The organism is Mycobacterium sp. ITM-2016-00316 (assembly GCF_002968335.2).
Classification (GTDB): Bacteria; Actinomycetota; Actinomycetes; order Mycobacteriales; family Mycobacteriaceae; genus Mycobacterium.
In genome coordinates this window covers 1,137,261-1,194,011 of the sequence record NZ_CP134398.1, presented here as the reverse complement: position 1 = coordinate 1,194,011, position 56,751 = coordinate 1,137,261, and the positions used below count along the sequence as shown (strand labels likewise).

The 56,751-nt window shown below is 68.1% G+C and carries 54 protein-coding genes (1 of these 54 cut by a window edge); 18 read left to right on the top strand and 36 right to left on the bottom strand.

The window, feature by feature from the left end; genetic code table 11:
• The 6 genes from C6A86_RS05745 to C6A86_RS05720 form a co-directional block, all read left to right on the top strand.
• A protein-coding gene (locus C6A86_RS05745; protein ID WP_311101054.1) for a zinc ribbon domain-containing protein crosses the window boundary here: on the top strand, positions 1 to 1,640 show its 3' portion. It extends 280 nt beyond the left edge of the window; only the last 1,640 of its 1,920 coding nucleotides appear in the window; the start codon falls outside the window, past its left edge; it ends in the stop codon at positions 1,638 to 1,640.
• Between the two features lie 106 nt (positions 1,641 to 1,746).
• Complete coding sequence (locus C6A86_RS05740; RefSeq protein ID WP_105361464.1) at positions 1,747 to 2,724, top strand: alpha/beta hydrolase; 978 nt, start codon at positions 1,747 to 1,749, stop codon at positions 2,722 to 2,724.
• The gene (locus C6A86_RS05735; RefSeq protein WP_105361465.1) at positions 2,721 to 3,569 is read left to right on the top strand and encodes an SDR family NAD(P)-dependent oxidoreductase; all 849 of its coding nucleotides are present in this window, start codon (positions 2,721 to 2,723) and stop codon (positions 3,567 to 3,569) included. Before C6A86_RS05740 ends, C6A86_RS05735 begins: the two co-directional genes overlap by 4 nt.
• 11 nt (positions 3,570 to 3,580) lie before the next feature.
• The gene (locus C6A86_RS05730; protein ID WP_105361466.1) at positions 3,581 to 4,501 is read left to right on the top strand and encodes a reductase; all 921 of its coding nucleotides are present in this window, start codon (positions 3,581 to 3,583) and stop codon (positions 4,499 to 4,501) included.
• A gap of 1 nt (position 4,502) precedes the next feature.
• A complete protein-coding gene (locus C6A86_RS05725; RefSeq protein WP_311101053.1) occupies positions 4,503 to 5,996 on the top strand; it encodes an NAD(P)/FAD-dependent oxidoreductase in 1,494 nt (497 codons plus the stop codon).
• A gap of 27 nt (positions 5,997 to 6,023) precedes the next feature.
• Positions 6,024 to 6,932 (top strand): MerR family transcriptional regulator, encoded by a 909-nt coding sequence (locus tag C6A86_RS05720; protein WP_105361859.1) that lies wholly within the window; start codon positions 6,024 to 6,026, stop codon positions 6,930 to 6,932.
• 214 nt (positions 6,933 to 7,146) lie between these two features.
• On the opposite strand, the gene guaA is transcribed toward C6A86_RS05720, so the two are convergent.
• The 7 genes from guaA to guaB form a co-directional block, all read right to left on the bottom strand.
• A complete protein-coding gene (guaA, locus tag C6A86_RS05715) occupies positions 7,147 to 8,706 on the bottom strand; it encodes a glutamine-hydrolyzing GMP synthase (RefSeq protein WP_105361860.1) in 1,560 nt (519 codons plus the stop codon).
• Positions 8,707 to 8,722: 16 nt separating this feature from the next.
• Positions 8,723 to 9,358, bottom strand: a complete 636-nt coding sequence (gene upp, locus C6A86_RS05710) for a uracil phosphoribosyltransferase (protein ID WP_105361861.1) — start codon at positions 9,356 to 9,358, stop codon at positions 8,723 to 8,725.
• 14 nt (positions 9,359 to 9,372) lie between these two features.
• Positions 9,373 to 10,575, bottom strand: a complete 1,203-nt coding sequence (locus C6A86_RS05705) for a URC4/urg3 family protein (RefSeq protein ID WP_105361862.1) — start codon at positions 10,573 to 10,575, stop codon at positions 9,373 to 9,375.
• Positions 10,572 to 11,828, bottom strand: a complete 1,257-nt coding sequence (locus C6A86_RS05700) for a GTP cyclohydrolase II (protein ID WP_233212871.1) — start codon at positions 11,826 to 11,828, stop codon at positions 10,572 to 10,574. The genes C6A86_RS05705 and C6A86_RS05700 overlap by 4 nt, the downstream gene beginning before the upstream one ends.
• Positions 11,829 to 12,091: 263 nt before the next feature.
• A complete protein-coding gene (locus C6A86_RS05695) occupies positions 12,092 to 13,834 on the bottom strand; it encodes a GMC family oxidoreductase (protein WP_311101052.1) in 1,743 nt (580 codons plus the stop codon).
• A 69-nt stretch (positions 13,835 to 13,903) separates the two neighbouring features.
• Positions 13,904 to 15,031 carry a GuaB3 family IMP dehydrogenase-related protein gene (locus tag C6A86_RS05690; protein ID WP_199196133.1) on the bottom strand — a complete coding sequence of 376 codons (1,128 nt, stop codon included), beginning with the start codon at positions 15,029 to 15,031 and terminating at the stop codon, positions 13,904 to 13,906.
• A 32-nt stretch (positions 15,032 to 15,063) separates the two neighbouring features.
• Positions 15,064 to 16,605, bottom strand: a complete 1,542-nt coding sequence (gene guaB / locus C6A86_RS05685) for an IMP dehydrogenase (protein WP_105362697.1) — start codon at positions 16,603 to 16,605, stop codon at positions 15,064 to 15,066.
• Positions 16,606 to 16,773: 168 nt separating this feature from the next.
• Between guaB and C6A86_RS05680 the strand changes: the two genes are divergently transcribed.
• Complete coding sequence (locus C6A86_RS05680) at positions 16,774 to 17,178, top strand: DUF5319 domain-containing protein (RefSeq protein ID WP_105362696.1); 405 nt, start codon at positions 16,774 to 16,776, stop codon at positions 17,176 to 17,178.
• 7 nt (positions 17,179 to 17,185) lie between these two features.
• Here the strand turns inward: C6A86_RS05680 and C6A86_RS05675 are convergent, their stop codons facing one another.
• From C6A86_RS05675 to C6A86_RS05665, 3 genes are all read right to left on the bottom strand, one after another.
• Positions 17,186 to 18,403, bottom strand: a complete 1,218-nt coding sequence (locus C6A86_RS05675; protein WP_105362695.1) for an anti-sigma-D factor RsdA — start codon at positions 18,401 to 18,403, stop codon at positions 17,186 to 17,188.
• Positions 18,396 to 18,971, bottom strand: coding sequence for a sigma-70 family RNA polymerase sigma factor (locus C6A86_RS05670; protein WP_105362694.1), 576 nt, complete (start codon positions 18,969 to 18,971; stop codon positions 18,396 to 18,398). Before C6A86_RS05670 ends, C6A86_RS05675 begins: the two co-directional genes overlap by 8 nt.
• Before the next feature lie 89 nt (positions 18,972 to 19,060).
• Positions 19,061 to 19,861 (bottom strand): hypothetical protein, encoded by an 801-nt coding sequence (locus C6A86_RS05665; RefSeq protein ID WP_105362693.1) that lies wholly within the window; start codon positions 19,859 to 19,861, stop codon positions 19,061 to 19,063.
• A 397-nt stretch (positions 19,862 to 20,258) separates the two neighbouring features.
• Between C6A86_RS05665 and C6A86_RS05660 the strand changes: the two genes are divergently transcribed.
• The 4 genes from C6A86_RS05660 to C6A86_RS05645 all read left to right on the top strand — a co-directional run bounded on the left by C6A86_RS05660 (position 20,259) and on the right by C6A86_RS05645 (position 22,267).
• A complete protein-coding gene (locus tag C6A86_RS05660) occupies positions 20,259 to 20,549 on the top strand; it encodes a WhiB family transcriptional regulator (RefSeq protein ID WP_105362692.1) in 291 nt (96 codons plus the stop codon).
• 106 nt (positions 20,550 to 20,655) lie between these two features.
• A complete protein-coding gene (locus C6A86_RS05655; RefSeq protein ID WP_105362691.1) occupies positions 20,656 to 21,150 on the top strand; it encodes a hypothetical protein in 495 nt (164 codons plus the stop codon).
• 210 nt (positions 21,151 to 21,360) lie between these two features.
• Positions 21,361 to 21,933 (top strand): TetR/AcrR family transcriptional regulator, encoded by a 573-nt coding sequence (locus C6A86_RS05650; RefSeq protein ID WP_105362690.1) that lies wholly within the window; start codon positions 21,361 to 21,363, stop codon positions 21,931 to 21,933.
• A 46-nt stretch (positions 21,934 to 21,979) separates the two neighbouring features.
• Positions 21,980 to 22,267: a YciI family protein gene (locus tag C6A86_RS05645; protein WP_105362689.1), complete on the top strand. Its 288-nt coding sequence runs from the start codon at positions 21,980 to 21,982 to the stop codon at positions 22,265 to 22,267.
• A 63-nt stretch (positions 22,268 to 22,330) separates the two neighbouring features.
• Here the strand turns inward: C6A86_RS05645 and C6A86_RS05640 are convergent, their stop codons facing one another.
• The 12 genes from C6A86_RS05640 to C6A86_RS05585 form a co-directional block, all read right to left on the bottom strand.
• Positions 22,331 to 22,729 carry a VOC family protein gene (locus C6A86_RS05640; RefSeq protein WP_105362688.1) on the bottom strand — a complete coding sequence of 133 codons (399 nt, stop codon included), beginning with the start codon at positions 22,727 to 22,729 and terminating at the stop codon, positions 22,331 to 22,333.
• Between the two features lie 106 nt (positions 22,730 to 22,835).
• On the bottom strand, positions 22,836 to 24,455 hold the full coding sequence (gene groL / locus C6A86_RS05635) for a chaperonin GroEL (protein ID WP_105362687.1): 1,620 nt from the start codon (positions 24,453 to 24,455) through the stop codon (positions 22,836 to 22,838).
• Positions 24,456 to 24,560: 105 nt separating this feature from the next.
• Positions 24,561 to 24,863 (bottom strand): co-chaperone GroES, encoded by a 303-nt coding sequence (groES, locus tag C6A86_RS05630; RefSeq protein ID WP_036421278.1) that lies wholly within the window; start codon positions 24,861 to 24,863, stop codon positions 24,561 to 24,563.
• A gap of 277 nt (positions 24,864 to 25,140) precedes the next feature.
• Complete coding sequence (gene tsaD / locus C6A86_RS05625) at positions 25,141 to 26,163, bottom strand: tRNA (adenosine(37)-N6)-threonylcarbamoyltransferase complex transferase subunit TsaD (RefSeq protein ID WP_105362686.1); 1,023 nt, start codon at positions 26,161 to 26,163, stop codon at positions 25,141 to 25,143.
• Entirely contained in the window at positions 26,160 to 26,624 is a 465-nt protein-coding gene (gene rimI / locus C6A86_RS05620; RefSeq protein WP_105362685.1) for a ribosomal protein S18-alanine N-acetyltransferase, read from the bottom strand. Before rimI ends, tsaD begins: the two co-directional genes overlap by 4 nt.
• Positions 26,621 to 27,250 (bottom strand): tRNA (adenosine(37)-N6)-threonylcarbamoyltransferase complex dimerization subunit type 1 TsaB, encoded by a 630-nt coding sequence (gene tsaB, locus C6A86_RS05615; protein ID WP_233212950.1) that lies wholly within the window; start codon positions 27,248 to 27,250, stop codon positions 26,621 to 26,623. The genes rimI and tsaB overlap by 4 nt, the downstream gene beginning before the upstream one ends.
• The gene (gene tsaE, locus C6A86_RS05610; RefSeq protein WP_105362683.1) at positions 27,247 to 27,711 is read right to left on the bottom strand and encodes a tRNA (adenosine(37)-N6)-threonylcarbamoyltransferase complex ATPase subunit type 1 TsaE; all 465 of its coding nucleotides are present in this window, start codon (positions 27,709 to 27,711) and stop codon (positions 27,247 to 27,249) included. Before tsaE ends, tsaB begins: the two co-directional genes overlap by 4 nt.
• A complete protein-coding gene (locus C6A86_RS05605) occupies positions 27,704 to 28,822 on the bottom strand; it encodes an alpha/beta fold hydrolase (RefSeq protein ID WP_233212949.1) in 1,119 nt (372 codons plus the stop codon). Before C6A86_RS05605 ends, tsaE begins: the two co-directional genes overlap by 8 nt.
• A 5-nt stretch (positions 28,823 to 28,827) precedes the next feature.
• Positions 28,828 to 29,979: an alanine racemase gene (gene alr / locus C6A86_RS05600; protein ID WP_311101051.1), complete on the bottom strand. Its 1,152-nt coding sequence runs from the start codon at positions 29,977 to 29,979 to the stop codon at positions 28,828 to 28,830.
• Between the two features lie 53 nt (positions 29,980 to 30,032).
• Positions 30,033 to 31,418 carry a glutamate decarboxylase gene (locus C6A86_RS05595; protein WP_105361985.1) on the bottom strand — a complete coding sequence of 462 codons (1,386 nt, stop codon included), beginning with the start codon at positions 31,416 to 31,418 and terminating at the stop codon, positions 30,033 to 30,035.
• A gap of 4 nt (positions 31,419 to 31,422) precedes the next feature.
• On the bottom strand, positions 31,423 to 32,835 hold the full coding sequence (locus tag C6A86_RS05590; RefSeq protein ID WP_105361988.1) for an NAD(P)H-hydrate dehydratase: 1,413 nt from the start codon (positions 32,833 to 32,835) through the stop codon (positions 31,423 to 31,425).
• Positions 32,836 to 33,030: 195 nt separating this feature from the next.
• The gene (locus C6A86_RS05585; RefSeq protein ID WP_199196070.1) at positions 33,031 to 33,990 is read right to left on the bottom strand and encodes an alpha/beta fold hydrolase; all 960 of its coding nucleotides are present in this window, start codon (positions 33,988 to 33,990) and stop codon (positions 33,031 to 33,033) included.
• On the opposite strand from C6A86_RS05585, the gene C6A86_RS05580 reads away from it, so the two are divergent.
• The gene (locus C6A86_RS05580; protein ID WP_105361986.1) at positions 33,989 to 34,354 is read left to right on the top strand and encodes a hypothetical protein; all 366 of its coding nucleotides are present in this window, start codon (positions 33,989 to 33,991) and stop codon (positions 34,352 to 34,354) included. The two genes, C6A86_RS05585 and C6A86_RS05580, sit on opposite strands and share 2 nt — an antisense overlap.
• 33 nt (positions 34,355 to 34,387) lie before the next feature.
• On the opposite strand, the gene C6A86_RS05575 is transcribed toward C6A86_RS05580, so the two are convergent.
• Positions 34,388 to 35,446, bottom strand: coding sequence for a zinc-dependent dehydrogenase (locus C6A86_RS05575; protein ID WP_105361987.1), 1,059 nt, complete (start codon positions 35,444 to 35,446; stop codon positions 34,388 to 34,390).
• A gap of 198 nt (positions 35,447 to 35,644) precedes the next feature.
• Between C6A86_RS05575 and C6A86_RS05570 the strand changes: the two genes are divergently transcribed.
• A complete protein-coding gene (locus C6A86_RS05570) occupies positions 35,645 to 37,615 on the top strand; it encodes a PTS mannitol transporter subunit IICBA (RefSeq protein ID WP_105361990.1) in 1,971 nt (656 codons plus the stop codon).
• 19 nt (positions 37,616 to 37,634) lie between these two features.
• Entirely contained in the window at positions 37,635 to 38,393 is a 759-nt protein-coding gene (locus C6A86_RS05565) for a DeoR/GlpR family DNA-binding transcription regulator (RefSeq protein ID WP_105361991.1), read from the top strand.
• Positions 38,394 to 38,400: 7 nt separating this feature from the next.
• Here C6A86_RS05565 and C6A86_RS05560 read toward each other — a convergent pair whose 3' ends face one another.
• The 3 genes from C6A86_RS05560 to cynS form a co-directional block, all read right to left on the bottom strand.
• Positions 38,401 to 39,795 (bottom strand): DUF222 domain-containing protein, encoded by a 1,395-nt coding sequence (locus tag C6A86_RS05560; RefSeq protein WP_311101050.1) that lies wholly within the window; start codon positions 39,793 to 39,795, stop codon positions 38,401 to 38,403.
• 126 nt (positions 39,796 to 39,921) lie between these two features.
• Positions 39,922 to 40,779, bottom strand: coding sequence for a formate/nitrite transporter family protein (locus C6A86_RS05555; RefSeq protein ID WP_105361832.1), 858 nt, complete (start codon positions 40,777 to 40,779; stop codon positions 39,922 to 39,924).
• Positions 40,780 to 40,802: 23 nt separating this feature from the next.
• The gene (gene cynS, locus C6A86_RS05550) at positions 40,803 to 41,249 is read right to left on the bottom strand and encodes a cyanase (protein ID WP_105361831.1); all 447 of its coding nucleotides are present in this window, start codon (positions 41,247 to 41,249) and stop codon (positions 40,803 to 40,805) included.
• 216 nt (positions 41,250 to 41,465) lie between these two features.
• On the opposite strand from cynS, the gene C6A86_RS05545 reads away from it, so the two are divergent.
• The gene (locus tag C6A86_RS05545) at positions 41,466 to 42,212 is read left to right on the top strand and encodes a helix-turn-helix domain-containing protein (protein WP_105361830.1); all 747 of its coding nucleotides are present in this window, start codon (positions 41,466 to 41,468) and stop codon (positions 42,210 to 42,212) included.
• Positions 42,213 to 42,216: 4 nt separating this feature from the next.
• Here C6A86_RS05545 and glmS read toward each other — a convergent pair whose 3' ends face one another.
• Positions 42,217 to 44,085: a glutamine--fructose-6-phosphate transaminase (isomerizing) gene (gene glmS, locus C6A86_RS05540; protein WP_105361829.1), complete on the bottom strand. Its 1,869-nt coding sequence runs from the start codon at positions 44,083 to 44,085 to the stop codon at positions 42,217 to 42,219.
• Between the two features lie 132 nt (positions 44,086 to 44,217).
• Between glmS and C6A86_RS05535 the strand changes: the two genes are divergently transcribed.
• From C6A86_RS05535 to C6A86_RS05525, 3 genes are all read left to right on the top strand, one after another.
• Complete coding sequence (locus C6A86_RS05535; RefSeq protein ID WP_105361828.1) at positions 44,218 to 45,060, top strand: dienelactone hydrolase family protein; 843 nt, start codon at positions 44,218 to 44,220, stop codon at positions 45,058 to 45,060.
• Between the two features lie 47 nt (positions 45,061 to 45,107).
• A complete protein-coding gene (locus tag C6A86_RS05530; RefSeq protein WP_105361827.1) occupies positions 45,108 to 46,148 on the top strand; it encodes an LLM class F420-dependent oxidoreductase in 1,041 nt (346 codons plus the stop codon).
• Between the two features lie 168 nt (positions 46,149 to 46,316).
• Positions 46,317 to 47,678: a DEAD/DEAH box helicase gene (locus C6A86_RS05525; protein ID WP_105361826.1), complete on the top strand. Its 1,362-nt coding sequence runs from the start codon at positions 46,317 to 46,319 to the stop codon at positions 47,676 to 47,678.
• Between the two features lie 92 nt (positions 47,679 to 47,770).
• Here the strand turns inward: C6A86_RS05525 and C6A86_RS05520 are convergent, their stop codons facing one another.
• The 9 genes from C6A86_RS05520 to eat form a co-directional block, all read right to left on the bottom strand.
• Positions 47,771 to 49,102: a hypothetical protein gene (locus C6A86_RS05520; protein WP_311101049.1), complete on the bottom strand. Its 1,332-nt coding sequence runs from the start codon at positions 49,100 to 49,102 to the stop codon at positions 47,771 to 47,773.
• Between the two features lie 5 nt (positions 49,103 to 49,107).
• Positions 49,108 to 49,413, bottom strand: a complete 306-nt coding sequence (locus C6A86_RS05515) for a type VII secretion target (protein ID WP_105362424.1) — start codon at positions 49,411 to 49,413, stop codon at positions 49,108 to 49,110.
• 48 nt (positions 49,414 to 49,461) lie between these two features.
• A complete protein-coding gene (glmM, locus tag C6A86_RS05510; protein WP_105362423.1) occupies positions 49,462 to 50,799 on the bottom strand; it encodes a phosphoglucosamine mutase in 1,338 nt (445 codons plus the stop codon).
• Between the two features lie 158 nt (positions 50,800 to 50,957).
• The gene (locus tag C6A86_RS05505; RefSeq protein ID WP_105362422.1) at positions 50,958 to 51,431 is read right to left on the bottom strand and encodes a hypothetical protein; all 474 of its coding nucleotides are present in this window, start codon (positions 51,429 to 51,431) and stop codon (positions 50,958 to 50,960) included.
• Between the two features lie 383 nt (positions 51,432 to 51,814).
• The gene (gene rpsI / locus C6A86_RS05500; RefSeq protein WP_105362421.1) at positions 51,815 to 52,348 is read right to left on the bottom strand and encodes a 30S ribosomal protein S9; all 534 of its coding nucleotides are present in this window, start codon (positions 52,346 to 52,348) and stop codon (positions 51,815 to 51,817) included.
• Positions 52,345 to 52,788, bottom strand: a complete 444-nt coding sequence (gene rplM, locus C6A86_RS05495; protein ID WP_057167120.1) for a 50S ribosomal protein L13 — start codon at positions 52,786 to 52,788, stop codon at positions 52,345 to 52,347. Before rplM ends, rpsI begins: the two co-directional genes overlap by 4 nt.
• A gap of 194 nt (positions 52,789 to 52,982) precedes the next feature.
• Positions 52,983 to 53,756, bottom strand: coding sequence for an ethanolamine ammonia-lyase subunit EutC (eutC, locus tag C6A86_RS05490; protein ID WP_105362420.1), 774 nt, complete (start codon positions 53,754 to 53,756; stop codon positions 52,983 to 52,985).
• A gap of 8 nt (positions 53,757 to 53,764) precedes the next feature.
• Positions 53,765 to 55,174 (bottom strand): ethanolamine ammonia-lyase subunit EutB, encoded by a 1,410-nt coding sequence (locus C6A86_RS05485; RefSeq protein WP_105362419.1) that lies wholly within the window; start codon positions 55,172 to 55,174, stop codon positions 53,765 to 53,767.
• Positions 55,171 to 56,583, bottom strand: a complete 1,413-nt coding sequence (gene eat / locus C6A86_RS05480) for an ethanolamine permease (protein ID WP_105362418.1) — start codon at positions 56,581 to 56,583, stop codon at positions 55,171 to 55,173. The genes C6A86_RS05485 and eat overlap by 4 nt, the downstream gene beginning before the upstream one ends.
• Between the last annotated feature and the right edge of the window lie 168 nt (positions 56,584 to 56,751).

The window sequence follows — 56,751 nt, the reverse complement described above, 5'->3', positions numbered from 1 at the left end:
TGCCCGCCGCTCTGATCGCCGTCGCGTCACTGGGCATCCCCCTGCTGTTCGCCCTGTACCTCCGCGAATCCGGTGTGTCCCGGGATATCCCACGCAGCACGCTGATATTGACCGCAACTCTCGGCATCGTGCTCGGCGTCGGCTGGGTGCTGTTGACCGGAGTCGCGCTGGCGCGCGCCTACGGCGTCCCATTGGGCGCAGGTATCGCGGGCGGCCGGATTCTGCGTGACGGGATCGGGGTTCCGGTGGGCAGCATGCTGCTCATGCTGGTGCCCGCACTGGTGGCCCGGGTCGGGTGGCGCGGCAACCGGGAATCCCTGGACGGCTACGCCATCGGCGCACTGGGGGCATTGACGTTCACCGCGGCGGCCACCCTCACCCGGCTGGCGCCACAGTTCACCACCGGGATGATCAATCGGGTCCGCCCCCTGGACGGACTGCTCGTCGAGGCCGGCATCCGCGGCATCGCCATGCCGCTCACCGCCGCCGCCGTCGGCGGTCTGATCGGCACCGCGCTCTGGTTCACCCGGCCACCCACCAAGGTCACCAAGAACCGTGGCTTCGTCCGCGGCACCCTCGTCGCCATCGCGTTCGTGGTGATCTCCGTCTACGCCGGGCTGGGCCTGCTCGACGTGGCCCGCTTCCCGCAGTGGGTGCAACTGGCCGGACACCTGACCCTCACGGCGCTCGCGCTGTTCGCGCTGCGGGTCGGTCTGCACCTGGCCCTGCTGCACGAGGCACAGGACGAGATCCGCACCGACGAACCGATCCTGTGTGTCGAGTGCGATCACGTGGTGCCCGATGCGCCGTTCTGCGCGAACTGCGGGGCGGCCATGCACGCATCTTCGCGCCGATCGCGCCGAGCCCGGCGCGACGACCGACCCATCCGTCTCGCCGAGGAACCCGCGGCCGGGGAACTCGTGGTCGGTTTGAAGCCCGGCTATTCGCTGCACTCGGGCACCTTCGAAACCCTGCAGCCGCCGAAGACGTCATTCCGCAACGTGGCGCTGGTGCTGGGGATCGCTGTCGTCGTGGTGGCCGGCGGTCTGGTCGGGCTGTCCGGACTGATCACCAAACCCGCCGCGAAATACATCTGCCCGCCGGATTGCGGAAGCCCGCCGATGAATCGCGCGGTCGAGATCAACCCCAGATTCACCTCCGCGGACGGGTCGTTCTCGGTGTCCTACCCGGTGGAGGGTGCGGCCTATGAGGTCACCAAGCAGGACAACGGCATCACCGCGGTGCTGCAGGCCGGCGACGGCGGCACCATGCAGCTGTTCAGCCGGCCCGCGGCCGGGCGCACCCCGAAGCAGATCGCGGTCGACCTGGTGAATGAGACGTTCCCCGATACCAAGACGGCCTACGAGATCCCCAACACCATGGTCGGTTACCAGCACGGATACGGGATGGCCGCCGATATGTGGCCGCAGGGCGCGATGAGCAGTTCCAGCCGGATGCGGATCATCGTGATGGTGGCCGTGAAGAACGATCTGGCCCTGATCGCCGGCGCGGTCGGACCGTACCGTGCCTTCGGGCCGGATTTCGGTTCCGGCAAGCCGTCAGCGGCCAACCTGCAGCTGGCGCTGGACATGGGTAAGTACGTCAACAGTTTCAGCTGGCGCGGCGACCCACGCCGGTAGGCCTGCACTCGTCAGGGACCTGGGTCACACAACACCGAATGTTGACATTGACAAATGTCACCAATTGAAGGTGTACTCGTCGGACGCTCGATTGACGGAGGTCCGAATGCCCGAGCAGTCCCTTCCCACCCGCGGATCGTTGCGGTCCCGCGGTGCCGCCACGGTCAGCAGCGTGACATTGCGGCAGATCAGCGCGGTGCTTCCGCCGGAACGAGCATGGGGCCTGTGGGCCTCCCGGCAGATCATCGCGCGGGTCATGGACACCTTCGGTCCCTCGCTGACGGGCACAGAGGTCGAGCAGGTGGACGTCCGCCTGCCCGACGGCCGCCGGGTCGTCGGCGAATGGGTGCGCAGCAGCAGGGGGACCGATCGGACCGCGGCCATCTACTACGTGCACGGCAGCGGATACGCGCTCTGTTCGCCGCGCACCCACCGCAGACTGACCGCCTGGCTGTCCCGGCTGACCGGACTCCCGGTGTTCTGCATCGATTACCGGCTGGCACCGAAGTACCGCTTCCCCACCGCCGCCGACGATGTCCGGGCGGGCTGGGACTATCTGCGCACCGAAGCCGGCTTCGACCCCGAACGTACGGTCATCGCCGGCGACTCCGCGGGCGGCCACCTGGCGGTCGACCTGCTGCTGCAGCCCGGCGTCCCGCATCCCGCCGCGATGGCCCTGTTCTCCCCGCTCGTGGACCTCACCTTCGGGCTGGCCCGTGCCCGTGAAGCGCTGCGCGACGATCCGGCGATCCGCGCCTCGGATGCGGCCCGCCTCATCGGGTTGTATTGCGCTGGAACCGATCCGCGCCACCACCGGCTCACCCTCGATATCGCGGGCGGCCGACGCATGCCGCCCACCCTGATCCAGGCCGGTGGCGCGGAAATGCTGCAGGCCGACGCCCGCACCCTGGACGCGGACATCCGCACCGCCGGTGGCACCAGCGAGTTGCAGGTCTGGCCGGATCAGGTGCACGTCTTCCAGGCACTGCCCCGGCTCACCCCCGAGGCCGCACCGGCCATGCGCATCGTCACCGCCTTCATCACGGAGTCGCTGCAGCGGGGCAGCGCCCGGGTTGCCGGATGAACCTCTTCGGCATCCTTGGTGGCGCCAAACGCAGCCGCAATGCCGACGCCGTGGTGACCGGGGCCGGCAGCGGGATCGGCGCCGCCTTCGCAGTCGAACTCGCCGCCCGCGGCGGCCGGGTGGTGTGCAGCGATATCAACGAGAACGCCGCCCGCGCCACCGTCGCGGAGATCACCGCGGCAGGCGGTGAGGCGACAGCACTACGTTGCGATGTCTCCAAGATCGAGGATGTGCAGGCCCTGGCCGAAGCCGCCGCGGCCTGGTTCGGTGGCCCGCCCACGCTGGTGATCAACAACGCCGGGGTCGGCGCGGGCGGCACCCCGATCGGCGAAGCCAGCCTGGACGATTGGAGCTGGGTGCTCGGTGTGAACCTGTGGGGGCCCATCCACGGCTGCCACGTGTTCACCCCGCTGCTGCGTGCCGCCCAGACCGATCAGCCGCGCGGCATCATCAATGTCGCCTCGGCGGCGGCGTTCGGCGCCGCGCCGGGAATGGCCGCTTACAACGTGAGCAAGGCTGGGACGCTGTCTCTTTCGGAGACGCTGGCCGCAGAGCTCGCCGGCACCGGGATCAATGTCACCGCGCTGTGCCCCACCTTCGTCAAGACCAATATCCTCGACACCGACCGCATCACTGCCGGATCCAGCCAGCTGGCCGACACCCTGATGCGCTGGACCGGGTTCTCCCCGCAGAAGGTCGCCCGGATGTGCCTGGACACCAATGACCGCGGCGGCCTGTACTGCATGCCGCAACCTGACGCCCGGATCGGCTGGGGCATCAAACGTTTCACACCGACGGTGTACACCCGCGCCGTCGGTCTCACCACTCGCATCACCGCACCGTAGGAGGCTCGACAATGGCTGTCGACATGGACGTCATGCTCGCGAAGATCAAGGATCGGCAATGGGCGCTGGCCGATATCGACTGGGACGCACCGGGTGCCGAAACCATCAGCGACGAGTTCCGGCCCAAGCTCAAGGCCTTCATGGCCGATCTGTGCTGGATCGAGAATGTCGGCGCACGCGGGTTCGCGGCACTGGCCAAGAAGGCCCCCACCCCGACGCTGGCCGAGATCTACCGCTACTTCCACGCCGAGGAACAGCGGCACGCCAATGCCGAACTGGCGCTGATGAAGCGGTGGGGCATGCTCGAAGACGGTGAGATGCCCGAACCCAACGTCAACATCCGGCTGGCCATCGACTGGCTGGACACCTACGCCGACGACATGTCGCTGTCGGTGCTGGGCACCGTCATCCCGATGCTCGAGGTCGCCCTGGACGGCGCGCTGCTGAAGTTCCTGCTCGACGAGGTGGACGACCCGGTCTGTCATCAGGTCTTCGAGAAGATCAACAGCGACGAATCACGGCATATCGCCGTCGATTTCGAGGTGCTCAACATGATCGGGAACGCCAAGGCACGCAAGCTGGCCATCGATTTCGTGGGCAGCGTCGCCTCCCCCGGACTGATCATCGGCATGATCATCTACGTTCCGCTGCTCAACCGGATGCGCAACAACATCGTCGACATGGGCCTGGAGCCCGAACGGCTCTACAAGGCGATGGCGCGGTTCAAGGACATCGGTGGTCGCTCCGAACACACCTGGCGCGTGCCGACCTACCAGATCCTGAAGCTGCACTCACGCTGGGTGGTCAACTCCCGCAACCCCTATCACTGGGTCGCCAACCCGATGGTGGCCGCCTCGGACTACCTGCCCAAGGCGGTACTGAAGCCGATCCCGTCCTGGTTCAAGGAACTCACCTACAAGCCGGCGGCCTGACATGGCGGCGCACCTTCACGACACCGTCATCGTCGGCGCCGGGTTCAGCGGTATCGGCACCGCGATCAAGCTCGCCGAGTCCGGTGTCGAGGATTTCGTCATCGTCGAACGTGGTGACCGGGTCGGCGGCACCTGGCGCGACAACACCTATCCGGGCGCCGCCTGCGATATCCCGTCGCTGCTCTACTCGTATTCGTTCGCCAAGAACCCGGACTGGTCCCGGGCCTACTCGCCGGCCGGTGAGATCTGTGCGCACATCGAGGCGATGGTCGACGACTTCGATCTGCGCCGCCGGATCCAGTTCGGCGTCGAGGTCAACGGACTGTCCTTCGACGAGGAGGCCGGAGTCTGGACGGTGGCCACGAACAGACGCCAGAAGCTACAGGCGCGCACCGTGGTGCTGGCCTCCGGGCCGTTGACCGACCACAAGTTCCCCGACATCCGCGGGCTGGACACCTACCAGGGACACAAGATCCACAGTGCCCGTTGGGATCACGACTACGACTTCACCGGCAAGCGGGTCGCGGTGATAGGCACCGGCGCCAGCGCCGTGCAGATCGTGCCCGAGCTGGTCAAGCAGGCCGATTTCGTGAAGGTGTTCCAGCGCACCCCGGGCTGGGTGGTGCCGAGGATGGACATCGCCACCCCGGAGGCCGCCAAGACGCTGTTCGCCAAGGTACCCGCCGCCCAGGAGGTGGCGCGGCAGGTGCTGTACTGGGGCCACGAGGTCACTGCCACCGCCCTGGTCTGGGACACCCCGCTGACCGGTCTGGTCTCGCGGCTCGGTAAGGCGCATCTGCGCAGGCAGGTGAAGGATCCGTGGCTGCGCCGACAGCTCACCCCGGACTTCACCCCCGGCTGCAAGCGGATGCTGGTCTCCAGCGACTACTACCCGGCGCTGCAGAAGGACAACTGCAAGCTCATCGACTGGCCCATCGCGACCATCAGCCCGGTCGGTATCCGCACCAGCGACGGTATCGAGCACCACCTGGATGCCATCGTGTTCGCCACCGGGTACGACGTCCACCTGTCCGGACCGCCATTCCCGGTCACCGGTCTGGACGGCCGGGTGCTCGCCGATGAATGGTCCGGAGGTGCACAGGCCTACAAGAGCATCCAGGCCCACGGCTACCCGAACCTGTTCCTGATGACCGGCCCGAACTCCGGGCCCGGCCACAATTCGCTGCTGGTCTATTCCGAGGGCCAGATCGACTACGCGGTGCACGCGATCGGCACGATTCTGCGCGATGACCTGCGCTATCTGGACGTCCGTGCGGACGTCCAGCAACGTCACAACGCGGTTCTCCAGCGCCGGCTGCGCAAGACCGCCTGGATGAGTGGGTGCAGCAGCTGGTACCTCACCGCGGACGGATTCAACGCGTCCATGTACCCCGGGTTCGCCACCCAGTATCTTCGACAGATGCGGGAGTTCCGATTCGGTGACTACACGGCGGTGGCGCACGACGCACGTGTGACGGCGTTGTCGTCGGCCTGATGGCGGCCATCTGATGGCTGAGCTCTGATGGGAACGCCCAAGCAGCCCCGGCAGTCCGCCGGCGCGATCTCGACGATCCTCACCGGACTGCGCCGGGCCCCCCGCCAGATCCGGCGCAGTTCGCGTGACGTCATCGAGAACGCGGTCACCCAGCTCTTCGATGCGGCGGTGCAACCGCACGGTGTCGCCGCCTCGGGCGAGTACCGGATCGACGAGCTGGCGCAGCTGGCCGGAACCACCACCCGCAACATCCGGGTCTACCGGGACCGTGGTCTGTTGCACCCCCCGCTGCGGGTGGGCCGTATCGCGTTGTTCAACGACACCCACCTGACCCGGCTGCGACTGATCACCTCACTGCTGGATCGCGGATACAACATCGCCCACGTGCACGAGATGCTCTCGGCCTGGGAACAGGGCAAGGGTGTCGGTGAGCTGCTCGGTCTGGAATCCGCGATCGCCGGGAGCTGGTCGACCGAGAAGCCCGAACGGATGAGCGTCGCCGAGGCCAAGCGACTGGTCGACGACGACCCGGGGTTCGACCGCATGCTCGGTCTAGGCGTGATCAAGCTCGAAGATGGCGAAGCGATCGTGGTGCGCCCCAAGCTGATCGAGGCGTTCAACGAGATCCGGCAGTACGGGGTCGCCACCGACAAGCTCATCGGCCTGCACGAGCAGATCGCGCCGCTGGTCGATCAGATCAGCGGCCTGCTGGTGCAGGCGGGAATCGAGGAGGCGCTGCACCGCATCAATCCCGGTGCCGCGCTGCCGCCCGATACCGAGATCGCCGAACTGCTCACGATGCTGGTGCGCTTCCGCACCCAGGCCGTCTCGGCGGTCTCCTCGACGCTGGCGTTCTCGATCGAGTCGACCATCGAGTCGGCGGTCGGTCAGATTCTCGGCGAACTCATCGACAAGGAGACCGAGCCGGACACCTGATTTCAGCGCGTGACCAGCAGCTCATGGTCGCCGGTGCTCCAGGCGTGCCTTCGGTCGACGATCGGATCTTCGTAACTTCAGCCGGGACGCGCCCGGCGGGCCCGCGGCTGTACTGCCGTACGTCCTACGGCCCGATCACGTACCTGGCTTCAGTCTCATGACGGTCCGCCTTACGAGACTGAAGCCAGGTAGAAACGGGTCCAGCGCAGGCGGGTCACTCCCACTCGATGGTGCCGGGCGGCTTGCTCGTCACATCCAGCACCACCCGGTTCACCTCGGACACCTCGTTGGTGATCCGGGTCGAGATCCGTTCCAGGACTTCATAAGGAACCCGGGTCCAGTCCGCGGTCATGGCGTCCTCACTGGACACCGGTCGCAGCACGATCGGGTGGCCGTAGGTGCGCCCATCGCCCTGCACTCCCACCGAGCGCACATCGGCCAGCAACACCACCGGGCACTGCCAGATCTGCTGATCCAGCCCCGCCGACGTGAGTTCCTCGCGGGCGATCGAGTCGGCGCGCCGTAGCGTGTCCAGCCGGGACGCGGTCACCTCGCCGACGATGCGGATACCCAGCCCGGGGCCCGGGAACGGTTGGCGGCCAACGATTTCCTCAGGCAGGCCGAGTTCGCGTCCGACCGCGCGTACCTCGTCCTTGAACAGCAGCCGCAGCGGTTCGACGAGCTTGAACTTCAGGTCGTCGGGCAGGCCGCCCACATTGTGGTGGCTCTTGATGTTCGCGGTACCTGCACCGCCCCCGGACTCCACGACATCCGGGTACAGGGTGCCCTGCACCAGGAAGTCGACCTCGGGCCCGCCGCCCTCGACCACATCCCGGACGGCACCCTCGAACGCACGGATGAATTCCCGCCCGATGATCTTGCGCTTGCCCTCCGGGTTGGTGACGCCGGATAGCGCCTCCAGGAAGCGGTCGGCGACATCGACGGTGATCAGCTTGGCGCCGGTGGCCGCGACGAAGTCCCGCTGCACCTGGGCACGTTCGCCGGCGCGCAACAGCCCGTGATCGACGAACACACAGGTCAGCCGATCGCCGATGGCCCGCTGTACCAGCGCCGCGGCGACCGCGGAGTCCACTCCGCCGGACAGCCCGCAGATCGCCTGTCCGTCGCCGATCTGGTCGCGGACCTGCGCGATGAGCTGTTCGGCGATGTTCGCCGGAGTCCAGGCCGGTCCGATCCCGGCGAACTCGTGCAGGAAGCGGCTCAGCACCTGCTGGCCGTGCGGGGAATGCAGGACCTCGGGGTGGTACTGCACCCCGGCGAGGCGACGAGCCCGGTTCTCGAAGGCCGCCACCGGCGCCCCCGCGCTGACCGCTACCACGTCGAAGCCGTCGGGGGCCTCGGTGACCGCGTCACCGTGGCTCATCCACACCGGCTGATTGTCGGGCAGGTCTGAATGCAGCTGGCCGCCAGTGACATTCAATTCGGTACGGCCGTACTCGCTGGTGCCGGTGTGGGCGACGGTCCCGCCGAGTGCCTGCGCCATGGCCTGGAAGCCGTAGCAGATACCGAACACCGGAAGGTCCAGGTCGAACAGTGCCGGATCCAGCTTCGGCGCACCCTCGGCGTACACGCTGGCCGGGCCGCCGGAGAGCACGATGGCCTGCGGATCCCGGGCCTTGATCTCCTCGACCGTCGCGGTGTGCGGGATGACCTCGGAGAACACCCGCGCCTCGCGGACGCGGCGCGCGATCAGCTGGGCGTACTGCGCGCCGAAATCGATGACGAGAACGGGGCGGGTCGGGGCTGCTTCCACCCGGACAGTGTAGTGGTCAGGTGCCGAACAGCCGGTCCCCGGCGTCGCCGAGACCGGGGACGATATAGCCGTGTTCGTCGAGTTGGCGGTCGATGGCGGCGGTGTAGACCGGGATGTCGGGGTGGGCCTCGTGCAGGGTCGCCAGCCCTTCCGGACAGCTCAGCAGGCAGACGAACTTGATGGACCGCGGATGGTGCTCCTTGAGCCGGTCGATGGCGGCGATCGCGGTGTGGCCGGTGGCCAGCATCGGATCCACCACCACGACATCCCGTTCGTGCAGATCGTTGGGCACCTTGAAGTAGTACTCGACCGCGATATGCGTCTTGGGGTCGCGATACAGCCCGATATGCCCGACGCGGGCGCTGGGCACCAGGCTCAGCATGCCGTCGAGAATGCCGCCACCGGCGCGCAGGATGGACACGAAGACCAGCTTCTTACCGTCGATGACCTTGGCGGTCATGGTTTCCAGCGGCGTCTCGATCTGCTCTTCGTGCAGCGGGATATCGCGCAGCACCTCGTAGGCCATCAAGGCCGACACCTCGCTGACCAGACGCCGGAAACTGTTGGTGGATACGTCCTTGCGCCGCAGCGTGTTCAGCTTGTGGGTGACCAGCGGGTGCTCGATCACATGCACCGCAGACGGTGGGGCCATCGAGTTTCCTTTCCTCAGAAGACGGTGCCGTCGCTGATGACGGTGAGCGGTGGCAGTCCGCCGCGCAACCGCTGGGCAAGGACCCGCCCGGTCGCCCAGCTGCCGCCTTCGAGGACGCAGGCCAGCGGAAGTTGCTCAGCGGTGACGCCGAGGCGATCCCGGACCAGGATGGCGAGCTCGTCGAGCAGCGCGACGGTGAGCGCGCGCCACTCCACCACCAGCTCGTCGGCGGACGTCCACCCGCGTGCGGTCCAGCCGGGATCGCGCAGCGCCAGCACGCCGGTGTCCAGGAACAGACCGCCGTTGCGGTATTCGGGGAGCCCGGTCAGCGCGTCGAGCCCGGTCACCGGCGCGCCGGCCCAGCCGAACGGCTCCAGCAGTGAATACGTCAGCCACTGGGAGAGCTTGTGGAAGGGCACCCAGCCCGCGGTGCCGCCGACGCCCGGTACCGCCTCGTGGCGCCAGCAGTCACCGAGCGGTTCACCGTCCAGCACATTGTCGGCAAGCCAGATTCGCGACATCGTCGACAGCAGCGCGGACAGGATGTCGTGCGCGGCCACCGTCGGCGCTGCCGGATCGGGGACCAGTAGATCGAACAACCCCCCCGGGCGGCCCGGAGTACCGAAAGCGGCCGGCTGATCGGTCAGGGCGGCACCGAGCCGGCGCAGCAGGTCGACCCGGCCGTCGAAGCCGATGAGCGGGTTGTCCGGGCCCAGCTGAAATGCCGTCGCCAAGGTGTCGGCGTCCAGGCCGGTCAGCCCCGCGGCATCGGCCTGCAGCGGGCGCGCGGGGTCCGAGGAGAAGGTGCCCGCGGTGAACGCGTGCCAACTCGCCACCCCCAAACCCTCGGAGCGGGTGAGCGCCAGGCCGGTGTCGGCTTCCCGGTAGCTCCAGTTCGGACCGGCACCGGCGTCGAGCAGCACACTGACCACCGTCAGGTCGATCATCGCGCGGGCACGCTCCGGACCGTCCAGGCCGGTGAGGTCCAGCGTGCGGTCCACGCCGCCGGCCTCGAAATGCCGCCACCGGCTGTGAAACGGGATGACGAGATCGGGAAACCGCGCCGCGGTGAGGTCGGCGACCTCGGCGGCCGCAGCACCCATGGCGTCATCGTGGACGGTGAACCAGGCCGAGTCACCGGCCCGCGCCCGGGTCAGCAGGAATTGCGAACGGGTCCGGATCTCGGCGGTGCTGCGCAGTGTCGCCGCGGGGTTCACACCAGACCCCGGCCCACCGTGTTCTTCAGGTCGTCGGCGTCGGGGACCGGTCCCGGGGTGAAGTAGCCGGCGGCCATCTTGGCGTCCATCTCGACCCGGGCGTCGTCGGGAATGAGGTCATCGGGGATGTTGACCCGCTCGCCCACGGTGATGCCCGATCCGGTGATGGCGTCGTACTTCATGTTGCTCATCGACACCAACCGGTGGATCCGGGTGATGCCGAGCCAGTGCAGCACATCGGGCATCAGCTCCTGGAAACGCATATCCTGCACGCCCGCAACACATTCGGTGCGTGCGAAGTACTGATCGGCGGTATCGCCGCCAATCTGGCGCTTGCGCGCGTTGTACACCAGGAACTTGGTGACCTCACCGAGCGCACGGCCTTCCTTGCGGGAGTAAGCCACCACTCCGACACCGCCGCGCTGGGTGCCGGCGATGCACTCCTCGATCGCGTGGGTCAGGTACGGGCGGCACGTGCAGATATCGGAGCCGAACACGTCCGAGCCGTTGCACTCGTCGTGCACGCGCGCGGTCAGCTCCACGTCCGGATCGCCGAGATCCCGTGGGTTGCCGAAGATGTAGACGGTCTGACCACCGATCGGCGGCAGGAAAACTTCGAGGTCGCCGCGGGTGACGAGTTCGGGGTACATGCCGCCGGTCTCTTCGAACAGCGCCCGGCGCAGGGCGGATTCGGTGCAGCCGAACCGTGCGGCGACCCCGGGTAGATACCAGACCGGTTCGACGGCCACCTTGGTCACCACGGCGGCCCCGTTTGCCAGCAACACCCGGCCGTCTGGCTGCAGCCGGCCCTGCTGGATCGCCACCGCGACCTCCGGCAACATCACGTGCGCCTTGGTGACGGCGATGGTCGGCCGGATGTCCTGGCCGGCCTGCAGTTCGGCGGCGAAGACGTCGGCCACCGCGGCACCCCACGGGTCGAGGCTGACGATGGCGGCCGGGTCCTGCCACTGCGGGTAGGGGCCGATCACATCGGTCGGGGCAGTGTTGGTGAGGTCGGCACGATGCTGGGGCGACAGTGCGCCGGCGGCCACCGCCAGCGCCCGGTAGACGCCGTAGGAGCCACTGTGGGTGCCGATCACGTTGCGATGCGCCCGGGTGCCGGTGGTGCCGACCACCGGGGCGCGCTCTGCCGGAGTGGCCGCGCCCCACCGGATGGCCGGTGCGGTGGCACCCGCGCTGTGCGACGTGAGCCGGATATGGCGCGCGCCCGTGCGATCCGTACCAGTTCCCACGCCGGCCCTCCTCACAGACGATCCCGCAACACCTCGGACGACTGCATTGTCACCCGCATCGTATCAGCGCGATCCGCACACCACCGGGCCTGCGAATGGCGCAGTCTCAGAACACTTTTCGGAGCGAGGTGTCGAAACTCACGCGCCGGGTATGCGACCGACTGCAGCCTGCTGCAGGATCACCACCTGATCGAGCAGATGGCCAGGTTCTCCACCGTCGCCGGTGAGCGCGGCAGCCCGGGCTCGCACTCGGTGGTCGCGGGTCAGCTCACCCGAGGCGTACTGACCGGCTCGATCGGCAGCCTGCGCAGCGCGGCGGGCGCCTCGGCGGGCACCACCGGGCGGACCGGGGCGATGGGGTCCAACCGGCGGTAGGGCTCGCCCTGGGCCGGACGCAGATCCGCCTCGCCCTTGTTCGGCCACAGCGCGGCGGCGCGCTCCGCCTGCGCGGTGATCGACAGCGACGGGTTGACCCCGAGGTTGGCCGAAATCGACGCTCCATCGGCCACATACAGCGTCGGGTAGCGATACACCCGCTGGTAGGGATCGATGACGCCGGTCTCGACGCTGTCGCCGATGGCCGCGCCGCCCAGGAAGTGCGCCGTGAGCGGGATGTTGAACAGCTCACCCCAGGTGCCGCCGGCCACGCCGTCGATCTTCTCGGCGATGCGGCGCGTGACCTCGTTGCCGGCCGGGATCCAGGACGGGTTGGGCAGCCCGTGGCCCTGCTTGCTGTCCAGCATCCGGTAGCCGAACCAGGTCTTGCGGGTGAACGTCGTGATCGAGTTGTCCAGGTGCTGCATGACGAGCGCGATCATCGTCCGCTCGCTCCAGCGGCGCGGGTTGAGCAGCCGCAGCGTTCCGCGCCGGTCGGCCCTTGCGGTCTGGACGAGTTGCTTCCAGCGCGGCACGTCGGTGCCCTCGGGCCCGGTGCCGTCGGTCATCAGGGTCTGCAGCAGACCCATCGCGTTGGACCCCTTGCCGTAGCGGCACGGTTCGACGTGGGTGTCACTGGTCGGGTGGATCGACGAGGTGATCGCCACCCCCTGGGTGAGGTTGAGGTCATCCCCAACGGTGAGCCGTCCCGCGCCGACGATGGACTCGGAGTTGGTGCGGGTCAGCACCCCCAGGCGGTCCGACAGGCCGGGCAGCTTGCCGTGATCCCGCATCCGGAACAGCAGCTTCTGGGTGCCGTAGGTGCCGGCGGCCAGGATCAGGTGATTGGCGGTGAAGGTCTTCTTGCGGCGGCGCAGTTTCCCGCCGGTGCGCACCGTGTGCACTTCCCACACACCGTCCGGGCGCTGCTCGAACTCCCGCACCGAGGTGAGCGGATGGACGTGGGCGCCGGCGGATTCCGCCAGGCCCAGGTAGTTCTTCAGCAGGGTGTTCTTGGCGCCGTGCCGGCAGCCCGTCATGCACTCACCGCATTCGATGCACCCGGTGCGCGCCGGGCCTGCGCCGCCGAAGTACGGGTCGGGGACGGTCTTGCCGGGCGTCTTGGCGCCGTCTTCGCCGAAGAAGACGCCGACCGGCGTCGGGACGAAGGTGTGCCCCACGCCCATGTCCTCGGCGACCTCTTTCATGATCCGGTCGGCATCGGTGAAGGTGGGGTTGGTGACGACCCCGAGCATCCGCTTGGCCTGGTCGTAGTGCGGCATGAGCTCTTCGCGCCAGTCGGTGATGTCTTTCCACTGCGCGTCGGCGAAAAACGGCTCCGGCGGCACGTAGAGGGTGTTGGCGTAGTTCAGCGAACCGCCACCGACCCCGGCGCCGGCCAGGATCATGCAGTTGCGCAGGAGGTGGATGCGCTGGATGCCGTACATCCCGAACTGCGGGGCCCACAGGAACTTGCGCAGGTTCCACGAGGTCTTCGCGAACTCTTCGTCGGCAAACCTTCGGCCGGCCTCCAGCACCCCCACGCGGTAGCCCTTTTCGGTGAGCCGTAGGGCGCTGACGCTACCGCCGAATCCCGAGCCGATGATCAAGACGTCGTAGTCAGGCTGCATCAGAACAGTATGGCCCTACCGGCAGGTAACTTTCTAGACAGGAGGGCCTAACTTGTAAAGGTCAGCTGATCAGGACCCGACGGTCAGCCCGACCTTCTGGAACTCCTTGAGGTCGCAGTACCCGGCCTTGGCCATCGAACGGCGCAGGCCACCCACCAGGTTCAGCGATCCGAACGGATCGTCCGACGGGCCGTTGAGCACCTGCTCCAACGGCGGACGCTCACCGAGCGCCACCTGAAGCAGCGCACCACGCGGCAACGACGGGTGCGCCGCGGCCGACGGCCAGAACCAGCCGTCGCCCTGAGCCTCGGCGGCCACCGACAGCGGCGGGCCCAACACCACGGCGTCGGCGCCGCAGGCGATCGCCTTGGCCAGATCCCCGGAGGTCTGGATGTCACCGTCGGCGAGCACGTGCACGTACCGGCCGCCGGTCTCGTCGAGGTACTCCCGCCGCGCGGCGGCCGCATCGGCGATCGCGGTGGCCATCGGCACGCTGATGCCCAGTACCTCATCGGAGGTGGTCACCCCGGAGGTGGAGCCGTAGCCGACGATCACGCCGGCCGCACCGGTGCGCATCAGGTGCAGGGCGGTGCGGTGATCGAGCACGCCGCCGGCCACCACGGGGACGTCCAGTTCGGAGATGAAGGTCTTCAGGTTCAGCGGTTCACCGTCGTTGGCAACCCGTTCGGCGGAGATCAGCGTGCCCTGGATGACCAGCAGGTCGATACCCGCGGCGACCAGCGCCGGAGTCAGCGCCGCGGCGTTCTGCGGGCTCACCCGCACGGCGGTGGTGACACCGGCCTCCCGGATCCGGGCGACGGCGGCACCCAGCAGTTCGGGGACCAGTGGCGCGGCGTGCAGCTGCTGCAGCATCCGGATCGGTGCCGACTCGTCATCCGAGGTGGCCGCGGTGTCGATGACCGCGGCGATCTTGGCCTCGACATCGGCGTGGCGGCCGATCAGTCCTTCACCGTTGAGCACTCCGAGACCGCCGAGCCTGCCCATCTCGATGGCGAACTCCACCGACACCAAGGCGTCGGTCGGATGCGCGAGCACCGGGATCTCGAAGCGGTAGGCATCCAGCTGCCACGCCGTCGAGACGTCCTTCGAGGACCGGGTCCGGCGGGCCGGGACGATGTTGATGTCGTCGAGCTCATAGGTGCGGCGAGCTGTTCTGCCCATGCCGATTTCAACCATGTCACGCATGTGTGATGTAGCCCCTTTCGGGCTTAACGGGCGTAGTAGTTCGGGGCTTCGACGGTCATGGCGACGTCGTGCGGGTGGCTTTCCTTCAAGCCTGCGGCGGTGATCTGGACGAACTGCGCCTGCTGCAGATGCTCGATGGTGTCCGAGCCGGTGTACCCCATCGCCGCGCGCAGACCGCCGGTCAGCTGGTGGATCACCGTCGACAGCGGCCCGCGGAACGGCACCCGGCCCTCGATGCCCTCGGGCACCAGCTTGTCCTCGGAGAGCACATCGTCCTGGAAGTAGCGGTCCTTGGAGTAGCTCTTGGCGGCACCGCGGCCCTGCATGGCACCCAGCGACCCCATGCCGCGGTAGCTCTTGAACTGCTTGCCGTTGACGAAGATCAGTTCGCCGGGCGATTCGGCGGTGCCGGCCAGCAGCGAGCCCAGCATGGCGGTCGAGGCACCGGCGGCCAGCGCCTTGGCGATATCGCCGGAGTACTGCAGGCCACCATCAGCGATCACCGGGACCCCCTTGGGCGAGCAGGCGGCGACCGCCTCCAGGATCGCGGTGATCTGCGGGGCGCCGACACCGGCGACGACGCGGGTGGTGCAGATGGAACCGGGGCCCACACCGACCTTGACGGCGTCGGCTCCCGCATCGACGAGCGCTGCGGCGGCCGCCCGGGTGGCGACATTGCCGCCCACCACATCGACGCGATCGCCGACGGCCGCTTTCAGCCGGCTCACCATGTCGAGCACCAGCCGGTTGTGGGCGTGTGCGGTGTCGACGATGAGCACGTCCACCCCGGCGTCCGCCAACGTCATCGCCCGGGTCCAGGCGTCATCGCCGATACCGACGGCGGCACCGACCAACAGGCGTCCGTCGCTGTCCTTGGTGGACAACGGGAACTGCTCGGTCTTGACGAAATCCTTGACGGTGATCAGTCCGGTGAGCTTGCCGTGACCGTCGACGATGGGCAGCTTCTCGATCTTGTGCCTGCGCAGCAGTCCCAGCGCTGCTTCGGCCGAGACACCGGCCTGCGCGGTGATCAGCGGGGCCTTGGTCATCACCTCGGAGACCGGCCTGGACTGGTCCACCTCGAAGCGCATGTCGCGGTTGGTGATGATGCCCACGAGCGCACCGGCCGCGTCCACCACGGGCAGCCCGGAGATCCGGAACCGCGCGCACATGGCGTCGACCTCGGCCAGCGTGTTCTCCGGCGAGCAGGTCACCGGATCGGTGACCATGCCGGCCTCGGACCGCTTCACGGTCTCGACCTGACCGGCCTGCTCGGCGACCGACAGGTTGCGGTGCAGCACGCCCATCCCGCCGGCCCGGGCCATCGCGATGGCCATCCGCGACTCGGTGACGGTGTCCATCGCCGAACTGACCAGCGGCACCCGCAGCCGGATCCGTTTGGTGAGCTGGCTGGACGTGTCGACGTTGGCGGGCACCACGTCCGACGCAGCCGGCAGCAGCAGGACATCGTCGAAGGTCAGCCCGAGCATCGCGATCTTGGTCGGATCATCACCGCCGGTGGGTACCGGGATGGCGAGCGGGACGCTGCTTTCAGCGATCGACATGGGTGGAGCCTCCACTAGCAACAGTCGCGAATCTAAGAGGCCATTCTATCGGCACTGACCTCGGCGCTCGCGGCCACGCCGCGAGGTGGGCCCGGAGTTCTGTCCGTGCGGGCGGCGCGCGGGGTGAACCGGTGGCGCGAAAGCAGCGGGGCTGCGTAGGCTAGATCCGTGCGAGATGACCTCCCGCCTGGCCTGCCACCCGACCCCTTCGCCGATGACCCGTCCGATCCATCGGCGGCTCTCGACGCGATCGAGCCTGGCCTGCCACTCGATGCGCAGGAACGCAGTGCCGTGGAAGCGGACCTGGCTGACCTGGCGGTATACGAGGCGTTGTTGGCGCACAGGGGAATCCGCGGCCTCGTGGTGTGCTGTGACGAATGCCAGCAGGACCACTATCACGACTGGGACATGCTGCGCGCGAACCTGCTGCAGTTGCTGGTCGACGGTACGGTCCGCCCGCATGAGCCGGCCTACGACCCCGAGCCCGATGCCTACGTGACCTGGGATTACTGCCGCGGGTACGCCGACGCCTCACTCAACGAGGCCGCGTCGGAGCCCGACGGCTACCGCTGACCTGCGCTCATTCTCCGCTTGACGGCGGTGTCGTCGTCGTGGTGACGGCCGGCACCGTCGCGGCCGGCTCATCCACGGTCGGCACCGGCTCCTCGAGGACCGGCTGTTCCACCACCGGAGCCTCCTGCACGACCGGCGCCTGAGTACTCGGCGGCGCGGCCGGTGCCGAGGACGGCGCGCCGGCCCGCGGCGGAGCCACTGTTGTCGACTGCGTCACCGTCGTGGTGGTCGTGGTGGTCGGCACGGTGGTGGTGGTCACCGTCGTCGTTGGCGTCGTGGTCGTCGGTGCCGTCGTGGTCGTCGGTGCCGTCGTGGTGGTGCTCGACGGTGCCGTCGTCGTGGTGCTCGGCTGGGTGGTCGTCGTTTCCGACGTCGACGAACTCGTGGTCGGCGATGTCGAGGTCTCGGTGACCGGACTCGTCGACGTGGCGGTCTCCGAGCCGGTGGTCTCCGAGGGCGTGGTCGTCTCAGCTGCGGTGGTCTCCGACGGTCCCGTCGTCGAGAGCACCTCGGGGCCCGGGGTCGTGGTGACCGTGGCGCTCTCTTCGATCACCGGCACCGGCAGCAGCGTCAGCGGCGAGGCCGGCATCTCCGGCAGCGGCTCACCCGCGGGGGGCAGCGTCGCGGCCGAATCCTGCTCAACGACCTTGTAGGTCAACGCATTCCACTGCTGGATCAACTCTTGCTTCTGTTCGACCCGGTCGACGCTCTGCACCGTCGCCGACAGCGCGGCCAGCTTGTCCTGCGCCTGATCCCACTGGCCCTCGTCCACCAGTTGCTGCACCTGGGCCAGCTCGGTCTGCGCGGCCAGCACCACCGCGTCATCGCGGGTGGCCCGCTCGTCGCCGAAGAGCATGCTGCGCACGCCGTAGAGCCCGTCACCGGGGGCGGCCGCGAAGACGGCGGTCCCGAAGCCGCCGAGGCAGAGCACCGCGGCGGCCGCCGAACCGACGACAGCCAGCGAGAGGCGGTTGCGCCGGGATGGCCCGGCGGTGGCGTCGACCAGTGCCGCGGTGGCCTCGGCGGGAGTCACCACATGATCCATCGGGACCTGGCGGACCTCGTCACGCCAGCCCGAGAGCAGGAACGCGAGGTCGGCGTCGCCACGGTCGGTGGAGAACACCGGCTGTTCGGAGGCCAGCGCGTCCAGGAACTTGTCGGCGCGGTTGATGTCGTTGAGGGAGGGGTCACCGCCGTTGGCGGTCCAGCGACCGAAATCAGGCATGTTCACCTCCCGTTGTGATCTGCGACTTGAGCCGGGCCAGCGCCCGGTGCTGGGCGACCCGCACCGCGCCTGGCGTACTTCCGACCGCTTCCGCGGTTTCCTCTGCACTCATCCCGACGACGACACGCAGGATGAGAATCTCGCGCTGTTTGTCCGGAAGGATCGACAGCAGTCTTTCCATCCGGGCCGACGCGTCGGCGTCGATGGCCAGCTGTTCGGGGCCGGCCTCGCCGGAGAAACGCTCCGGCACGTTGTCGGTGGGCTCGGCACGGTTGCGCGCCGATGCCCGGTGGGCATCGGCAAGCTTGTGCGCAGCAATGCCGTACACAAAGGCCAGGAACGGACGCCCCTGATCCTTGTAGCGCGGCAACGCCGTGATGGCGGCCAAGCACACCTCCTGCGCAATGTCGTCTGCGGACAGACCACTTCGTTCGGCTGAACCGATCCGCGCCCGGCAGTACCGGACGATGATCGGGCGGATGGTCTCCAGGACCACCCGGAGAGCTTCACGATCCCCCGCCACCGCATCGGCGACGACAGCATCGAGACGTTCTCCCGAAATTGTCATCGTGGTTGATCTCTCCAGCGTTACGGATTGGGGCGTGCGCGGACGTTTGCGTCAGACAAACACTAACGATCGAGATGGGGTGAATCGGCTCAGCGACGCGACCACACGCCGCCTCCGCGTCGCACTGTATCGGCGGCGGCGTCGCGGATGGCGACGACCTGCGAGGCGGAATGCGAGGTACTGCCGATATCGGCGAGCAGGCATCCCAGCGCCCAGCGCAGCGGGATCAGGCCGAATCGGTCCGCCTCAGCGAACGCCGCGTCGGCCACCTCGCGCGCGGCATCGAGGCGGCCGGCACAACACAGGGCGGCCGACAGCACCACCTGAGATTTGACGGTGTGGCGCGCCGAGCCCAGCGTGTCGACGTGTGCGACGGCCCGTTCGGCGTGCGCGACGGCGGCAACGCCGTCACCGCCGGCCATCGCGAGTTCCGCGGCCACCCAGCCCAGCCGGACCGGCAGCCGCGGCGGGGCCGCGGAGTCGAGCAGCCCGCCCGCCCGCGCCAGCAGCCGGGCCGACGCCGACAGCCGCCCCACCCCCAGAGCGTCGGCGGCAAGTCCCACGAGTGCATCCACACCGGCTTCGGGATCGTCGGCGATTACCCAGGCGCGGCCGTCCCAGCCGCGCGCCAGATCGTGCCCGCCGAGCTGACGCAGAAATGAGGCCCGGGTGCTGTGGGCCAGCGAGAGTGCCGACCCACGCGCCCCGGTGCGGATGATCTGGTCGAGTTCGGGCAGTGCGCAGGCATAGCGCCCCTGACCGCCGGCGGCGACGGCACGCAGCCAGCGCTCGCGCGGGGTGGTGGCCGGCGGCAGCGGCCAGAGCTGCGGTTGCGCGCCGAATGCGGCATCGGCCAAGCGGGCGTTCACGGTGGATTTCGGGCTGGCCATCGCACCGGACGCTATCAATGCCGGGTACCGGGCTGAAAAAAGTGACCAATTCGACCTCGGTTAACAATTGATGGTCGGCACGTTACGGGTGGATCAACGGGCTGCTGATCGGCGAAATTGCCGAATCGGCGCGAGCAGGGGAAATGCGCCCCGGAGAGCACCCCCGAAGCGATGCGAACCACCCGCCGCATTGCCCGCACGTGAACACGATGAACGTGACGTAAATTCACAGCCTGCATTGATGCCTTTCCCCGGTGAACCTGGGTATTGACGGCTTTTCGGTAGCCCTTCTACGTTGTGTGCACGAGATGTCACCGGCGACATGTGCTCGGTTCAGTTCCGCGACTCACGCATTTCACGCGTTTCGCGAAATGGGTGCGACAAGAGGGGTTTTCACATGCCACAGCCGCAGCAACTGCCCGGACCCAACGCCGACATCTGGGATTGGCAAATGGCGGGTCATTGCCGGGGCGTCGATTCGTCGATGTTCTTCCATCCCGACGGCGAGCGCGGCCGCGCTCGCGCCCAGCGCGAGATGCGCGCCAAGGAGCTGTGCCGGTCCTGCCCGGTGATCACCCAGTGCCGTTCGCACGCCCTCTCGGTCGGCGAGCCCTACGGAATCTGGGGCGGCCTGTCCGAGTCCGAACGCGAACTGCTGCTCAAGCGCGGGATGCGCCGCAGCGCCTGATTCTTCTCTGCGCGAGCAGACACGGATGGCCCTTCAGACACCGGTTTGAGGGGCCATCTGTGTCTGCTCGTGTAACTCGTGCGCACCCGGCGCCGATCACACCCATGTGAACTCCTTCCGGCTCGCAGGCTCCGCCGCGTTGGCGGCCGGCGCCGTCCTGGGCGCCGCCCCGGCCCACGCCGCACCGCTGCCCGGTTTCTGCGCGACGGACGTCGTCGTCGACGGGATCTGCACCACGCGGTTGGCCTCGGTCACCACCGACGTCGTCAACGGGACGATCACCGGCACACCGGTCGGCGGCACCGAGGCGGTCACCCTCACCGGACAGGCCGGTGCATATCTGGAGTCCGACGGATTCGGTGACACCCCGCCGGATCCCATTGCGAACTGGGACACCACGCTCGCGCAGGTGAGCGGTCTCGACGTCTCCCCCGCCGACCCCAATTGGTACGGCAACGCCAAGGCCAGGGTGTTCCTGCCCAGGACCCTCAACGATCTGGCCACGCACTTCCCACCCGGCACCCTGCTCGTGCGGTTCACCGCCGACGAGGCGCAGCCAGGCGCGTTCCAGTTGGTGTCCATTCAGCCGACGCTGCGGTAGTACCCGAGCGCGGCACGCCCGTGCCGACTTGCCCGACTAGGGCGAATGTCCTAGCCTCATGACCGCGTAGGACAATTGCCCTAAACCGCGCCGAGGGGGCCATTCCGTGAGTTCGTTGCGCCGTATCAGCCAAGTACCGTGGAGGTACGCAGGCCGAACTGTCGGCTTCATCGTCGACTACCCGACGATCGAACCCACGAGCGCTGAACGATGACGACGCTGCCGACGAGGGCCCGGATCGTCGCAACCGCCGATCGCCTGTTCTACGAACATGGTTTCGAGCACACCTCGTTCGCCACAATCGCTTCCGCCGTCGGGATTTCGCGGGGCAACTTCTACCACCACTTCAAGACCAAGGACGAGATCCTTCACGCAGTGATCGAGTCCCGCCTGGCCGCTACCCGCGACATGCTCGCCGGCTGGGAGGCCGAGTCGCCCGATCCCGCTGAGCGCGTTCGTCAATACGTGCAGATCGTGATCCGCAACGAGGACGCCATTCAGTTGCACGGATGTCCGGTGGGGACCCTGTCCGGTGAGTTGAGCAAGATCGATCACCCGGCCCGCCGGCAAGCGTTGGGGCTGTTCGAGATGTTCCGCGACTGGCTGGTCATCCAGTTCAGCCTGCTCGGCCGTGAGCGCGAGGCCGAGGATCTGGCGCTGCACGTGCTGATGTTCAGTCAAGGAACGGCGACCGTCTCCAATGCGTTTCGCGACCCCGCATGGACCCGCCGCGAAGTCGAGCGGTTCGAGCGATGGCTGACCGATGAGCTCGCCACCGCGTGACGACCCCTATCCGCCTTCCAGATCCGCTTCCTCCCAAGGAGTCTCGATGTTCGTCGTTCTTCTCCGCTTCTCGGACAACAAGTCCGCCGCAGCTGACCACATGGCCGCCCACCAGGACTGGGTCCGACGGGGCGCGACTGATGGAGTTTTCGTGCTGGTCGGCAGCATCCGGCCCGGCTTGGGCGGCGCACTGATCGCCTCCGGCATCTCGCGCGAGGAGATCGCGCAGCGAGTCGCCGAAGACCCGTTCGTGGTCCATGGTGTCGTCGCTGCCGACATCGTGGAGATCGAACCGAACATCACCGATCCCCGCCTGTCGTTCCTCGCCGGCTGAGCCACGACTGCGCACCACATTCGTTGTGGCGGTGCAGCCGGCCATCGGGTGACCGAGGCGCGCTCAGAAGACCGGTCGCGGCACCAGGACCACTCGCCACTTGTCGGGATCTTCGAACGTGAGTGCACCCACATCCGTCCAGTAGGGATTCTCCGGTTCCACCGGCTCGTAACCGCCGGCGCCCAGACGTTGCACAACGTCGTACATCTCAGCCTCAGATTGGAAGTACAGCACCAGTAGGTTGTCCAGAGTCGGTGCTGGACAGGGGCTTCCATCGATGTGACTGGTGAATTCCAAATGCTGATCCGCTCCCGGCAGCCCGACCATGACTCCGTCGTAGCCGGCGTGATTCTCGAATCGATAGAGCACCGGTAGGCCGAGGTGTTCGGCGTAGAACCGCTCGACGTCGGATAGCCGGTCGGTGGGGCGTGCGATGCGAACCTGGGCAATGGGAAGCGACATGACACCATTGTCAGACCTAAACATATGTTGAGGTCAATCCGTCGACGCCGGCGCATACGAAAACACCCCCGGCCCAACAGGACCGAGGGTGTTCTCGTGCTACAGATCAGTGAGCGTGGCCGTGATGCCCGTGGCCGTCATCCTCTTGCTCGACCGGCTTCTCGACGACAGCCGTCTCGGTGGTGAGGATCATCCGCGCCACCGACGCAGCGTTCAGAACCGCCGAGCGGGTGACCTTGACCGGGTCCACGATGCCCTCGGCGAGCAGATCGCCGTAGGTCAGCGTGGCGGCGTTGAAGCCCTGCCCGTTGGGCAGCTCGCCGACCTTGTTCACCACGACAGCGCCATCGAGCCCGGCGTTGGTGGCGATCCAGAACAGCGGGGCCGACAGCGCCGAGGAGAACACCTCGAGGCCGAGCAGCTCGTCGCCGGTCAGCGATCCGCGCAGCGTGTCCAGTTCCTTGCGGGCCTGCACGAGTGCCGCGCCACCACCGGTGACGATGCCCTCTTCGACAGCAGCCTTGGCCGCCGCGACGGCGTCCTCGACGGCTTCCTTGCGCTTCTTCAGGTCGGTCTCGGTGGCCGCGCCGACCTTGATGACCGCGACGCCGCCGGACAGCTTGGCGAGGCGCTCTTCGAGCTTCTCGCGGTCCCAATCCGAGTCGGTGTTCTCGATCTCCGAGCGCAGCTGCGACTTGCGACCCTCGATGGCCTCCGCGGTGCCGGCGCCGTCGACGATGACGGTGCTGTCCTTGGTCACCACCACCCGTCGTGCCGAGCCCAGCACGTCGAGTCCGGCCTCGCGCAGCACCAGACCCACGTCGGGGTTGACGACCTGCGCCGCGGTGACGACGGCGAGGTCATCCAGGAACGCCTTGCGGCGATCACCGAAGAACGGCGCCTTGACGGCGACGGCCTTGAGCGTCTTGCGGATGGCGTTGACCACGAGTGTGGACAGCGCCTCGCCCTCGACATCCTCGGCGATGATCAGCAGCGGCTTACCCGACTCGGCGACCTTCTCCAGCAGCGGCAGCAGGTCCGGCAGGGAGCTGATCTTGTCGCGGTGCAGCAGCACCAGCGCGTCCTCGAGCACCGCTTCCTGCGAATCGAAATCGGTGATGAAGTACGCCGAGGTGAAGCCCTTGTCGAAGCCGACACCCTCGGTGACCTCGAGTGCGGTCTCCAACGTGGAAGACTCCTCGACCGTGACGACGCCGTCGGCGCCGACCTTGGTCATGGCCTCGCCGACCAGATCGCCGACGACCTCGTCGCGGGACGAGACGGTGGCGACCTGAGCGATGGCCTTCTTGTCGCTGACCGGCGTGGCGGCGGCCAACAGCGCCTCCGACACGGCGTCAGCGGCCTTGCTGATACCGGCGCCCAGGGCGATCGGGTTGGCCCCGGCCGCCACGTTGCGCAGGCCGGCCTTCACGATGGCCTGGGCGAGCACGGTGGCGGTGGTGGTGCCGTCACCGGCGACGTCGTTGGTCTTGGTGGCCACCGACTTGACCAGCTGGGCACCCATGTTCTCGAACGGGTCTTCCAGGTCGATCTCGCGGGCGATGGTGACACCGTCGTTGGTCACCACGGGGCCGCCGAAGGCCTTGGCCAGCACCACATGGCGGCCACGCGGGCCGAGCGTGACGCGGACGGCATCGGCGAGCTTGTCGACGCCGGCCTCCAAGGCGCGACGCGCAGTTTCATTGAATTCGATCTGCTTGCTCATAAATGTCCTTTGATGTGCCGAACCCCCGTGCGCCGGGGGGCAATGCATACCGCCCCGGACATCACCCGCTCAAAGGCGGGGACATCCGGGGCGGTACACGAGTGCTTACTTGTTGACGACAGCCAGCACGTCACGCGCGGAGAGGATCAGGTACTCCTCGCCGCCGTACTTGATCTCGGTGCCGCCGTACTTGCTGTAGATGACGGTGTCGCCTTCGGCAACGTCCAGGGGGATCCGCTTCTCGCCATCCTCATCCCAGCGGCCGGGGCCAACTGCGACGACGGTGCCTTCCTGCGGCTTTTCCTTGGCGGTGTCGGGGATGACCAGACCGGAAGCGGTCGTGGTCTCGGCCTCGTTGGCCTGTACGAGGATCTTGTCCTCGAGTGGCTTGATGTTGACTGCCACGATGGGAGCCCTCCACTTTGTTGGGTATAGGAGTCCGGATCGGATCCGGGTCCTCATGGTTTTCAGGTGTTCGGCCTGCGTCCGTACCTTCGCTCCGTCGTCGCGGGTGCCGGTGCTGCGGTTGGTCGCGTGCCACCTAGCACTCTATACATGAGAGTGCTAGCGCTCAAGGTTGGGTTGTGCAGATCCTGATCCGCGCCCGCTGCCCGTCGTGCGCGAACCGATCATCAGGTGATCGGAAACATCCCCGACCATTGCCACGCCGACGTGTCGTCGCTGCTCATGCCACCTGCCCCGTGACCACCGGCAACCCCGGATCGGTGGCCGAATCCAGCCCCGAGGCCGGCGCTCCGGCAGTGATCAGGTGCGCCGCGAACGACGCGATCATCGCGCCGTTGTCGGTACACAACCGCGGCCGCGGCACCCGCAGCGTCAACCCCGCGGCGGCGCAGCGCTGCTCGGCGAGTTCACGCACCCGCGAGTTGGCGGCCACCCCGCCGGCGATCAGCAGCGTCGACACCCCCAGATCGGTGGCGGCACGCACCGCCTTGGCGGTCAGCACATCGGCGACGGCCTCCTGGAACCCGGCGGCCACATCGGCGCGCGCCGCATCGGGGTGGCGCTCCAGATGGCGGGCCACGGCGGTCTTGAGTCCGGAGAAGCTGAAGACATAGGGCGCATCGCGCGGCCCGGTCATCCCGCGCGGGAACACGATCGCATCGCGGTCACCGGTGCGGGCCAGGTCGTCCAGCGGCTTACCACCGGGATAACCGAGGCCGAGCAGCCGTGCCACCTTGTCGTAGGCCTCCCCCGCCGCGTCGTCGACGGTGCTGCCCAGTTCGACGATGGGCTCACCGAGTGAGCGCACATGCAGCAGGTTGGTGTGGCCACCGGACACCAACAACCCGACGCATTCGGGCAGCGGGCCGTGGTCGTAGACATCGGCAGCCAGGTGCCCGCCGAGATGGTTGACCGCGTAGAAGGGCACTTCCCAGGCGGCCGAATACGCCTTGGCGGCAGCGACTCCCACCAGCAAAGCACCCGCCAGCCCGGGCCCGATGGTGGCGGCGACGACATCGGGGCGGGCGATGCCCGCGGTGTCCAGGGCACGGCGCATGGTCGGACCGAGCGCCTCCAGGTGTGCCCGGGACGCGATCTCGGGCACCACTCCGCCGAAGCGCGCATGCTCATCGACGCTGGAGGCCACCTCGTCGGCCAGCAGGGTGACGGTGCCGTCGTCGTCGAGCCGTGCGATACCGACTCCGGTTTCGTCACAGGAACTTTCGATGGCCAGGATGATCATGCCGGGTCTCGCTTCATGGTGTAGGCGTCGGCACCGCTGACCTTGTAGTACCGCTTGCGCACACCCACCGTGGCGAAACCGACGCTCTTGTACAGGTTGATGGCCGCCTCGTTGTCGGTACGGACCTCCAGGAACACCTCACCACGGGTGGCGAATCCCAGCAGGTCATCGAGCAGCCGGCGGCCTATGCCGCGGCCCTGGTAGGCCGGATCGACGCCGATGGTGTGCACCTCGTATTCATACGGTGGGATCCGGCCCAGCCGCGAGATGCCGGCGTAACCGATCAGCCTGCCCTCATCGCGGGCCGCCACATAGTGGTTGTGCTTACCGTCCAGGGCGTGCAGGAACGCCGCCGGCGGCCAGGGGTCGTCGCCGGCGAACAGCTGGGACTCCAACTCGGCGCAGCGGGCCGCATCGGCCCGGGTCAGCGCGTCGATCGTGGTGTCGTCGGATGCGGTCACGCCAGGCCTCGTTCGGCCAGCGTCTTGGCATCCGGGCGCCGCAGGTACAGCGGAATCAGGGGATCTGGTTCCCGGTTCCAATCCGGCACGGCCGCCACGAGTTCGGCGGCGGTCGGGAACTCCGGTCCGATGACGGGAAGTCCGAACGACGCGGCGAGCGCCGGCGACCCGGCCACCGCCTGCACACCGTCGGCGTTCACCTCGGCCGCGGCGTTGACCGCCGGTCCGGCAACCCGCACCCCGTCGCGGTAGCGCGCCCAGTACACCTCGCGGCGGCGAGCATCGGTGACCACGAGGACCTCGCCGCGGGTGGCGCGGGCGATGGCGTCGAGCGTGCATACCCCGTGCACCGGGATGCCCAGCGCCTGGCCGTAGGCGGCGGCGGTGGCCATACCGACCCGCAGACCGGTGAACGGGCCGGGCCCGCAACCGACCACGACGGCCTCCAGATCCGCCATGGTCTTCCCGCTGTCGGCAAGTGCAGCAATCACATTCGGTGTCAGACGCTCGGCATGGGCGCGGGCGTCGACGATGGTCCACTCGGCCAGGGTGGCGATCGTCGCACCCACCTCGACGATGCCGGCGGTGACGGCGGGGGTGGCGGTGTCGAGCGCCAGTACGATCATGAGCTGCTCCATTGCCATGTCGCGGTGCGCATCTCGGAGTCGGCGGCACGGTCGAGGTGGATGTCCAGATGGTTCTCCGAGAGCCGCTCGGCGAGGCCCTCGCCCCACTCGACGACGACGACGGCGTCGTCGAGGTCGGTGTCGAGGTCCAGCGAGTCGAGTTCGCCGAGCAGGTCACCTCCGTGATCGAGCAGTCGGTAGATGTCCACGTGCACCAGGGCAGGCGCCCCGGCGCGACGGGCAGGATGCACCCGCGCCAGCACGTAGGTGGGCGAGGTGACCGCACCTTCGACATCCATGGCGACCGCAATTCCCTTGGTGAACATGGTCTTACCTGCTCCGAGCGGGCCGGACAGCACCACCACGTCACCGGCGCCCAGGACGGCGCCCAGGCGCGCGCCGAGCGCGACGGTGTCCTGCGGGGTGGGTAGGTCGGCGGTGCCGCCGGTGCGCTCAGCCATGGTTGCGGGCCCGTTCCCTGAGTCTGCGGGTGAGCGCCACCAGCTTGGACGGGGTGGCTCGTTCGACCAGGCGTACCAGCGCGTCGTCGATCAGTTCCGGCTGCTCCAACTGCACGAGGTGTCCCGCACCCTCGGCGATCACCAACTCGGACTTGGGTAACGCCGCCGCCATGTCCTGTGAGTACTCCAGCGGCGTGAGCAGGTCACGGTCGCCACACGCGATCAGGGTCGGGATCTTCGCCAGCGCCGTGAGCCCGTCGGTTTCGTCGTGCACCTCCAGGGCGTGCAGGAACCCGACCAGGGTGTGCACCGGGGTGTCGTGCATCATCCGCTCGCTGAAGGCGACCACGCTCGGGCTGACGCTCTCGTCACCGTAGGAGGCCGCCCGCAGCACCGGTCCGATGATCGAGCGGGCCACACCGCGGCCGCGGTGCACCAGTCCGGGCGCATAGCGGACGACGAACCTGGCCGCCTCCAGCGCCGGGTTGCGCAGAATCTCCCCCAGCGGAGAGCGCGAAATTCCTTCTGCGGCAGAAGATATCAGCGCGGCACCGACGATTCGGGTGGGATAGCGCTGTGGGTACTGGCGGGCGTGGGACAACACGGTCATCCCGCCCATGGAGTGCCCGACCAACACGACCGGGCCGCGCGGCGCCATCACCGCGAGCACCGACTCCAGATCCTGGCCGAGTTGGGGCACGGTGAAGGTGTCCGGCGAGGCGTCTCCGGACAGACCGTGCCCACGCTGGTCGTAGAACACCATCCGGACCTGATCGCCCCACTGCTGGGCCAACCGGTCTCGCTGAAAGTGGAAGGCGCCCATCCGCAGACAGAACCCGTGCGCGAAGACCACGGTCAGCGGTGCGTTCTCCGGCCCGCATTCGCGGACCGCGAGCGGCACCCCGTCTCCGGTGGTGACGACCACGCTGCGGTCGTCGTGCAGCAGTTCGAAATCCTCGTGCGCGTAGGGATCCTCCACGCTGACCCGGCGGGCCAGTGACCGGGCCACCGAGACCCCGGCCACCGAGCCGACGGCGCTCAGCCCGGCCAGCCCGGCCAGCCAGCGCGCCACGGCCCAACGCTCGGGCGGGCGGATATCGTCGTCGGCCAACGGTGTCAGCCCATCTCGCCGCGGTAGACACGGGTGATGCGGCCCCGCACAGCGGTGACCACCTCGTAGTTGATCGTGCCGATCAGCTCGGCCCAGTCCTGGGTGGTCGGCTCGCCGGAATCACCGGGGCCGAACAGGATTGCCTCATCGCCGACACCGACATCGACGGGCCCGGGCCCGAGGTCCACCACGAACTGGTCCATGCAGATGCGGCCCACGCCGGGATGGCGGCGACCGTTGATGGACACCTGCAGCCGACCGCTCAGCGTGCGGAAGATCCCGTCCGCGTAACCGAGCGGGATCAGCGCCACCGTGGTGTCTCGCTCGGCGATCCAGGTGTGCCCGTAGGACACTCCGTCCCCGGCCTTGATCGAGCGGACCATCGCCACCGGAGCTTTCAGCGTCATCGCCGGGCGCAGGCCCATGTTGCCCAGGGCGGGAATCGGGGTCTGACCGTAGATCGCGATTCCTGGACGGATCATGTCGAAGGCCAGATCCTGGCGGGTCATCGCCGCGGGCGAGTTACTCAGGTGCGCGATCTCGAAGTCGACGTCGTACTCGCGGGCGAGCTCACGCATCTCCTGCAGACGGGCGGCCTGCCGATCGTTCATCGGGTTGCCCGGTTCGTCGCCGCACGCCAGGTGGCTCATGATGCCCCGGGCATGCACCGTGCCCTCGGCGACCGCGTGCGCCAGGGCAACCAGCACCTTGGGCAGGTCGGCGGCGGCCACCCCGTTACGACTCAGGCCGGTGTCGACCTTGAGGGTCGTCACCGCGGTGACCCCGGTGCGTCGGGCCGCATCGACCAGGTCGTCGAGCTGTCCGGCTGAGGACACCGCGATCTGCACGTCGGCGGCCAGCGCAGCGGAGAAGTCGGTGCCCGGGGCGTGCAGCCACGCCAGCACCGGCGCGGTGATGCCGTCCCGGCGCAAGGCCAGGGCCTCACCGACGGTCGCCACGCCCACTTCGGCGGCGCCGGCGGCCAGCGCGGCGCGTGCCACAGGGGCGGCGCCGTGGCCGTAGCCGTCGGCCTTGACCACCGCCATGACCGCCGCCGAGCCGGCCCGCTCCCGCAGGACCCGCACGTTGTGTGCGATGGCGCCGAGATCCACCTCGGCCGTGGGGCCGGGCGGGGCGGTCAGGTCCGTGGGGTGCATTGACTCGATTTTGTCATGCCGAGGCCGCCGACCTGTTCGCGCCGAGTCTGCGATCAGTGTGCGAAGGGCTGCACGGTGTCGAAGTGGCCACCCGGTTTGAGCTGGTCAAGGTGCTCAAGTGCGGTGATGGTGTCATCCCGCAACGCCCGGGCCAGATCAGCGGAGAATCCCTCGCGGACCACCACCCGCAGCACCGTGACGTCCTCGGCGCCCTCGGGCATCGTGTAGGCCGGTACCTGCCAGCCGGAGGCGCGCAGGGCCTGGGAGACGTCGAACTCGGTGTAACCCGGATCGCCCTTGAGCCGGAAGCTGACCACCGGAATGGCCGAACCGTCGGTGATCAGCTCGAAGTGCTCACTGTCGCGCAGCTGGTCACCGAACCAGCGCGCGGTGTCCGAGAGACAGTGCATGACCTGGGAGTATCCGGCCCGGCCCAGGCGCAGGAAGTTGTAGTACTGCCCGATCACCTGGTTGCCCGGTCGGGAGAAGTTGAGCGTGAACGTGGGCATGTCGCCGCCCAGGTAGTTGACCCGGAACACCAGCTCCTCGGGCAGATGCTCGGCGCTGCGCCACACCACGAACCCGATACCCGGGTAGGTGAGCCCGTATTTGTGGCCACTGACGTTGATGGACACCACTCGCGGCAACCGGAAGTCCCACTGCAGGTCCGGATGCAGGAACGGGACGACGAACCCGCCGCTGGCCGCGTCGACGTGCACCGGCACATCCACCCCGCCGTCGGCGGCCAGCTTGTCCAGCGCGGCGCAGATCTCGGCGATCGGCTCCAGCTCCCCGGTGAAGGTGGTGCCCAGGATGCCGACCACGCCGATGGTGTCCTCGTCGACGGCATCGAGCACCTGCTCGGGGGTGATCACGTACCGGCCCTCGGCCATCGGCAGATAACGCGGCTCGACGTCGAAGTAGCGGGTGAACTTCTCCCACACCACCTGCACGTTGGAGCCCATCACCAGGTTGGGCGTGCGGCCCTTCCAGCCATCACCGACTTTTGCGCGCCACCGCCACTTCAGTGCCAGGCCGGCCAGCATCACGGCCTCGCTGGATCCGATGGTGGACACCCCGACTGCGGTGGCGGCGTCATCGTCGACCAGGTCCTCGGCGTGGAACAGGTCGGCCACCATCGCCACGCAGCGCGCCTCGATGGCGGCGGTCGCCGGGTACTCGTCCTTGTCGATCATGTTCTTGTCGAAGGTCTCGGCCATCAGCTTCTCGGCCTCGGGGTCCATCCACGTGGTGACGAAGGTGGCAAGGTTCAGCCGCGAACTGCCGTCGAGCATCAGCTCGTCGTGGATGTAGCGGTAGGCCGCCTGCGGGTCCATCGATTCGCCCGGCAGTCGCAGCGCGGGCACCGGGTCGGTCGAGAGCCGTCCGGTGTAGGCGGGGGCGATATGCGGCGGGCGCGGGTGGTGCCTGCGGCTCATGTGTTCATCCTTTTCCGATCGTTGATGCGATGGCGGCGCGCAGGTGGGCGAGAATGCCCCCCGCGGATGTCGGGGCGGCGGTCGGTCCGGGATCGGCGGCGGCCAGCGCGGCCGCCCGGGCGTGTACGAACGCGGCCATCGCGGCGGCCTCGGCGGCCGGGACGCCCGCGGCCAGCAGCGCGCCGATGACCCCGGACAGGACGTCACCGGATCCGGCGGTGGCGGCCCAGGATTGTCCGGCGGGGTTCAGATACACCGGTCCGGTCGGGGAAGCGATGACGGTGACATTGCCCTTGAGCAGGACGGTCGCCCCGAGGGCGTGGGCCAGGGTGCGTGCCGCGCCGACCCGATCGGACCCGACGTCCGCCCCGGCCAACCGCCGATACTCGCCCGCGTGTGGGGTCAGCACCGTCGGCGCGGACCGGCAGGTCACCAGCTCGGGCGCGGCGGCCAGCAGGGTCAGCGCATCGGCGTCGACGATCACCGGGAGATCTGAGGACAGCGCGAAACGCAATGTTGCAGAAGCACTTTCGTCGGTCCCGAGCCCGGGCCCGACCACCCAGGCCTGCACCCGGCCCACCGCGTCGGTGTCGGGGGTGGCGATGACTTCGGGCCAGTGGTTCACCACGTCATGTGCGGCGCTACCGGCGTAGCGGACCATGCCCGAGGTGGCGGCGACCGCGGCACCGGTGCTGAGGATGGCGGCACCGGGATAGGTCGCCGAACCGGCCAGCACACCGGTGACACCCTGGGTGTACTTGTCGTCGCGCGGGCCGGGGATGGGCCAGCGGGCGGCCACGTCGGCAGCCTCGAATCCGCGGAGATCAGACGGCGCGAGATTCAGTCCGATGTCGATGAGTTCGATTCGCCCGCAATCTGCCAGTGCGTGTACGGGTTTCAACCCGCCAAAGGTCACGGTGACGGCCGCCCGCACATGCGGACCGTCTTCGGCGCCGGTGTGCACGTCGATCCCGCTCGGAATGTCGACGGCGATGACGGGTGCCCCGCAGCGATCGAAAACGGCCGCGGCATCGGGTCGCAACCCACCCCGGCCGGAGATGCCGACGACGCCGTCGATCACCAGATCCGTTGCCTGCGGGATGTTCTGCACCAGCCGGCCACCGGCCTTTCTGAAGGCGGCCAGCGCCGCGGCATGGGTGCGATCCGGGGAGAGCAGCACCGCGGAGGCGTGCACGCCGCGGCGACGCAGGAGGGTCGCCGCCCACAGCGCGTCGCCGCCGTTGTCCCCGGAGCCGACCACCGCGCAGATCCGCCGTCCGGTGACGGTGCCGAGTTCACGGGCGATGACGGTGGCGAGCCCGTGGGCGGCCCGGCGCATCAATGCTCCGTCGGGCTGAGAGGCCAGGAGCGGGGCTTCGGCGGCACGGATAGCGTCGGCGGTGTGGTAGTGCCGCATCAGCTCCCGTTCCGATTCGATGTGCGCGCGCGCCAACAGGTTACGCGCACTCGGAGATCTGTGGGGCCGATCGCCGGTGACACGATGACACTAACCATCATCATCGAATTGAAAAGTTAGTCATTGCCGGGTCGACCACACCAACCATTGAAGCCGCTAAGACAGGTTAGAGATCCACTACGCATCACGATCGCTTCAGCGCCGGTCCGCACGATCGAAGAACGCCAGTGCCCGCTCGGCGATCCGGTCCGGGAACTCGCCGCTGACGGCATGGGAGGCATCCGGCCACAGCTCGACCTTCCCCGTCACCAGCAGCCGCCGGGCCCTGGCCGCCGCCCGGGCAGGGTGGTGAATCACGCTGCGGCCGGCAATGATCGCCAGCACCGGCAGCGCCAGCGAGCGCAGTGCGTCGTCATCGAACATCCGCGGCGCCGGCTGGCACATGACGAATCCCGTTGCCGCGGCGTCCAACAACTCGGCCTCGGGCAGCGTCTTGTCGACCGGGGCGCCGTCCGCCAGCCAGCTCATCACGCGGCGGCGCAGCCGGGCCGGAAACCTCGGCACCGCCAGTGCGATCGACGCGATCACCGCTTTCGCGGGAATGCGCCCGAAGGTCATCGCGGGGTCCAACACCATGATCGAGGCGATTCGGTCCGGCGTCCGCAGCGCAGCATTGACGGCCAGCCACCCACCCATCGACACCCCGAGCAGATGCACCCGCGCCGGCCCCAGCCCCGCGATCACCTCATCCAGCCAGCGGGCCTGGTCAGCCGCACCGGTGATCGGCCCGGACTGCACCGACAGCCCGGCGTCGCCGAGCAGGTCCAGGCTGAACACGGTGCGCTGCGCGACCAGCGGGGCGAGGTTGGCGCGCCACATCGGGCTGCCCGCGCCGCGGCCGGGCAGCAACAGCACCGGGATCGGGCCGGCCGGGCCGTCGTAGCGGTAGACGCGGACGGTGCCCAGACTCGTGGGCACATCGAACTGGGCGCCGCAGGCGGGTGCGGCGGCGCGATAGGCGTCCAGGTAGCGCGCGAACGCGGCCCGGCTGACGAAATGTCCGATGCGCTGCCGGGACGCGATGTTCACCGCGGGGACGACAAGTTCGATACCGGGCAGGTCGCTGGGCTCGCCCTGGTTAGAGTGGCCGTCCATGACCTACGGCTACCCTGCGCCGCCGCCGGCCAAGCGCCCGATCTCCGGCGTCGACCTCGCGGTGTCGATCACGGCGCTGGTGCTCACCGTCGTCGGCGGTGCAGTGGCAGGCTTCTTCGGGATCTTCTTCATGGCGTTCACCGATCACTGCCCGCCCGAGAGTTGCGATATCGACGCCGGGGTGGCCGCCATGTTCACCGGCTTCACCACGGCCGCGCTGTTGTGGGTCGCCGGCACGGTGCTGACCATCATGCGGCTGATACGGCGGGCCACCGCATGGACATTCGCGATCGGCACGTTGGCGTTGTGCGCGGCGGCATGCGTCGCGGGCATCGGCGGCTATCTGGTCGCCGTCGGCGGATGATGCGCGGACTTCCGCCGAAACGCGGGTCCGGTATCAGGGCTCGACGGTCACCTTGATCGCCTCGCCCTTCTTGACGATGTCGAAGGCATCGAGCACGTTCTCCAGCGGGATGCGGCGGGTGATGAGGTCCTTGACCGGAACCTGCCCGGTGGAGATGTACTGCAGGGCGCGCTTGTTGTGCTCGGGCGCAGATCCGTTGGCGCCGTGGATGTGCAACTGGCGATAGTGCACGACGTTGGAGTCGCAGGTGATGGTGGGATCGGTCTTGGGCAGCCCGCCGAAAAACGAGATGCGGCCGTTGCGGGCGGCCATCGCGATGGCCTGCTCCTGGGCGACATTGGCTGCGGTTGCGGTGATCACGATGTCCGCGCCTCGACCGCCGGTGAGTTCCATGACCTTCTCCACCACGTCGACATCGGCGGCGTTGATGACACCGTCGGGGTTGACGGCGTCGGCCGACATCTTCAGCCGGGCGTCGTTGACGTCGACGAGGTAGATCGGGCCGCAGTTGTGGACGCCGCGCGCGATGCGGATGTGCATGCACCCGATGGGGCCCGCACCGAAGACCACGACGGTGTCGCCCTCCTCGATACCGAGCAGCTCCTGGGCGTTGATGGCGCAGGCGAACGGTTCTGCGGCCGAGGCCTCGTCGAAACCGACGTTGTCCGGAATCTTGTTGAGCCCGTCGACCTTGAGCACCTGCCTGGGCACGATCATGAACTCGGCGAAGCCGCCGTCGTACTGGTAGCCCATCGAGGTCTGGTTCTGGCAGACCGCCATCCAGCCCTTGCGGCACTCATGGCACTCGCCGCACGGGACGGCCGCGATCACCTGGACGCGATCACCCACTGACCAGTCACTGCCGTAGGTCGCATTGACCTGCGCCCCGACCTCGACGACCTCGCCGGCGATCTCATGGCCGATGGTCCGTGGCGGCGTCAGGTTCTGGTGTCCGTTGTGGAAGATCTTGACGTCGGTGCCGCAGGTGGAGCAGTTGCGCACCCGCAGTTTGACCTCATCGGGGCCGCATTGCGGCTCCGGGACGTCTTCGAGCCGGACATCCTCGGGGGCGTAGAAACGCAGGGCTTTCATGGGCGGTCCTTTCGGTCGTCGGCCAATCCCAGGGAGCTGCTGAGTCAGCACTCTAATCGCAATACGGTCATAAAACCACAAAATTGACTGCCCGTTTTTGCCCGAATCGCTTGCATTTCTGCCCAAGTGTGCGTATTACTAGATGTGCATGTGACCGGCATCACCCAAGCGGCCGGCGCAAAAACCGGAGGTCAACGGATGTCCACTGTCGAAGCGTCTGCCGCCCCGCGGACCGGCGCACGGGTGCGGGTGCAGAAGCTGGGCACTGCGCTGTCGAACATGGTGATGCCCAATATCGGCGCATTCATCGCCTGGGGCCTGATCACCGCCCTGTTCATCGAGCAGGGCTGGCTGCAGGCCATCTTCTCGGGGTTGCGCGATCCCGACGGTTGGGTGGCCAAGCTCGGCGGCTGGGGCGCCTACGACGGCGCCGGGATCGTCGGCCCGATGATCACCTACCTGTTGCCCATCCTGATCGGCTACACCGGCGGCCGGATGATCCACGGCAACCGCGGCGCGGTGGTCGGCGCGATCGCCACCATCGGCGTGGTCACCGGTGCCGATGTCCCGATGTTCATGGGCGCCATGATCATGGGCCCGCTGGGCGGCTGGCTGATGAAGAAGGCAGACGCGTTGTGGGAGGGCAAGATCCGGCCCGGCTTCGAGATGTTGGTGGACAACTTCTCGGCGGGCATCCTCGGGATGTTCCTGGCGATCTTCGGCTTCTTCGGCATCGGCCCGATCGTGTCTTCCTTCACCCGGCTGGCCGGGAACGCGGTCGATTTCCTGGTCGAGAACAATCTGCTGCCACTGACCTCGATCCTCATCGAGCCCGCCAAGGTGCTGTTCCTCAACAACGCCATCAACCACGGGGTGCTCACCCCGTTGGGCACCACGCAGGCGCTGGAGACGGGCAAGTCCGTCCTGTTCCTGCTCGAAGCCAATCCCGGCCCCGGACTCGGTCTGCTGATGGCCTACACGTTCTTCGGCCGCGGTATCGCCCGCGCCTCGGCGCCCGGCGCGGCGATCATCCAGTTCTTCGGGGGCATCCACGAGATCTACTTCCCCTACGTGCTGATGAAGCCGAAACTGATCATCGCGACCATCCTCGGCGGCATGACCGGCGTGTTCGTCAACGTGCTGTTCGGATCCGGGTTGCGTGCACCCGCGGCGCCGGGCTCCATCATCGCGGTCTACGCGCAGACCGCCAGCGGCAGCTTCCTGGGCGTCACGCTGTCGGTCTTCGGCGCGGCCGCGGTGTCCTTCCTGGTGGCGGCCTTCCTGCTCAAGACCGACAAGGCGACCGATGAGCCGGATCTGGCCGCGGCCACCGCGTCCATGGAGTCGATGAAGGGCAAGAAGTCCAGCGTCGCCGCGGCCCTGGTGCGTGCGGGCGACGGCCCGATCAAGACCATCGTGTTCGCCTGTGACGCAGGAATGGGCTCCTCGGCGATGGGCGCCTCGGTGCTGCGCAAGAAGATCCAGCAGGCGGGATTCGGTGACGTGAAGGTCACCAACTCGGCGATCTCCAATCTGACCGACACCTATGACCTGGTGGTGAGCCACCGCAATCTGACCGACCGGGCCACCCAGAAGACCGCGTCGGCGGTGCACGTGTCCGTCGACGACTTCATGAGCAGCCCGCGCTACGACGAGATCGTCGAACAACTGCGGCGGTCCAACGGCGGCGCAGCCGGCGACGTCGCAGCCCCGGCCGTCGAAGAGGCCCCCGCGACCGGCGGTGACGCGCTGCCGGTGGGTTCGATCGTGCTGAACGGCAACGGCACCAGCGCCGCGCAGGCCATCGATGAGGCGGGCGCCCTGCTGGTCGCCGCCGGAGCGGTCGAACCGTCCTATATCGGCGCCATGCACGAGCGGGAGAAGTCGGTGTCCACCTATATGGGCAACGGCCTGGCCATCCCGCACGGCACCAACGAGGCGAAGACCGCGATCCGCCGCACCGGGATCTCGTTCGTCCGCTACCCCGACCCCATCGACTGGAACGGCAAACCCGCAGAGTTCGTCGTCGGAATCGCCGGTGCCGGGGACGACCACATGGCGCTGCTGACCCGGATCGCGCACGTGTTCCTGGACAAGGACCGCGTCGCCCAACTCCGCGCGGCGACCACGGCCGAGGAAATCCAGGCCGTGCTGAACGCCGGGGAATGACACCGACCAGAATGTGACCGTGGATTCGGACAGCCGCCAGCGCCAGATCGTCGAGTTCGCCCGTCTTCGGGGGCGTGTCGAGGTACCCGCTCTGGCCGAGGAGCTTCAGGTCGCGACGGAGACCATCCGTCGCGACCTGAAGGTACTGGCCGGCCGGCGGTTGCTCAAACGGGTGCACGGCGGGGCGGTGCCGCTGGAGACGGTGGCGTTCGAGTCCGGCGTCGAGTACCGCAGCCAGGTGGATCTGGCGCAGAAGCACCGGATCGCCGGGGCGGCCGCCAATGAACTCCATGGCGCCGAAACCGTCTATCTGGATGAGGGTTTCACGCCCCGCCTGATCGCCGAACTTCTGGCCGAGCAGAACCTGACGGTCGTGACCGCCTCACTGCTGGCCGCCGAGGCACTGGCCCACAGCAGTACCGTCACGGTGCTGCTGCTGGGCGGGCGGATGCGGGGCAGAACCCTTGCCACCGTCGATGAATGGGCGCTGGAACGGCTGCGCTCCCTGGTCATCGACGTGGCATTCCTGGGCACCAACGGGATCGACCTCGAGCACGGCCTCACCACCCCCGACCCGGCGGTGGCGGCGGTGAAGCACACCGCGGTGCGGGTGGCCACCCGCCGGGTGCTGGTCGCCGCGCATTCCAAGTTCGGGCAGACCAGCTTCTGCCGGTTCGCCGAGGTGTCCGATTTTCAGACCGTCGTCACCGGCACCGAGTTCCCGATCGCGCAGGCACACCGTTATGAAGCGCTGGGGCCCAGCGTCATTCGAGCCTGATCGTCTTTCAGAAAGGCGGTGGGTTGGCCTCGTAGTCCGCACGGTTGAGCGCTCGTTCGTGGGCTATTCGGTAGGCGAGGTTCTGCGCCCGGGTGCGGGTGCGTTGGGGGGCGGCGAGTTCGCGATGCGGGCTCGGCGGCGGCATCGTGATCGGCCCCAGTTCAGCCGTGCGCACCGCGAACTGTGGGAAGTACAGAGCGCCGTCGGGCTTGGTCGTGTACACCCGGCCGTTGGGTGCGGTGATCGTGATGGTCCCGTCGGGATGCTGCTGATCGCGCCAACCGCCCGCGCCGCAGTGAAAAGTCTTGATCAAGTGATGGATTCGGCAATACAGCTTCGTGTTGGACGGATGGGTCGGGCCGTAGGGCCACGGAGTGCTGTGGTCGATATCGCAGCGCGCAACCGGGACGTTGCAGCCGGGCCAGCGACACGTCAGATCACGGCAGGCGATGAACTCGGCGAGCGTGCGCGATGGCTGGTAACCACCCTCGGTTCCCAGATCGGCCGCCACCGGCACCGGCCGAACCTCGGCCCGCGGGGCCATCCTGCGGACCTGCTCGGCCGGAATCGGCCCATACCCGGGCAGCAGGGCCGGACGATCCGAGCGGCCCTCGACAGTGTCACGGTCACCATGCAGGTGAAGGACGATATGGCCGACGGGTGCCTCGGTACCGGCGGCAGCGCAGGTGTCGCGACCGCACTCACACGGCAACGCGGTCACACCCAGGGCCGGCAGATCGATGGCATCGGCACGGCGCTCATCGAAGGTGCGGGGGTCATCGGGGCAGGTGGTGCGGGCCAGTTCATCGAGGCGCTGATCGAAGACCGCGCCCTTGGCGGCATCGACGCGCCCGTGGATCTCGACCATCCCGTCCCCGACGGGTTCGACCGTGATGGCGCGCGCACGCCGCGATGCGCGGGCGCGGCGCACCGCCTCGGGATCGATGTCGAGGACCATCCAGTCGACCAGTTCGGTGATGCGCTCATCCGAGCGCGCGTTCCATGCCGGTGCCGCCTGGGCCAGCTGCGCGTCGAGGACCGACAGGACGTCGGGATCGGTGATCAGGGCGGTGCGGTGCAGGATGACGCGCAGGACGCGAAGGTCCACGGTGCCGGTGGCCAAGATGTCGGTGAACGCCGGCAGCCGGGTGAGCAGATCGCGGCCCTGAGTGATCAGGGTGCAGGCCCGGCCGCGGCTGATCCCGAGTTCGGCACCCAGTTCGGCGGCGGCCAGTTCCCAGTCATCGACGATGAGGTCCTCGAACGCGTGCCCCAGCTCGGCCATCCTGGCCAGCGCGAACCGGCCGGCCTCGATCACCTTGAGAGCAACCGCCATCCGCTCGGCGCGCAGCTGATCGCGCGCACCATCGAGGTGAGCAGTAGCACCCCGATCCTCGAACATGTGTGCGATTCTACGTCGACCCACCGACACGTGAATCGAAGAACGTCTGCAGCGCCGCCGCCACCAGATCAGGCACGGTCCGACTCGCGGCCGGGATGCGTGCCACGACCGCGAGTCCGCCCGCGATCAGATCTTGCTCGGCACCGGAACCTGGTCCACCGAGACAAGATCCCCCGGACGCGGTCGCGACGGCGCGGTCCGACCGTGCGTCGCGTAGATGACCAGCCCGACGAACGCCAGCCCACCCACCAGATTGCCCAATACGGTCGGGATCTCGTTCCACAGCAGATAGTCGACGACGGTGAACTCACCGCCGAGCAGCAGACCCGACGGGAACAGGAACATGTTCACGATCGAGTGCTCGAATCCGAGATAGAAGAAGACCATGATGGGCATCCACATCGCGATCACCTTGCCGGGCAAGCTGTCCGACATCATCGCTCCGACCACACCCATCGACACCATCCAGTTGCACATGACGCCGCGCAGGAACAACGTCAGCATCCCGGCGGCGCCGTGCTCGGCGTAGCCGACCGTCCGCCCCGCACCGATGTCCCCGATCGCCTGACCGACGGCATCCGGTTCGACACTGAACCCGTAGGTGAAGTAGACCGCCATGAACACCGCGACGGTGAGCGCGCCGAGCAGGTTGCCGACGAACACCAGGCCCCAGTTGCGCAGCATCGGCTTGAGCGTCACACCCGGGCGCTTGTCCAGCCAGGCCAGCGGCACCAGCGTGAAAACCGCTGTCAGAAGATCGAATCCGAGGAGGTGCAGCATGCAGAAGCCGACCGGGAAGAGCACCGCGCCCAGCAGTGGCTCCCCCGTCTTGACCGAGATCGTCACCGCGAAGGCCGCGGCGAGGGCCAGGATCGCGCCGGCCATGAAGGACCGGATGAGCGTGTCACGGGTGGACATGAACACCTTGGACTCGCCGGCATCGATGATCCGGATGGCGAGCTCGGCGGGTTTGACATAGGACATGGGCTGATTCCTTTCGGTGGGATTCACCACTGGTAGGGCAGGAACTTGCCGTCGATGGTCACGACGACGCGGTCTCCACCGGGATCCGCGCGCCGCTCGAACGAGACGTTGCAGTTGATCGCGCTCATGATGCCGTCGCCGAACTCCTCATGGATCAACGCCTTGAAGGCCGGTCCGTAGACGTTGATGAGCTCCACGAACCGGTAGATCGTCGGGTCGGTCTGCAGCGCAGGATCGGCGGTCCGGTAGGGCTGCCGCTGCAGTGCGGCAACGGTTTCGGGGCTGAGGTCGAGCAGGTCGCCGGCCGCGACGGCTTCCTTGGCCGGCATCGGATGGCTGCCCAGCAGAGCCGCCACCGTCCACACCAGCGGTCGGTCGATGTGCTCGGCCAGCTTCTGCCAGCTGATCCCGGTTGCCGAACGCCGTTGTTCGATCTCGGTGATGACGGGTGAGGCGGGGTCGTAGACCATGCGCGGGTTCCTTCCGTGAATTGCGGGGTGGGGTTGCTCTGGCTCCATATCACCGCGTCGGCGGCGCCATGCCCATGGCAGAAGACGCACGGAATCCGGCGTTTTGCGCAGTGCGGCGCTGCCCGGGCGTCGTTTAACCGCGTCGTAACGAACGGAGAAACACCTCGAAACGCCTTGCGCCTAGCCTCGGCTCATCATCGGCAGCCAGGTGGGAGCATGGTCAACCAGACGAATCTCGGCGCGCGGCCGCTCGATGTCGGGACGCTGTCGGCGGCTCTCGATGTCGCGCCGACCCCGCTGTGGGTGATCGGCCCCGACGGCACAGTGGCGCTGGCGAATCAGGCAGCTCTGAGCATGCTCGGCTACCGGTCCGACGATGACGTGATCGGCGCACCCAGCCACGACACCCTGCACGAGTGGCACCCCGACGGCTCCCGCTACCCGTCGCAAACCTGTCCGATCCTCGATGGTTGCGGTTCCCCCGGCGTGACGGCACACGAATGGTTCATCTCCCGGGCCGGGCAACCCATCCCCGTCACCTGGTCGGCGAGACCATTGGGGACCGACGGCACCCGACTGCTCGCGTTCGCCGATGCGACGGAACGACTGGCGGCCCGCCCGTCCGGCATCGGCAACGAGCCCGCACGCACGGAGTTACGGGCACGGCTGCTCGCACATGTGCGAACCCGATTCCGTGACCCTGATTTCACGGCGGCCAGGCTGGCCGCCGAGTTCCATCTCTCGTTGCGCACCGTCCAACAGGTGTTGGCAGCGGACGGTCGCTCGCCGGCGATGGAGATCCGCACGCAGCGACTGGAACTCGCGAGTGCGCTAATCTCCCAGGGCTCCTCGGTGAGCCACGCCGCCCGCGCCAGCGGCTTCGCCGACCCAGGCACCTTCAACCGCGCCTTCCGACGCCAGTTCGGCGTCCCGCCGAGCGAATGGGCCAGGCGGGCCGGCTGAGCGGCTACTCGACGGTGACCGACTTGGCCAGGTTGCGCGGCTTGTCCACGTCGTAACCCCGCGCCTGCGCCACGCCGGCGGCGAACACCTGCATGGGGATGGTCGAGAGCAACGGCTGGAAAAGCGTTGACACCGCGGGGATCTCGATCAAGTGATCGGCGTAGGGCGCCACGGTGTCGTCGCCCTCCTCGGCAATGACGATCGTGACCGCGCCACGGGCCTGGATCTCGCGGATGTTGCTCAGCAGCTTGGAATGCAACATGGCCGCACTCTTGGGCGAGGGCATCACCACGATGACCGGCAGGTCATCCTCGATCAGCGCGATCGGCCCGTGCTTGAGCTCACCGGCGGCGAACCCCTCGGCGTGCATGTAGGCGAGTTCCTTGAGTTTGAGCGCACCCTCCAGCGCCACCGGGTAGCCGACGTGGCGGCCCAGGAACAGCACCGCGGAGGCGTGCGCGAAACGCTGCGCCAGCGCGGTCACCGGCTCCATGCAGGTCAGCACGCGTGCCACCTGATCGGCCATGGCCTCGAGGTCGTGGTATTCGCGGGCCACCTCGTCGGCGTACTTGGTGCCGCGGGCCTGCGCCAGCGCCAGCCCGACCAGATAGTTCGCGGTCAGCTGCGCCAGGAACGTCTTGGTCGACGCCACGCCGATCTCCGGTCCGGCGCGGGTATAGAGCACCGCGTCGGCCTCGCGGGGGATCTGGCTGCCGTTGGTGTTGCAGATGGCCAGCACCTTGGCCTTCTGCTCCTTGGCGTGCCGCACGGCCTCCAGCGTGTCGGCGGTCTCCCCCGACTGCGAGATGGCGATCACCAGTGTGCTGCGGTCCAGAACCGGGTCGCGGTATCGGAATTCGCTGGCGAGCTCCACCTCGACGGGCAACCGCGTCCAGTGCTCGATTGCGTACTTGGCCAGCATGCCGGAGTGGTAGGCGGTGCCGCAGGCGACGATGAAGACCTTGTCGACCTCGCGTAGCTCCTGATCGGAGAGCCGCTGTTCGTCGAGCACGATCCGGCCGTCCACGAAATGGCCGAGCAGGGTGTCGGCCACGGCGGCGGGCTGCTCGGCGATCTCCTTGAGCATGAAGTACTCGTAGCCACCCTTTTCGGCGGCCGAGAGGTCCCAGTCGATATGAAAAGGCCGGGCATGCACGTCGTCACGGTCGCCGGCGAAGTTGTAGATCTCGTACCCGTCGGAGGTGATGACCACGGCCTGGTCCTGGCCGAGTTCGACTGCCTCACGGGTGTATTCGATGAACGCCGCCACATCGGAGCCGATGAACATCTCGCCGTCCCCGACACCGACCACCAGCGGGGTGGAGCGACGCGCGGCCACGATGGTGCCCGGTTCGTCGGCGAAGGCGAACACCAGGGTGAAATGGCCCTCCAACCGTCGCAGCACCGACAGCACGGAGCCAACGAAATCGCCGGCGGTGTCCCCGGCGCGGTAGGCCTGCGCGACGAGGTGCACCGCGACCTCGGAGTCGGTGTCGCTGGCGAACTCGACGCCCGCAGTCTCCAGCTCACCGCGCAGGACCGCGAAGTTCTCGATGATGCCGTTGTGCACGACGGCGAACTTGCCGCTGGCATCGCGGTGCGGGTGCGCATTGCGGTCGGTGGGGCGTCCGTGCGTGGCCCACCGGGTGTGCCCCATACCGGTCGTCCCGCCCAGGTCACCGGGTCCGGCGTCCTTGAGTGCCTCTTCCAGATTGGCCAACCGGCCCGCCCGCCGCTGCACGGTGAGCCCACCGGCGCCGTCGAGTAAGGCCACCCCGGAAGAGTCGTAACCGCGGTATTCCATCCGCCGCAGCGCATCGACGACGACCTCGCAGGCGGGGCGCTGCCCGACATAGCCGACGATTCCACACATAGGGTCCCAGGGTAGTGCAGCGGCCGCCCGAGCCCCGCTTCGCGCGAAGGCACCGTGCTCATCGACACAGTCGCCGGCGCCGAACCACCCGGTCGGCGCGCCGGGCGGCCGGCGTCGACTAGGGTCCTATCCGTGGCCAAGACGAAGAAACTCTTCGCTGCTCTGACCCGGCGCGGACCGCACCGTGTCCTGCGCGGAGACCTCGCTTTCGCCGGCCAGCCCGGCGTCGTCTACACCCCCGAGTCGGGCCTGAGCCTGCCGGGCGTGGCATTCGGCCACGACTGGCTGGCCGCCGCCGACCGTTATGCGGGCACCCTGGAGCACCTGGCGTCCTGGGGCATCGTCGCGGCGGCACCCGACACCGAACGCTCGCTGGCGCCGTCGGCACTCAATCTGGCCGTCGACCTGGGCACCACCTTGGACATCATCGCCGGGGTGCGGCTGGGGCCCGGCAAGATCAGCGTGCACCCCGCCAAGCTGGGCGTCGTCGGTCACGGCTTCGGCGGATCGGCCGCGGTGTTCACCGCCGCCGGCCTGGGGTCCCAGCTGAGGGCCGCTGCGGCGCTCTATCCCGCGGTCACCAGCCCACCCGCCGAGCAGCCGGCCGCCGCGCTGACCCTGCCCGGCCTGATCCTGCGGGCGCCGGCCGACACCACGGCGCTGAAATCCAATGCCGACGCGCTGGCACGCGCCTGGCCGGGCGCGATTCTGCGCACCGTGGCCAAGGCCGAGGCCGGCGGGCTCATCGAGGGACGCCGGTTGGCCAAGGCGGTCGGCCTGCCCGGTGCCGACAAGGGCACCCAGAAGGCGACTCGCGCGCTGTTGACCGGCTATCTGTTGTACGTCCTGACCGGCGACAAGGACTACCGCGATTTCGCCGATCCGGAGGCGGTGCTGCCCAAGACGGTCGCGCCCGACCCCGAGGCCGTGCAGCCCTCGTTGGAGGACAAGGTCGTCGCGCTGCTGAAGGGCTGACCCTCTCGCAGTATCACCAACCAACCGGTTGGTGATATAACTCTTTCATGCGCACAGGAATCTTCCTCAGCTACGCGGGCGGCTTCAAACAGGCCGTCGAGCAGGTCGTCGAACTGGAAAAGGTCGGCGTCGACATCGCGCTGGTGGCCGAGGCGTATTCCTATGACGCCATCAGCCAGCTCGGGTACCTGGCCGCCAAGACCTCGACGATCGAACTCGGATCCGGCGTCGTACCGATCTATGTGCGCACCCCGACCCTGCTGGCGATGACCGCGGCCGGCCTGGACTACGTCTCCGACGGACGTTTCCGGCTCGGCATCGGCACCTCGGGCCCCCAGGTCATGGAGGGCTTCCACGGCGTCCCGTTCGACGCCCCGATGGGCCGCACCCGCGAGGTCGTCGACATCTGCCGCCAGGTCTGGCGCCGCGAGAAGGTGAACTACGAGGGCAAGCACTACCAGATCCCGCTGCCCGAGGGCCGTGGCACCGGCCTTGGCAAACCGCTGCGCCTCATCAATCACCCTGTGCGGGAGAATATCCCGATCACCATCGCGGCACTGGGGCCGAAAAACGTTGAACTGACCGCAGAAATCGCCGAGGGCTGGCAGCCGGTGTTCTTCTACCCCGAGAAGGCCGACGAAGTGTGGGGCGACGCACTGCGGGCCGGCTACGCCAAGCGCGATCCCGCCCGGGGCCCGCTGGACATCATGGTCAGCGCCAGCCTCGCGATCGGCGATGACGTCGAGGATCGGCTGGCCTGGGCCAAACCCCAACTGGCGCTGTACATCGGCGGCATGGGCGCAAAGGGCAAGAACTTCTACCACAATCTGGCCACCCGGTACGGGTTCGGTGAGGTGGCCGACCACATCCAGGAGCTGTTCCTGGCGGGCAAGAAGGACGAGGCAATCGCCGCGGTGCCCGACGAACTGGTGCGGCACGTGTCGCTGGTCGGCCCACGCGGATTTGTCAAGGAGCGCTTGGCCGCCTACAAGGAGGCCGGCGTGACGACGATGCTGGTCCATCCGCTGGCCACCGACGACGCCGAGGCCGTGCGATTCACCGAGGAATTGGTGACGCTCGCCTCATAGTTAGGGCCAAACGGGTTCCTTGGGTATCGTGGACCACAGCGGCATCGTCTGTTCTGCCTTTTGCCGCTTCGCCAGGGCCATTTCTTGAGCCCTGCTCGATCGTCACACCGAGAGCCGCGGGAACCATCCGCGCCGGGCAGGACGACCATTCCTATCCATGGAGCATTCTTGTCTACGTTTGCCGACTTCGGCCTGCCCGAAGCCGTTGTCACCACACTCACTGCCGCTGGCATCGAGTCCCCCTTCCCCATCCAGTCCGCGACACTTCCCGATTCGCTGGCCGGCCGCGATGTGCTCGGCCGCGGTCGCACCGGATCCGGCAAGACCTACGCATTCCTGCTTCCGGTCGTCGCCCGTCTGGCCGCCTCGGCCACCCCGCGGCGTTCCGGTCAGCCACGCGCGCTGATCCTGGCCCCGACCCGCGAACTGGCCACCCAGATCGACGCGTCGCTCGCACCGTTGGCCAAGGCCACCGGCCTGCGTTCGGTGACCGTCTTCGGTGGCGTCAGCGCCGGCCCGCAGATCCAGAAGCTGCGTGACGGTGTCGATATCGTCATCGCCTGCCCCGGCCGCCTGGAAGACCACGTGAAGTCCGGTCACGCCGACCTGTCCGCAGTGCAGATCACCGTGCTCGACGAGGCCGACCACATGGCCGACCTCGGCTTCCTGCCCCCGGTGAAGCGCCTGCTCGACCGCACCCCGCGCGACTGCCAGCGGCTGCTGTTCTCGGCCACCCTCGACGGCGGCGTCGACGTGCTGGTCCAGCGCTACCTGCGCAACCCGATCGTGCACAGCGTGGACTCCGAGAATTCACCGGTCTCCACACTGATCCACCACGTCCTGCACGTCGACGGCGCAGCGCGATTCGACGTGCTGGCCGACCTGGCCGCCTCACCCGGGCGCACCATCGTGTTCGCCCGCACCAAGTACGGCGCAAAAGGCCTTGCCCGCAAGCTGAATTCACGCGGTGTGTCGGCAGTCGAACTGCACGGCAACCTTTCCCAGAACGCCCGTACCCGCAACCTCGGGGCATTCTCCGATGGCTCCGCCTCGGTGCTTGTCGCCACCGATATTGCCGCGCGCGGTATCCACGTCGACGATGTCAACCTGGTGGTGCACGCCGACCCGCCGGTCGAGCACAAGGCCTACCTGCACCGGTCCGGGCGTACCGCGCGTGCCGGCAACGATGGCACCGTGGTGACCCTCATGGTCGACGACCAGGTCGCCGATGTGCGGGTGCTGACCCGCAAGGCCGGCGTCAAGCCGACCATCACCAAGTTCAGCGGCGCCTCACACCCGGTGCTGCTGGAGATCGCCCCCGGCGAGCGGTCCTTCACCGGCGGTCTCGTGATCGACACCCCGGAACCCCCGGCGCGCACCGCGCAGCAGCCCGGACGGCGCCGCAGGCCGCAGCGTGCCGGCGGCACCGGTGCGGCGGGTTCGGGCCACACCGGCGGCGGTCGCTCCAGTGGCGGTCGCGGCGGACAGCGCCGCAGCGGTTCCGGAACGGCGCGCACCGGCTCGCGCTAACAGTCCTTCGATCAAAATCGACGAAATGGTCACGCCAGACCTCTTGGCAACGACCATCTCGTCGATTTTGCGTTTCACCCGCAGTTCCTAGCTCAGGGACCGGCTTGGGGCAGCTCGTCGGCCGCGATCTCGCACGGCGTGTCGGCCGGTACCGGCTCGGCGGGCGCCGCCACCGCCGGATCGGCCAACGGCTCGGGGACCGGTGTCGGCACCACCGGTTCCGGTGGCACCGCAACGGGTGCAACGGGTTCCGCCGGCGCTTCGGCCTCCGCCTGCTCGACCGGCTCTTCGGCGGCCCCCTCTTCCGCAGGCGGTTCCGCGTCCTCCGGGTCTTCGTCGTCCTCGTCGTCCTCGTCGTCGGGGTCCCGCTCGGTCAGACCGTCCAGTTCGTCGGCCTCCGGCTCATCGTCGGCGAGGGAATCCAGTTCACCGGCGGCGCCCAGACTTTCACCGAGCCCACCATCGGAACCCAACAGTCCGCCCAGCATGTCGGCGAAGGACTGTCCGAGACCCGATAGACCCGACATGCCCGAACCGAGCGGCGACGCGCCCGACGCCATGGGTGCCGCAGCCATCGGATCGGCCACCGGCGGCGGTGGGGGCGGCGGCGGGGTGGCGGTAGCGGCCACAGGCAGCGCGGCCGGGGCAACGGTCGGCCCGACCGGGATCTGCGCGGGCGCAGCATCCGCAGGTGCCGGACCTGCAACGAAGCCGGCCGGCGCCACCGAGGCACGAGCTGCAGGCGCGGAATCTGGTTCGGCGGCAACAGGGATGGTCCCGGACAGACCGGGACGGTCGAAGACAACCGTTGCCTGCGAAGCGATGGCGGCGGCCGCATCTCGGTACGCCTGCCGGATCGCCGTCTCGGTGTCGCGCATCGTGGAAGCCCAGTCGAGGGCGATATCGTTGGCCACGAACGGCGCGACGTGCATGTCCACCATTTCACTGGCGGCGGCCCGATCCCCGGCACCGGTCGTGACGGTGCGGGCCGCGCTCAGCCACTCGGCTCTCGTCCCGCGCGCCTCGATGCCCTGGGTGCTGTCGACCTTGGCATCGATCAACTGCCACAGGTGGTTTCGCAACTCACCGAGCGCGGCCACGCTGGCGCGCAGTCCGTCGACGACGGTAGCCGCCGTTTCGGTATGGCGCACAAGGTGATCGACCGCCGCCACGGCCCCGGCGCCCCGCCACACCGCGGCCAGCGCGCGTCGGGCCTGTTCCTGCAGCACCAGTGCCGCCTCGGCCGCGGCGAGCGCTTCCGACAGCGTGCGGCGGTCGTCGTCGAGCGCTTGGAGATCCAGTCCCTCCTCAGCGGTGTAGGCGGCGTGCAGGTGTGCCGGCTCCGGCACCGAATGCCCGAGCCGGCGGCAGGCCCGCACATACTCGGTCATCACCTCGGCCGCGGGCGCTCCCGCGGCAAGCATGCCGTTCATCCGATCCGGCGGGCCGCGCGGTCATCGATCTGCGCATAATCCTCGGCGGAAACCCGGAGTTGCGCAGCGATCTCACGAGAGCTACCTGACCAGCCATGCAGTGCGCCGATCGCGTGCTCGACAGACCGGCGCACCTGGGCTCCCGCGTCGGTGTACTCCCGGCCGGCCCGCGCACCGGTGAAGGCCAGCGCACTCTGGCAGCGCTGCCACGCGCCATCCACCTGATCGGCGGCATCGTCGTAGCGGTGCGCGATATCGAGTACCGCGGCGACATCCATCCGGGCTGAATCGGTGAGTCCCATACCCAGATTGGACGCAGCGGCGCCCGGTTCGGTTCCCTCCCGGCGAAACTAGTTCTGCCGGCTGACCGATTCGGCGACCCGCACCGCGAGCTGGCGAGCGGTGTCGGCGTCGGCGGCTTCCACCATGACCCGAACCACCTGCTCGGTTCCCGAGGGGCGCAGCAGGATCCGGCCGGTGTCACCGAGCTCGGCCTCGGCCGCGGCGACCGCGGTCCGCACCGTGGCCGCCTGGGCGACGGTCGTCTTGTCCGCCACCGCGACATTGATCAATACCTGCGGCAACGTCTGCATCGGCGCACACAGCTCGGCCAGCGTCGAACCGGTGTGCGCCATCCGCGACATCAACCGCAGTCCGGTGACGATCCCGTCACCGGTGGTGCCAAAGCTCGGCAGCACGATATGGCCGGACTGCTCACCACCCAGCGAGAACTCGCCGGCCCGCAGTTCCTCGAGCACATACCGGTCGCCGACCGCGGTGGTGCGGACCTCGATACCGGCCGCCCGCATCGCCAGGTGCAGCCCCAGATTGCTCATCACGGTGGCGACCAGGGTGTCCGAGGCCAGTTCCCCGGCTTCCTGCATGGCCAGCGCCATCATCACCATGATGGCGTCCCCGTCGATGAGCTCACCGCGCGCGTCCACGGCCAGGCACCGGTCGGCGTCACCGTCGTGAGCCAGGCCCAGGTCGGCGCCATGAGCAAGCACCGCCTGCTGTAACTGCTCCATATGGGTGGAACCGCAGCCGTCGTTGATGTTGAGACCGTTGGGCTCGGCGTTCAGGGTGATGACCTCGGCACCCGCCGCCCTGTAGGCCAGCGGCGCGGCGGTATAGGCCGCGCCGTTGGCGCAGTCGACCACCACCTTGATGCCGTCCAGCCGGGCGGTGACGGCCTTGGCGACGTGGCGCAGATAGCGGTCCAGGGCGTCCTCGGCATCCACGACCCGCCCGATGCCGCCACCCAGGGGACGGACACCCGGACCAGAGGTCAACAACTCATCGATGCGGTCCTCGGTGGCGTCGTCGAGCTTGTGCCCGCCGGGGCCGAAGATCTTGATGCCGTTATCGGGCATCGGATTGTGTGACGCGGAGATCATGATGCCGAAATCGGCGTCATAGGCGCTGGTCAAGTACGCCACTGCGGGAGTGGGAAGCACTCCGACGCGCAGCGCATCGATGCCCTCACTGGTCAGCCCGGCGATGACCGCGGCCTCCAGCATCTCGCCGCTGGCGCGTGGATCGCGGCCCACCACGGCGAACCTGCGCCGGGCGCCGCCCGACGAGCCCAGCCGCCGCGCAGCGGCTGCGCCCAGAGCGAGCGCCAACTCGGCGGTCAGGTCGAGGTTGGCGACTCCGCGCACGCCGTCGGTGCCGAACAGTCGAGCCATGCCCACAAATTTCTCACACAGGACGCCCAAAGAGCCAACTGACAACCCCTGAGGCCGTCTCGGCGCCCAACCGATACCCGATCGTGCCCCGAACGGACCACCGCCCGCACCCTGTCGGGTACGGGCGGTGGGTGGTGCTGCTGTTCGACCTGATCTCGCTACCCGACGGGTGCGGGGACAGGCGTCGTGGTCGTGGTGGTGGGCTCCTCGTCGCCGGTCACGTCATCCGGTGCCGGCACCTCGGTCTCCGTCACGGGCTCCTCGGAGAAGGAAGCACCCTCTGCGGTGCCGGGCGCATCGATGACACCGGAGGTACCGTCCTCGACGGTCGCGGTGTTCTGCCGGAAGTCGACGGCGCCGATGTCGTTGTTGCACACGCTCTGCTGCGTGCCACTGGCGTCGACACTCTCGGCGACGGTGGAGATCGTGGTGGCATCGCTGTCGCAGACGCCTGCGGCGATCTGGGTGGCCGTCTCGATCGGCACACCGGTGAGGACACCGGCCGTGCCGATGGCGAGGTCCACGCGGCCGTCGCCGGGCTCGGCGTTGGCCGCTGCGGCCCCTCCGAACAGGAGAAGAGCGCTACCAAGGGCGGCACCGGCGGTTACTCGGGTCACGGTCATTTTCTTCATGTGCATCCTTTCAGTCAGCGGAGCGGTGCCGGTCCCCCACGAGCTGACTGATCTCGTACCGACGGCAGATTCTCTGCCTGGGCGCATCGTTCAGCGCCCCCGCTTCCACACCCAAGGTGGTTCACCGTTGCGTGCGGTGTCAAACCTGCCCCGCAAACATCGCTGTCAGGGCCAACATGTCGCCGGGTCCCGGGAGTTCGCTGTCAGCGATGGCTTTGCAGGCCAAAACGCCGTGATGAACAGTCATGGGCCCGGACGTGGCGACACCCGCGACCTCGTTACCCACGCCCTACCGCCGAGAGCTCAGCAAACAAGGTCACGATAAAAAGAAACCGCCGGGTGCGGATCGGAATCCACACCCGGCGGTGTCCAGACTGAACAGATCAGCGCTTGCTGTACTGCGGAGCCTTACGGGCCTTCTTGAGGCCGTACTTCTTGCGCTCGATGGCGCGCGGGTCACGCGTGAGGAAGCCGGCCTTCTTCAGGGCCGGACGGTCCTCGGGCTGCACGATGATCAGTGCACGCGCGATGGCCAGACGCAGTGCGCCGGCCTGCCCGGACGGGCCGCCGCCGTCGAGGTGGGCGTAGATGTCGAAGCTGTCCACCCGATCCACGATCACCAGCGGAGCCTTGATCAGCTGCTGGTGCACCTTGTTCGGGAAGTAGGCCTCCAGACTGCGTCCGTCGAGGTGGAACTTGCCGGTGCCGGGCACCAGACGCACTCGGACGACGGCTTCCTTGCGGCGACCGACGGTCTGGATGGGGCGGTCGATGTAGATCGGCTCGCGCGGAGCGGCTTCCTCGACTGCGGCTTCCACGACAACGCTCTCGTCGACGGTTTCGGTCGCCTCGGGCGCCTGCGCGGCGTCTTCGGTCACGTCCACCTCGACAACCTCGGTCTCGTTCACTTCGGTCATTGCGCCACCTGCTTGATCTCGAACGGAATCGGCTGCTGCGCGGCATGCGGATGCTCCGGGCCGGCGTACACCTTCAGCTTCTTCTGCACCTGGCGACTCAGCTTGTTGTGCGGCAGCATTCCGATGATGGCGTTCTCCACGACACGGGTGGGGTGCTTCTCCAGCAGCTCGCCGATGGTGCGCTTGCGCAGACCGCCCGGGTAACCCGAGTGGCTGTAAGCGAACTTGTTGGTGAGCTTGTCGCCGCTGACGGCGATCTTCTCGGCATTGATGACGATGACGAAGTCGCCACCGTCAACGTTGGGCGTGAATGTCGGCTTGTGCTTGCCGCGCAGCAGCTTTGCTGCTTCGACGGCGAGACGGCCGAGCACCACGTCTTGGGCGTCGATGACGTACCACGACCGCGTGGTGTCACCCGCCTTCGGCGTGTAAGTAGGCACAGTGCTTACCTTCTACTCTCGGGTTACGGTGCCGGTCAGGCGGACGCGCTCGGGGTTACCCGGCGACCGACGTTGACCCGGGACCCGTATGCCCGGTGGGGCAGCACACGCCAACGCAGCAGCTTACCGGCCGCCGTCACCCCAGGTCAAAACGCCCAAACCGCGGCCCGACGTGACGACGACGGCGACAAATCTCAGGAGATCTCGCGATCGACGTCACGGTCGAGGGATTCCAGGGACCGCGAGGTGTCCTTGAGGTCGACGCCGGACCGCCCGAGCGCCACCGCCCCGCCGATCAGGCCGGCGGCCACCCGTGCCGCCTCGGTGTATCCCAGCCCGTCGGGCGGGTGGATGTTGGAGATGCAGTTGCGATCGGCGTCGGTGCGGCCGGGCCGCGGCAGGTGCGTCAGGTAGATGCCGAGGCTGTCGGCGACGCTCAGACCGGGACGTTCCCCGATGATCAGCACCAGTGTGCGCACCCCCTGCGCGGCCGCGATGTGATCGCCGAGCGCCACCCGGGCCTGGGTGGCGATCACCGGCGGCGCCAGGGTGTACCGATCACCCAACCGATCCACCAGGGCCGTCAGCAGTGCGGCCCCGTGATGGCTCAGCGCGGTCGGCGACAGTCCGTCGGCCAGCACGAAGCCGATATCGGCCGGGCTGGGCGGTACGTCCATGTCATCCGAGGGCATCCGGCCCAGATCCGGGCGGCGCAGGTATTCATCGCGGGTGGTGGCCCGGCTGGTCACCAGCACCGGATCGCCGATGCCGGCCGCACGCACCGCAGCGGCGAGCGCATCGGCGTCCAACGGGATGTGGACGGCATCGCGGGCCGCGGCGTGCGCGGCCGCCAGTTCCAGGACCTCACGGGTGGGCAGCGCGGTACCGGCCCGGCCCAAACCGATCCTGGCCTGGGTGGTCTTGCGCAGTTCGGCCCAGAACTCCTGGACCGCGGGATCAGATGTCACGCCGCTCCTCAGGTGGCAGAGGTGAGCGCACGCAACGGTGAGTGCGTCAGATCGAACGGTGTCAGCCGGCCGGTCTCGTCGACCATCCCGACCTTGCGCAGCCAGTCCTCGAACTCCGGCGCCGGCCGCAGCCCCAGGGTGCGGCGGGTGGTCAGCACATCGTGGAAGGACAGGCTCTGATAGCCGAGCATCACGTCATCGGCTCCCGGAACGGTGATCACGAACGCCGCCCCGGCCGCAGCCAGCAGCGTCAGCAGGGTGTCCATATCGTTCTGGTCGGCCTCGGCGTGGTTGGTGTAGCAGACGTCGACGCCCATCGGCAGCCCGAGCAGCTTGCCGCAGAAGTGGTCTTCGAGGCCGGCCCGGATGATCTGCTTGCCGTCGTACAGGTATTCGGGGCCGATGAAGCCGACGACGGTGTTGACCAGCAGCGGGTTCAGATCACGCGCGACCGCATAGGCCCGCGTCTCCAGGGTCTGCTGATCGACCGGTTTGCCGCCGACGCCCAGGTGGGTGTGTGAGCTGAGCGCCGACCCCTGCCCGGTCTCCAGGTACATCACGTTGTCGCCGACGGTCCCCCGCCCCAGGCTCATGGCGGCCTCGCGGCCCTCCCGCAGCAGCGCGATATCCACGCCGAAGGCGGAGTTGGCGCCCTCGGTGCCGGCGATGGACTGAAACACCAGGTCGACCGGTGCGCCGCTCTCGATCAGCCCGATGGTGGTGGTGATGTGCGACAAGACGCAGGACTGCACCGGGATGTCGTAGCGGGTGCGGATGGAATCGAGCAGCACCAGCAGGTCGGCGGTGGCCTGCGGGGAATCCGTCGCCGGGTTGATGCCGATCACCGCGTCCCCGCAGCCCAGCAACAGCCCATCCAGCACGGCGGCCGCGATACCCCGCGGGTCATCGGTCGGATGGTTGGGCTGCAGCCGGGTCGCCAAGGTGCCGGGCAGCCCGACGGTGGTGCGGAACGACGCGGTGACCGTGGTGGCCGCCGCGACCGCGATGAGGTCCTGGTTGCGCATGATCTTGCTGACCGCGGCCACCATCTCGGGGGTCAGCCCCGGGGCGATGGACGCGATCCGCATGGCGCTGTCGTCATGCGAGGAGGTCTCCAGCAGCCAGTCCCGCAGGCCGCCCACCGTCAGTCCCGATATCGCCGAAAAGGCCTGGCGGTCATGGGTGTCCATGATCAGCCGGGTCACCTCGTCGGTGTCGTAGTCGACAACGTCCTGATTGAGGAAGGTGTCCAGCGGCAGGTCTGCGAGCACCCACGCGGCGGCCGCGCGTTCCGCGTCGTGTTCGGCGGCGCACCCGGCGAGTTGGTCGCCCGAGCGCAGCGGTGTGGCCTTGGCCATCACCTCCACGAGTCCGTCGAAGGCGTAGCTGACGCCCGAGACCTGCTGCCGGTAGATCACTTGAGCTCGCTCTCCGCTCTCGCGAGCATCGCGAATTCCTCATCGGGGGAATTCGACACCAGTTTGTGGCGGCTGTACACCGCGAAATAGAGCATGAACGCGGCGAACACACCCAGGCACCACCCGGCGGCGACGGGGTCGACCAGGAAGGTCGCGATGACAGCGAACACGCCGATGACGAGGGCGAAGCCGGTGGTCACGACGCCGCCCGGGGTGCGGTAGGGACGCGGCATCTCCGGTTCGCGGCGGCGCAGCACGATATGGCTGATCATCATCAGCACATAGCTCAGTGCCGCCCCGAAGACCGCCATGTTCAGCAGCATCGCGCCCTGGCCGGTCAGGGAGAGCACGAACCCGATGATCCCGGGCACCAGCAAGGCGAGGAAGGGTGCCTTGCGCGCGTTGGTCACCGACAGCGTCTTGGGCAGGTACCCGGCCCGCGACAGCGCGAACAACTGTCGCGAATAGGCGTAGATGATGGAGAAGAAGCTGGCAATCAGACCGGCGAGGCCGATGTAGTTGACGACCTTGGCGGCTGTCCCGTCGCCCAGCGCCTCCACGAGTGGGTTACCCGAGCTCGACATCGCGTCGGCTCCGCCGGCGCCGGTGGTGAGGATCAGCACGGTCGCGCAGGTGACCAGCAGCACGGCCATGCCGGCGATGATGCCGCGCGGCACGTTCCGCTCCGGGTTGGCGGTCTCCTCGGCCGCCAGCGGCACGCCTTCGATCGCGAGGAAGAACCAGATGGCGAACGGGAAGGCCGCCCAGATGCCCATGTAGCCGTTGGGCAGCCAACTGGAGGCGCCGGCGGCGGTCTCGTCGACGGCCATGTCGGTGAGATTGGCGACGTCGAAATGCCCGATGGCGGCGATCGCGAACACCAGCAGGCCGACCAGCGCGATCGCGGTGATCACGAACATCACCTTGAGCGCCTCACCCACACCCGCGAGGTGGATACCGATGAAGATCAGATACGCGGCCAGGTACACCCACCAGCCGTCGGTGATGCCGAACAGCCCCAGCGACTCGACGTAGGCCCCGATGAAGGTGGCGATGGCCGCCGGCGCGATGGCGTACTCGATGAGAATGGCTGTGCCGGTGGCGAAACCACCCCAAGGACCGAGCGCCCGCCGCGCGAAGGTGTAGCCGCCACCGGCGGCAGGCAGCGCCGAGGACAGCTCCGCCATGCCCAGCACCAGCGCCAGGTACATGCCGGCGATGATGACGGCCGCGATGGCCAGCCCGCCGAAACCACCCTCCGCGAGGCCGAAGTTCCAGCCCGAGTAATCACCGGAGATGACATAGCTGATGCCGAGACCGGCCAACAGCACCCAGCCCGCGGTGCCCGACTTGAGCTGACGCTTTTGCAGATAGTCCGCACTCTCGAGGTGTTCTTCAACACCGGCCACTTGGAACTCCTTCGTTCACAGTGCAATCAGATTCTTGTGGGGCTCTTGATATTCCGTGCGCTGGTGCGCCGGTCTGGACCCGGTCGCGAAACCGGCGTCATACGTTCACGCGTCCGGCTGCTCACCGCGAGACAACCTAAAGGTCTGATTCCCAACCTTTGATACAGC

What these genes read in the sequence shown, in the direction of transcription:
- tsaB (WP_233212950.1), bottom strand. Translation starts at nt 27,250, where the DNA reads ATGATCGTACTGGCGCTCGACACCGCCACCCCCGCCGTCACCGCCGGC.
- C6A86_RS05585 (WP_199196070.1), bottom strand. Translation starts at nt 33,990, where the DNA reads ATGGACGGCCACTCTAACCAGGGCGAGCCCAGCGACCTGCCCGGTATC.
- C6A86_RS05560 (WP_311101050.1), bottom strand. Translation starts at nt 39,795, where the DNA reads ATGTTCGAGGATCGGGGTGCTACTGCTCACCTCGATGGTGCGCGCGAT.
- C6A86_RS05570 (WP_105361990.1), top strand. Translation starts at nt 35,645, where the DNA reads ATGTCCACTGTCGAAGCGTCTGCCGCCCCGCGGACCGGCGCACGGGTG.
- C6A86_RS05515 (WP_105362424.1), bottom strand. Translation starts at nt 49,413, where the DNA reads ATGGGACTCACCGATTCAGCCCGGATGGATGTCGCCGCGGTACTCGAT.
- C6A86_RS05735 (WP_105361465.1), top strand. Translation starts at nt 2,721, where the DNA reads ATGAACCTCTTCGGCATCCTTGGTGGCGCCAAACGCAGCCGCAATGCC.
- C6A86_RS05720 (WP_105361859.1), top strand. Translation starts at nt 6,024, where the DNA reads ATGGGAACGCCCAAGCAGCCCCGGCAGTCCGCCGGCGCGATCTCGACG.
- C6A86_RS05590 (WP_105361988.1), bottom strand. Translation starts at nt 32,835, where the DNA reads ATGCGGCACTACCACACCGCCGACGCTATCCGTGCCGCCGAAGCCCCG.
- C6A86_RS05555 (WP_105361832.1), bottom strand. Translation starts at nt 40,779, where the DNA reads ATGTCCTATGTCAAACCCGCCGAGCTCGCCATCCGGATCATCGATGCC.
- C6A86_RS05580 (WP_105361986.1), top strand. Translation starts at nt 33,989, where the DNA reads ATGACCTACGGCTACCCTGCGCCGCCGCCGGCCAAGCGCCCGATCTCC.
- rpsI (WP_105362421.1), bottom strand. Translation starts at nt 52,348, where the DNA reads ATGACCGAAGTGAACGAGACCGAGGTTGTCGAGGTGGACGTGACCGAA.
- C6A86_RS05690 (WP_199196133.1), bottom strand. Translation starts at nt 15,031, where the DNA reads ATGGTTGAAATCGGCATGGGCAGAACAGCTCGCCGCACCTATGAGCTC.
- C6A86_RS05675 (WP_105362695.1), bottom strand. Translation starts at nt 18,403, where the DNA reads ATGCCTGATTTCGGTCGCTGGACCGCCAACGGCGGTGACCCCTCCCTC.
- C6A86_RS05650 (WP_105362690.1), top strand. Translation starts at nt 21,361, where the DNA reads ATGACGACGCTGCCGACGAGGGCCCGGATCGTCGCAACCGCCGATCGC.
- C6A86_RS05725 (WP_311101053.1), top strand. Translation starts at nt 4,503, where the DNA reads ATGGCGGCGCACCTTCACGACACCGTCATCGTCGGCGCCGGGTTCAGC.
- C6A86_RS05660 (WP_105362692.1), top strand. Translation starts at nt 20,259, where the DNA reads ATGCCACAGCCGCAGCAACTGCCCGGACCCAACGCCGACATCTGGGAT.
- C6A86_RS05730 (WP_105361466.1), top strand. Translation starts at nt 3,581, where the DNA reads ATGGCTGTCGACATGGACGTCATGCTCGCGAAGATCAAGGATCGGCAA.
- glmM (WP_105362423.1), bottom strand. Translation starts at nt 50,799, where the DNA reads ATGGCTCGACTGTTCGGCACCGACGGCGTGCGCGGAGTCGCCAACCTC.
- C6A86_RS05695 (WP_311101052.1), bottom strand. Translation starts at nt 13,834, where the DNA reads ATGCAGCCTGACTACGACGTCTTGATCATCGGCTCGGGATTCGGCGGT.
- C6A86_RS05545 (WP_105361830.1), top strand. Translation starts at nt 41,466, where the DNA reads ATGGTCAACCAGACGAATCTCGGCGCGCGGCCGCTCGATGTCGGGACG.
- C6A86_RS05670 (WP_105362694.1), bottom strand. Translation starts at nt 18,971, where the DNA reads ATGACAATTTCGGGAGAACGTCTCGATGCTGTCGTCGCCGATGCGGTG.
- tsaE (WP_105362683.1), bottom strand. Translation starts at nt 27,711, where the DNA reads ATGGCTGAGCGCACCGGCGGCACCGCCGACCTACCCACCCCGCAGGAC.
- guaB (WP_105362697.1), bottom strand. Translation starts at nt 16,605, where the DNA reads ATGTCGATCGCTGAAAGCAGCGTCCCGCTCGCCATCCCGGTACCCACC.
- groL (WP_105362687.1), bottom strand. Translation starts at nt 24,455, where the DNA reads ATGAGCAAGCAGATCGAATTCAATGAAACTGCGCGTCGCGCCTTGGAG.
- cynS (WP_105361831.1), bottom strand. Translation starts at nt 41,249, where the DNA reads ATGGTCTACGACCCCGCCTCACCCGTCATCACCGAGATCGAACAACGG.
- glmS (WP_105361829.1), bottom strand. Translation starts at nt 44,085, where the DNA reads ATGTGTGGAATCGTCGGCTATGTCGGGCAGCGCCCCGCCTGCGAGGTC.
- C6A86_RS05740 (WP_105361464.1), top strand. Translation starts at nt 1,747, where the DNA reads ATGCCCGAGCAGTCCCTTCCCACCCGCGGATCGTTGCGGTCCCGCGGT.
- tsaD (WP_105362686.1), bottom strand. Translation starts at nt 26,163, where the DNA reads ATGATCATCCTGGCCATCGAAAGTTCCTGTGACGAAACCGGAGTCGGT.
- alr (WP_311101051.1), bottom strand. Translation starts at nt 29,979, where the DNA reads ATGCACCCCACGGACCTGACCGCCCCGCCCGGCCCCACGGCCGAGGTG.
- C6A86_RS05595 (WP_105361985.1), bottom strand. Translation starts at nt 31,418, where the DNA reads ATGAGCCGCAGGCACCACCCGCGCCCGCCGCATATCGCCCCCGCCTAC.
- C6A86_RS05640 (WP_105362688.1), bottom strand. Translation starts at nt 22,729, where the DNA reads ATGTCGCTTCCCATTGCCCAGGTTCGCATCGCACGCCCCACCGACCGG.
- C6A86_RS05520 (WP_311101049.1), bottom strand. Translation starts at nt 49,102, where the DNA reads ATGCTTGCCGCGGGAGCGCCCGCGGCCGAGGTGATGACCGAGTATGTG.
- upp (WP_105361861.1), bottom strand. Translation starts at nt 9,358, where the DNA reads ATGGCCCCACCGTCTGCGGTGCATGTGATCGAGCACCCGCTGGTCACC.
- C6A86_RS05645 (WP_105362689.1), top strand. Translation starts at nt 21,980, where the DNA reads ATGTTCGTCGTTCTTCTCCGCTTCTCGGACAACAAGTCCGCCGCAGCT.
- C6A86_RS05575 (WP_105361987.1), bottom strand. Translation starts at nt 35,446, where the DNA reads ATGAAAGCCCTGCGTTTCTACGCCCCCGAGGATGTCCGGCTCGAAGAC.
- C6A86_RS05505 (WP_105362422.1), bottom strand. Translation starts at nt 51,431, where the DNA reads ATGAAGAAAATGACCGTGACCCGAGTAACCGCCGGTGCCGCCCTTGGT.
- C6A86_RS05665 (WP_105362693.1), bottom strand. Translation starts at nt 19,861, where the DNA reads ATGGCCAGCCCGAAATCCACCGTGAACGCCCGCTTGGCCGATGCCGCA.
- C6A86_RS05530 (WP_105361827.1), top strand. Translation starts at nt 45,108, where the DNA reads ATGCGCACAGGAATCTTCCTCAGCTACGCGGGCGGCTTCAAACAGGCC.